The sequence below is a fragment of the Hungatella sp. SB206 genome (assembly GCF_051132295.1).
Lineage (GTDB): Bacteria > Bacillota > Clostridia > Lachnospirales > Lachnospiraceae > Hungatella > Hungatella effluvii.
The window spans coordinates 1,811,885-1,869,555 of the sequence record NZ_CP096603.1 but is presented as its reverse complement, the minus strand read 5'-3'; the positions used below and the strand labels follow the sequence as shown (position 1 = coordinate 1,869,555).

General features: G+C 46.5%; 45 protein-coding genes and 1 pseudogene (2 of these 46 running past the window's edge). 3 read left to right on the top strand and 43 right to left on the bottom strand.

Annotated elements, in window-relative coordinates:
- Positions 1 to 390: the 3' portion of a M18 family aminopeptidase gene (locus M1L66_RS08120; RefSeq protein ID WP_187022889.1), read on the top strand. 897 nt of this gene lie to the left of the window's left edge; the window shows 390 of its 1,287 coding nt (coding positions 898–1,287); the start codon falls outside the window, past its left edge; the stop codon is at positions 388 to 390.
- Positions 391 to 564: 174 nt separating this feature from the next.
- On the opposite strand, the gene M1L66_RS08115 is transcribed toward M1L66_RS08120, so the two are convergent.
- The 20 genes from M1L66_RS08115 to M1L66_RS08020 all read right to left on the bottom strand — a co-directional run bounded on the left by M1L66_RS08115 (position 565) and on the right by M1L66_RS08020 (position 18,626).
- Complete coding sequence (locus M1L66_RS08115) at positions 565 to 795, bottom strand: hypothetical protein (protein WP_434692108.1); 231 nt, start codon at positions 793 to 795, stop codon at positions 565 to 567.
- A gap of 27 nt (positions 796 to 822) precedes the next feature.
- Complete coding sequence (locus tag M1L66_RS08110; RefSeq protein ID WP_187022891.1) at positions 823 to 1,797, bottom strand: peptidylprolyl isomerase; 975 nt, start codon at positions 1,795 to 1,797, stop codon at positions 823 to 825.
- 162 nt (positions 1,798 to 1,959) lie between these two features.
- Complete coding sequence (locus tag M1L66_RS08105; protein WP_434692105.1) at positions 1,960 to 4,233, bottom strand: AAA family ATPase; 2,274 nt, start codon at positions 4,231 to 4,233, stop codon at positions 1,960 to 1,962.
- On the bottom strand, positions 4,230 to 5,384 hold the full coding sequence (locus M1L66_RS08100) for an exonuclease SbcCD subunit D (protein ID WP_187022893.1): 1,155 nt from the start codon (positions 5,382 to 5,384) through the stop codon (positions 4,230 to 4,232). Before M1L66_RS08100 ends, M1L66_RS08105 begins: the two co-directional genes overlap by 4 nt.
- Positions 5,385 to 5,439: 55 nt before the next feature.
- On the bottom strand, positions 5,440 to 6,225 hold the full coding sequence (locus M1L66_RS08095) for an HAD family hydrolase (protein WP_002600985.1): 786 nt from the start codon (positions 6,223 to 6,225) through the stop codon (positions 5,440 to 5,442).
- Entirely contained in the window at positions 6,222 to 6,842 is a 621-nt protein-coding gene (locus M1L66_RS08090) for a Maf family protein (RefSeq protein WP_187022894.1), read from the bottom strand. Before M1L66_RS08090 ends, M1L66_RS08095 begins: the two co-directional genes overlap by 4 nt.
- Positions 6,843 to 6,924: 82 nt before the next feature.
- Entirely contained in the window at positions 6,925 to 7,488 is a 564-nt protein-coding gene (locus M1L66_RS08085; RefSeq protein ID WP_156834946.1) for a putative ABC transporter permease, read from the bottom strand.
- Positions 7,489 to 7,644: 156 nt separating this feature from the next.
- Positions 7,645 to 8,103, bottom strand: a complete 459-nt coding sequence (locus M1L66_RS08080; protein WP_187022895.1) for a divergent PAP2 family protein — start codon at positions 8,101 to 8,103, stop codon at positions 7,645 to 7,647.
- A 43-nt stretch (positions 8,104 to 8,146) separates the two neighbouring features.
- Positions 8,147 to 8,716: an HD domain-containing protein gene (locus M1L66_RS08075; RefSeq protein WP_117620966.1), complete on the bottom strand. Its 570-nt coding sequence runs from the start codon at positions 8,714 to 8,716 to the stop codon at positions 8,147 to 8,149.
- Between the two features lie 29 nt (positions 8,717 to 8,745).
- Entirely contained in the window at positions 8,746 to 10,191 is a 1,446-nt protein-coding gene (gene glgA / locus M1L66_RS08070) for a glycogen synthase GlgA (RefSeq protein WP_187022896.1), read from the bottom strand.
- 103 nt (positions 10,192 to 10,294) lie between these two features.
- Entirely contained in the window at positions 10,295 to 11,098 is an 804-nt protein-coding gene (spo0A, locus tag M1L66_RS08065; RefSeq protein ID WP_002600991.1) for a sporulation transcription factor Spo0A, read from the bottom strand.
- Between the two features lie 438 nt (positions 11,099 to 11,536).
- Positions 11,537 to 12,364 carry a PTS system mannose/fructose/sorbose family transporter subunit IID gene (locus M1L66_RS08060; protein WP_187022897.1) on the bottom strand — a complete coding sequence of 276 codons (828 nt, stop codon included), beginning with the start codon at positions 12,362 to 12,364 and terminating at the stop codon, positions 11,537 to 11,539.
- Positions 12,361 to 13,155 (bottom strand): PTS mannose/fructose/sorbose/N-acetylgalactosamine transporter subunit IIC, encoded by a 795-nt coding sequence (locus tag M1L66_RS08055; protein ID WP_187022898.1) that lies wholly within the window; start codon positions 13,153 to 13,155, stop codon positions 12,361 to 12,363. Before M1L66_RS08055 ends, M1L66_RS08060 begins: the two co-directional genes overlap by 4 nt.
- Before the next feature lie 21 nt (positions 13,156 to 13,176).
- The gene (locus M1L66_RS08050; protein WP_187022899.1) at positions 13,177 to 13,674 is read right to left on the bottom strand and encodes a PTS system mannose/fructose/N-acetylgalactosamine-transporter subunit IIB; all 498 of its coding nucleotides are present in this window, start codon (positions 13,672 to 13,674) and stop codon (positions 13,177 to 13,179) included.
- Positions 13,675 to 13,688: 14 nt separating this feature from the next.
- Positions 13,689 to 14,120, bottom strand: coding sequence for a PTS sugar transporter subunit IIA (locus M1L66_RS08045; protein WP_187022900.1), 432 nt, complete (start codon positions 14,118 to 14,120; stop codon positions 13,689 to 13,691).
- 27 nt (positions 14,121 to 14,147) lie between these two features.
- Positions 14,148 to 14,780, bottom strand: a complete 633-nt coding sequence (locus M1L66_RS08040) for an RpiB/LacA/LacB family sugar-phosphate isomerase (protein ID WP_434692096.1) — start codon at positions 14,778 to 14,780, stop codon at positions 14,148 to 14,150.
- A gap of 18 nt (positions 14,781 to 14,798) precedes the next feature.
- The gene (locus tag M1L66_RS08035; protein WP_055656441.1) at positions 14,799 to 15,683 is read right to left on the bottom strand and encodes a class II fructose-bisphosphate aldolase; all 885 of its coding nucleotides are present in this window, start codon (positions 15,681 to 15,683) and stop codon (positions 14,799 to 14,801) included.
- A gap of 1 nt (position 15,684) precedes the next feature.
- Entirely contained in the window at positions 15,685 to 16,650 is a 966-nt protein-coding gene (locus M1L66_RS08030) for a transketolase family protein (protein ID WP_434692094.1), read from the bottom strand.
- Complete coding sequence (locus M1L66_RS08025; RefSeq protein WP_434692091.1) at positions 16,647 to 17,483, bottom strand: transketolase; 837 nt, start codon at positions 17,481 to 17,483, stop codon at positions 16,647 to 16,649. Before M1L66_RS08025 ends, M1L66_RS08030 begins: the two co-directional genes overlap by 4 nt.
- A gap of 15 nt (positions 17,484 to 17,498) precedes the next feature.
- The gene (locus M1L66_RS08020; RefSeq protein ID WP_434692088.1) at positions 17,499 to 18,626 is read right to left on the bottom strand and encodes an iron-containing alcohol dehydrogenase family protein; all 1,128 of its coding nucleotides are present in this window, start codon (positions 18,624 to 18,626) and stop codon (positions 17,499 to 17,501) included.
- A gap of 510 nt (positions 18,627 to 19,136) precedes the next feature.
- Here M1L66_RS08020 and M1L66_RS08015 point away from each other — a divergent pair.
- Positions 19,137 to 19,961: a DeoR/GlpR family DNA-binding transcription regulator gene (locus tag M1L66_RS08015; RefSeq protein ID WP_434692086.1), complete on the top strand. Its 825-nt coding sequence runs from the start codon at positions 19,137 to 19,139 to the stop codon at positions 19,959 to 19,961.
- Between the two features lie 79 nt (positions 19,962 to 20,040).
- Here the strand turns inward: M1L66_RS08015 and M1L66_RS08010 are convergent.
- From M1L66_RS08010 to dcuC, 14 genes and pseudogenes are all read right to left on the bottom strand, one after another.
- Positions 20,041 to 20,163: pseudogene (locus M1L66_RS08010) on the bottom strand (SpoIVB peptidase S55 domain-containing protein); the annotation flags it as partial.
- A 281-nt stretch (positions 20,164 to 20,444) separates the two neighbouring features.
- Positions 20,445 to 20,642, bottom strand: coding sequence for a MarR family transcriptional regulator (locus M1L66_RS08005; protein ID WP_434692084.1), 198 nt, complete (start codon positions 20,640 to 20,642; stop codon positions 20,445 to 20,447).
- A gap of 239 nt (positions 20,643 to 20,881) precedes the next feature.
- Complete coding sequence (locus M1L66_RS08000) at positions 20,882 to 21,805, bottom strand: AlbA family DNA-binding domain-containing protein (protein WP_434692081.1); 924 nt, start codon at positions 21,803 to 21,805, stop codon at positions 20,882 to 20,884.
- A 248-nt stretch (positions 21,806 to 22,053) separates the two neighbouring features.
- Positions 22,054 to 24,150 carry a UvrD-helicase domain-containing protein gene (locus tag M1L66_RS07995; protein ID WP_434692078.1) on the bottom strand — a complete coding sequence of 699 codons (2,097 nt, stop codon included), beginning with the start codon at positions 24,148 to 24,150 and terminating at the stop codon, positions 22,054 to 22,056.
- Complete coding sequence (locus tag M1L66_RS07990) at positions 24,147 to 30,518, bottom strand: DEAD/DEAH box helicase (RefSeq protein WP_434692075.1); 6,372 nt, start codon at positions 30,516 to 30,518, stop codon at positions 24,147 to 24,149. The genes M1L66_RS07995 and M1L66_RS07990 overlap by 4 nt, the downstream gene beginning before the upstream one ends.
- Before the next feature lie 29 nt (positions 30,519 to 30,547).
- On the bottom strand, positions 30,548 to 33,367 hold the full coding sequence (locus M1L66_RS07985) for a TrlF family AAA-like ATPase (protein WP_434692072.1): 2,820 nt from the start codon (positions 33,365 to 33,367) through the stop codon (positions 30,548 to 30,550).
- Positions 33,368 to 33,382: 15 nt separating this feature from the next.
- Positions 33,383 to 38,158, bottom strand: coding sequence for an Eco57I restriction-modification methylase domain-containing protein (locus M1L66_RS07980; RefSeq protein WP_434692070.1), 4,776 nt, complete (start codon positions 38,156 to 38,158; stop codon positions 33,383 to 33,385).
- Entirely contained in the window at positions 38,158 to 40,995 is a 2,838-nt protein-coding gene (locus M1L66_RS07975) for a DEAD/DEAH box helicase (protein ID WP_434692067.1), read from the bottom strand. The genes M1L66_RS07980 and M1L66_RS07975 overlap by 1 nt, the downstream gene beginning before the upstream one ends.
- Before the next feature lie 51 nt (positions 40,996 to 41,046).
- Positions 41,047 to 41,238: a DNA-binding protein gene (locus M1L66_RS07970; protein WP_434692065.1), complete on the bottom strand. Its 192-nt coding sequence runs from the start codon at positions 41,236 to 41,238 to the stop codon at positions 41,047 to 41,049.
- Positions 41,239 to 41,511: 273 nt separating this feature from the next.
- On the bottom strand, positions 41,512 to 42,786 hold the full coding sequence (gene spoIVB / locus M1L66_RS07965) for a SpoIVB peptidase (RefSeq protein WP_434692062.1): 1,275 nt from the start codon (positions 42,784 to 42,786) through the stop codon (positions 41,512 to 41,514).
- 128 nt (positions 42,787 to 42,914) lie between these two features.
- Positions 42,915 to 44,801: a TRAP transporter permease gene (locus M1L66_RS07960; RefSeq protein WP_434692059.1), complete on the bottom strand. Its 1,887-nt coding sequence runs from the start codon at positions 44,799 to 44,801 to the stop codon at positions 42,915 to 42,917.
- Positions 44,802 to 44,803: 2 nt separating this feature from the next.
- Complete coding sequence (locus M1L66_RS07955; RefSeq protein WP_434692056.1) at positions 44,804 to 45,811, bottom strand: TAXI family TRAP transporter solute-binding subunit; 1,008 nt, start codon at positions 45,809 to 45,811, stop codon at positions 44,804 to 44,806.
- Between the two features lie 66 nt (positions 45,812 to 45,877).
- Positions 45,878 to 47,053, bottom strand: a complete 1,176-nt coding sequence (locus tag M1L66_RS07950; protein ID WP_434692055.1) for a MalY/PatB family protein — start codon at positions 47,051 to 47,053, stop codon at positions 45,878 to 45,880.
- Between the two features lie 81 nt (positions 47,054 to 47,134).
- The gene (gene dcuC / locus M1L66_RS07945) at positions 47,135 to 48,514 is read right to left on the bottom strand and encodes a C4-dicarboxylate transporter DcuC (protein ID WP_434692053.1); all 1,380 of its coding nucleotides are present in this window, start codon (positions 48,512 to 48,514) and stop codon (positions 47,135 to 47,137) included.
- Between the two features lie 182 nt (positions 48,515 to 48,696).
- On the opposite strand from dcuC, the gene M1L66_RS07940 reads away from it, so the two are divergent.
- The gene (locus M1L66_RS07940) at positions 48,697 to 49,413 is read left to right on the top strand and encodes a FadR/GntR family transcriptional regulator (RefSeq protein WP_025530137.1); all 717 of its coding nucleotides are present in this window, start codon (positions 48,697 to 48,699) and stop codon (positions 49,411 to 49,413) included.
- Between the two features lie 112 nt (positions 49,414 to 49,525).
- On the opposite strand, the gene M1L66_RS07935 is transcribed toward M1L66_RS07940, so the two are convergent.
- The 9 genes in view from M1L66_RS07935 to xseA are tightly spaced (at most 55 nt apart) and all read right to left on the bottom strand, a layout consistent with a single transcriptional unit that may run on beyond the window.
- Positions 49,526 to 50,482, bottom strand: coding sequence for a 2-hydroxyacid dehydrogenase (locus M1L66_RS07935; protein WP_434692051.1), 957 nt, complete (start codon positions 50,480 to 50,482; stop codon positions 49,526 to 49,528).
- A gap of 55 nt (positions 50,483 to 50,537) precedes the next feature.
- Complete coding sequence (recN, locus tag M1L66_RS07930) at positions 50,538 to 52,196, bottom strand: DNA repair protein RecN (RefSeq protein WP_434692049.1); 1,659 nt, start codon at positions 52,194 to 52,196, stop codon at positions 50,538 to 50,540.
- 12 nt (positions 52,197 to 52,208) lie between these two features.
- Positions 52,209 to 52,658 carry an arginine repressor gene (gene argR / locus M1L66_RS07925; protein WP_055656502.1) on the bottom strand — a complete coding sequence of 150 codons (450 nt, stop codon included), beginning with the start codon at positions 52,656 to 52,658 and terminating at the stop codon, positions 52,209 to 52,211.
- 11 nt (positions 52,659 to 52,669) lie between these two features.
- Entirely contained in the window at positions 52,670 to 53,524 is an 855-nt protein-coding gene (locus M1L66_RS07920; protein ID WP_110321435.1) for an NAD(+)/NADH kinase, read from the bottom strand.
- A gap of 9 nt (positions 53,525 to 53,533) precedes the next feature.
- Positions 53,534 to 54,349, bottom strand: coding sequence for a TlyA family RNA methyltransferase (locus M1L66_RS07915; RefSeq protein ID WP_434692045.1), 816 nt, complete (start codon positions 54,347 to 54,349; stop codon positions 53,534 to 53,536).
- A complete protein-coding gene (dxs, locus tag M1L66_RS07910) occupies positions 54,346 to 56,262 on the bottom strand; it encodes a 1-deoxy-D-xylulose-5-phosphate synthase (protein ID WP_434692043.1) in 1,917 nt (638 codons plus the stop codon). The genes M1L66_RS07915 and dxs overlap by 4 nt, the downstream gene beginning before the upstream one ends.
- Before the next feature lie 17 nt (positions 56,263 to 56,279).
- Positions 56,280 to 57,167 (bottom strand): polyprenyl synthetase family protein, encoded by an 888-nt coding sequence (locus tag M1L66_RS07905; RefSeq protein WP_434692041.1) that lies wholly within the window; start codon positions 57,165 to 57,167, stop codon positions 56,280 to 56,282.
- Entirely contained in the window at positions 57,157 to 57,369 is a 213-nt protein-coding gene (xseB, locus tag M1L66_RS07900) for an exodeoxyribonuclease VII small subunit (RefSeq protein ID WP_002601005.1), read from the bottom strand. Before xseB ends, M1L66_RS07905 begins: the two co-directional genes overlap by 11 nt.
- Positions 57,370 to 57,403: 34 nt before the next feature.
- Positions 57,404 to 57,671 carry the 3' end of an exodeoxyribonuclease VII large subunit gene (gene xseA / locus M1L66_RS07895; protein ID WP_187022278.1) on the bottom strand. 1,013 nt of this gene lie beyond the right edge of the window, so only the last 268 of its 1,281 coding nucleotides appear in the window; the start codon falls outside the window, past its right edge — the gene reads right to left on this strand; its stop codon occupies positions 57,404 to 57,406.

Genomic DNA, 57,671 nt, shown 5'->3' with positions numbered 1-57,671 from the left:
GCCCTTTTTGACGGCTTCATGCTGTCCCTCGACGTCGCACACGCGATTCATCCCAACCACAGCGAAAAATGTGATATCAAGAACCAGATCCTCATGGGAGACGGAGTCGCCATCAAGCTGTCGGCCAGCCAGTCCTACGCGACCGACGCGACCAGTACGGGAATGATTGAAAATATCTGCAGAAATGCCAAAATTCCATACAGGAAATTCTCCAACCGTTCCGATATGAAGGGCGGATCGACTCTCGGAAGCATTTCCTCCAGCTATTTAACCATGCGCACCGTGGATGCGGGAATCCCGATGCTGGCCATGCACTCCGCCAGGGAGGTCATGGGGACTGCGGATCAGAAAGCACTTGTTGATCTGGTGACTGCTTATTTTAATGCGTAAACTGAAAACAGGGGGCGCCAGCTAATGGAGCCTCCTGTTTCCTTATCTCGTTCTTCTGGTTACAGTTCACTCCCCACCAGGGGCACCGCAGTCCGGTTCGGCCGGGCAGCGGTGCCCCTGGTGGGGAGTGAACTGTAACTTCTTCTGCTCTCCAGCCCAACCGCTATTCACAGGCTATTCAAAGTTCTTCATCGTCTCCGGCACAATCTCTCTGCCGGTTTCCAGCGGTGTGGTCGATGTACGGCTTCCTTCCCAATACCGGTATACATAGGTACTGGAAAATAAAAGTCCAGCCGCAATCAGAAGGACCAGAATAACCTTAAGCACCGCAGCAAAAACTGCCTTCCCCCTGGTACTTTTGCGCTTCCGGCTCCTGCCCCGGATGCTCCTTCCCCCTTCTGCCATGGAATGCCCCTCTGCTTTCCTTTCCCATTATGAATTGGGAAAATGTTTTCTGTACAAGTCAAAAAAATTCGTGGTAGTCGTCTTATCGTCAATGGAAAACTTAATTCCATCCCAGATATCGTTGCTGAATGTAACCGGATTCTCTGTCTTGAACTGATTGTAGATCTGTCCGAATGCGTCCTTTTTCCTCTGCTGGTACAGGTTATCCTTTCTCGCCTGTGTGGCATCCTCGTCGTAATCGCTCACACATTTGATGATGTAGAACATGCCGTTGTCCTCCACCACCGGGCTGATCTCGCCTGCCGTCAGGGAAAATGCCGCCTCCTCCAGCGCTTTCCTCGCTTCTCCGCGTCCCAGCTGTTTCTGAATCTCATTATCCTCTGAATACTCCCGTGCAATGGCTTCGAAGTCCGCCCCGTCTTCGTTCACCTGATTCAACACGTCCTGGGCCGTATTCCCGTCCGAGAGGACAATCTGGTCGATGGTTATGACCTTTGCCTCACTGTCGCTGATCTCCAGATTCATATCCTTTGTCAGTTCACTGACCACCTTGTTGGAAAGGAAGTATTCCTCATACATCGTCCGCACATCGTCCTCCTTCACCCCCATGTACGCGATGTCATCCTCGGTCAGAGACTCATAATACTCCTCCGACAGCTTCCGGATCTCCTCCTTCTCGGCGCTCGTGATGATAATCTCCTTATCCTTTGCCAGAAGATTCATCCATTTCATCTCCTGAAGAAATTCCTGGGCCTGCCCCAGCAGATACGTCTCAAATGTCTCCCCATCCGGCAGTTCCACGCTCCAGATCTGGCCGGTATATGCCTGCTGGTAACGGTTGCGCTCTGTCGCCACAATGATCATGGACTGCGGAAGTGTGTATGCCTTCGTTTCATTTACCTCTGAGACCATGGGAAGCCCCTTGGCGCAGCCGGTAAGAAGCATGGCGGCCAGAACAGCGGCCAGCGTTTGTTTCACTTTTTTTCTATATTTAAAATTCATGAACAACTCCTGTATGAATGAAAAACTCTCCTGTGTGTTATGCGAATCGTATTATATCATGTCCTTCGGCCATGATTCCCTCCGGGGATGCGCACGGTTCGGTCTGTGTTTTGCCATCCTCCGGACGGCACCGAACCGGCGACAGTATAATAGCTGTCGCCATTATACCATACTTTCTGTCACGATTCTACTTCCCTGATTCGTTTTTTCTACCAGAATATGGCTGCCGATCTGTTCTTTCAATTCTTCCACATGGGAAATGATTCCAACCATGCTGGAACCGCCGCTCAAAGAGGTCAGAATCGCCACCGCCTGTTCCAGGGATTCTGCGTCCAGAGAGCCAAATCCCTCGTCCACAAAGAGAGCTTCCACCTGGATGCCTCCCGCGTAGCTCTGTATCACATCGGAGGTCCCCAGCGCCAGTGCCAGCGCAGCGTTAAACGCCTCGCCCCCCGACAGACTCTTCACGGAACGGCGCTTGCCCGTATACTGGTCAAGCACCTCCATCTCCATGCTCTCCTTACTTCTCCTGTCTCTTGTTCTGTCCAGCCGGTGCAGTTCGTACCGCTCCCCGCTCATCTTGAGAAGGCGCCGGTTTGCCGCCCGGAGAATGTCTTCAAAATAGACGGATAAGACGTACTGCTCAAATACCAGATTCCGGCCATTATATCCCCCCGCCGCCCGTTCCAGTTCACGGACCACGCTGTACTCTGTTTCCAGCTTTTCCTTTTCCTCCAGATGGCCTTTCAGAGTAGCCAGTGACTGCCGGTTCAAAGCCAGAGCCGTTCCCGTCCGTTCCTTTTCCTTGGCCGTCTGCCTGCGGTCCCTCTCACATTCCGTAAGCGCCGCTTCAAATCCGGATAGCTCAACCAGCTCCGTCTGTTTTGGAACCCGGATGGCCGCCTTTAACTGGGAATAAGCCGCTTTCTGCTTTTCCAGCTTAACCGCGCAGTCCTGGTAGGCCTTTTCACACTCCCGGATCTCTTTTTCTTCCTGTTTTGTCTCTTCTTCCAGCAGGCGGAGCCTTTCCTCGATTTCGAGAAGAGCCCGCTCTCCGCCGTCCGATAAATCCATGGAGCCAAGGTTTTCTTCCATGTTTTTTATGGCGCCCACCAGCGCCGCCGCGTCGCTCGCAGCCGCCGATGCCTTTTCTAATGCCGCCTCATAGTCCGCCTTCAGCCGCCGGATCTGTTTCTCATCCGGCACCTCGCCCTCCATGGACGCAGGAACCGGATGGACAGTGGAACCGCAGACCGGACACGGAAATCCTTCCACCAGGTCCCTTGCAATAATTCCCGCAGCAGCTTTCTTAAAACAGTCATCCTGATATTCGTAGATCCGCTTCTTTTCCTTTGCTTCTCCATCGAGCTTTAGATACTTTTCCTGCCGTTCAGCCAACTGTCTGCGCGCGGCCTTCCATGCGGCAAGCCCCTTTTTCTGCTCCTCCAGCACGCGTAAATCCGACTTCTTCCCCTCCAGCTTTTCCCGGCGGGCGGGGAGGCGGCCGTATGCCCTTGCCAGCTCTTTTTTCTGTTCTTTTAAGCCGTCCCGCTCCTCTTCCAGCTTTGCCAGGGTCTTCCTGTCACTTTCATACTTTCGGACCGCCTGGTTGCCGCTTCGCAGCTCCTCGATCGCCCTCACCCGGTCCTTATAGGTCTGGTCCAGTTCTCCCAGGCGGGAGGCCAGTTCTCTCTCCCGGTTACCCAGCCGTTCATTTTCCTGTTCCACAAATCCCAGAAGCTTTCGGTAATTCCGGTTTTTCTTTGATTTCAGTTCCTCCCAGTCCCCATTCTCAATGCGGAACGTTCCCGTGATCTCGTCCGCCCGGTGCTTCACCTCATCGATCCGGCCGTTTAGGGCCTTTACTCTGGAGGACAGCAGCGCCGTCATCGTATCGTAGATCCGCGTCTGGAAAATATCCCGGAATATCTGGGTTCTCTCTTTGGAGCTGGACACAAGAAGCTGCTGAAATTCCCCCTGTGCGATCATGGATATCTGGCGGAACTGGCGGTAATCCAGTCCCAGCAGTTCCGTCACCCGCTCCGTTACCTGCGTGCTCCCCGAGGCCAGAAGCGCCTCTTCTTCGTAGAGCTCGCCGCCCTCCAGTTCCGTGGTCATTCCCTCGCCCTTAAGCTTCGGTCTGTCATACTTTGGATTTCGGGTAACCCGGTACTGCTTTCCTCTATGGGAAAAGGTGAGCGTCACATACGTGGGTGTGGAAGCGTCCGCAAAATCGCTCCGCAGGCTGTCCTTCTCCCGGATGCTTCCGCTGACCTCCCCGTAAAGGGCAAATGTAATTCCATCAAATATCGTGGTCTTTCCGGCACCGGTCGGTCCTGAGATCAGAAACAGCCCCCGCTGCATGGCCTCAAAATCTGCCCGTTCCACGCCTTTATAAGGCCCCCATCCGCTCAAAACAAGCGCTGTCGGCTTCATGAAACCTCCTCCTCTGCCTGTTCGGCCGTCTCCCTCATCACGGCTTCCTGCTCTTCTGACATGGTCTTTCCAGTAACAAGCTCGTAAAAATCCGTAAACAGTCCATACGGACCCTTTTCCTTCATAATATCATCATGGATCACGGTATCGTCCTGCTCCACCGCCCGTTTTTCCCATTTTAACTGCATGATATTGGGATAGACGCTTCGGAGTGTTCCGATCGGATCCAGCAGCTCCGTCTCATCCGTTAAAACCGCCAGGATATAGTCCTCCGGATCCGCCGCGCTCACAACCTCCGGGAGAATTAAATCTGCCAGACGGCCCCTGATCTTTCGCATATCGTGGACCGGCGTCAGCGGAAGGCGTTCCAGCGTGACCTTCCCGTTCTCTCCCACCTCACCGTACAGCACCGACTTCCGGTGACTGCACTCGGAAAAAGAGTATTTTACCGGCGAGCCGCTGTAGTATACCGGATTCTTCCCGATCTGCTGGCAGCCGTGGATATGCCCCAGAGCCGTATAGCAGAATGGCTGAAACAATGCCGCTTCCACCTGATCCGTTCCGCCCACTGACACCCGTGTCTCCGAATCGGAGAGCTCCGGCAGCAATCCCTGGTTCACCACAAACTGATGGGCCATCAGAATATCCCTTCCTCCGGGACTGTATGTCACATGGCGGAGAATTTCCTCGAAGCTCTCTTCAAACGTCTTCATGCTGCCCTCGCACCGGTAGAGGGACCTAACCTCCACAGGCTTTGCAAACGGAGCCAGATGAACACGCACAAAGCCCCACTGGTCGGGGATATCCACGAACCGTACCGGGGCTTCCAGCTTTCCCTCCAGATAGAGTCCCCTCTTTTCCAGAATCCGGTTGGCAAATCCGATCCGCTCTCCACAGTCGTGATTCCCGGCAATGGCCAGAATCGTCACTCCCATTTCGGACAGTCCGGTCAAAAACGCGTCAAACATGGTCACTGCGGCGGCAGGCGGCACGGAACGGTCATATAAGTCACCACTCAAAAGAACGGCATCTGCCTGCCGTTCTTTTACGTAATCCATGATCTGTTTCAGTGCCGCTTCCTGTTCCTCCAGCATGGAGAATCCACTGACGGTCTTGCCAATATGGAGGTCTGATGTATGAATAAATCGCATCCTCGTTCCCTTTCGTCCCTTACTTCCCTGCTGATTCTTACGTATCCAACGGGGCTTATACCAAAAGCTTCAGAATCTTTAACACGCCGTCGTTCACATTAGTATCCGTCTGAAACCTGGCTGTGGCTTTCACCTCCGGCCTGGCATTTCCTACGGCAAAGCTGTAGTACGCCTGTTCCAGCATCTCGATATCATTTAGCTGATCGCCGAAAGCCATCGTCTCCTCCGGTTTGATCTCCAGGCTGTCCTGTAAAAGCTTCACGGCCTGTCCCTTGTTGATTCCCGGCTTCATGCAGTCCATCCACATATCGCCTGCAATGGTAATCTTAAACCTGTCTTTGTATTTCTCTCTCAGCTCCCTGGTGTATTCCTCCACCTCGGTCTCGCGGTATATGGACACCTTGATGAACTGGGAGTCCACCTTCGTCAAATCCGGCACCTGTTTTACGCGGAACTGGTATCCCTCCACCAGCCAGTCGATAAAATCCTGCTTCTCCGTCTCCAGATAGACCACATCAGGGCCGCTGAGCATCACCTCAAGGCCCTCCATCCGGCGCACATCGCGCACCATATCCATCACCGTTTCCCGGTCGATGGGATTTAAAAATAAATTCCGGCCATGGCAGCCCACATAGGCTCCGTTGTCGGATAAGTAAAATACTTTTTCTTTGATTGGTCCGAATATCGACTCAATGCTGGCCCACTGACGGCCGCTGGCAGCCGCAAACTGTACCCCGTTCTCTCTAATTTTCATGATCACATCGAGAAGCTCAGGGTTCATCTCATGGCTTCCATCCGGCACCAGTGTGCCGTCGATATCGGATACGATCAGTTTAATCATACGTTATTCCTCCTTGCTGTGAGCGTCAAAAGACTCTTCATTTCCTGGTATACACGTCCTACAGGCAATCCTACTACATTATTGTAATCCCCGTCAATCCCTTTGATATAAGAAGCGAATTTTCCCTGAATTCCATAGGCCCCTGCCTTGTCCATGGGTTCCTCTGAAAAAGCGTATTCATGGATCTCCTCAGCCGTCATCGGATAGACATGCACATCCGTCTTCTCCGCAAATGTCTTGCTGGCCCTGCCTTCCTGGCCGCATACGATCATGGTCACTCCCGTGTACACCTGATGGGTCTTCCCAGCCAGAAGCGCGATCATGCGCTCCGCTTCCTCATGAGATTTGGGCTTTCCCAGAATCCGGCCTTCCGCGGCCACCACCGTGTCCGCACCGATCACAATCGTACCTTTCGCACAACGCTTCGCCACATCAGCGGCCTTTTGAAGCGACAGCTCCTTTACAACATCCTCCGGCCTGTCGGTCGTTATCTTCTCTTCCAGCGTGCTGGGAATAATCTCCGGCACGATTCCTATCTGTCCTAACAGTTCCCTGCGCCTCGGTGACGCGGATGCAAGAACGATCTCTCTGTCTTCAGTCAAACTATCTGCCTCCATTTCTATCTTAAGTCCGGCGTTTGGATTCTTGCATGCTCCCAGGAATGAAATAAGCGGGACCCTTTACGAATCCCGCCGACCATCAATATACTTTCAGACGCCCCACGACTGACACGCCTTCCTCTTCCTCCATCTCCGCGGCCTTAAGCTGATACCGCATGGTGTATGTAAAATCCGCTACGTAGAAGGATAAGAGTCCCAAGGCCACAAGGCGTTCCAGGCCGATCGGAACAACATCCACCAGCTGGCTTACAAACCCATTTAAAAACTTGAAGAAAAATAATCCTAAAAATCCCCAGGCAATACTGCTTTCCAGACAGATAATGCCCTTGTAATTGAATGGCTTCCGGCTGTAATCCCACCAGAATGCTCCGAACAGCTTAATCATAATGTGCGCCGTCACAAGTTCCATGGAAGTTGCCATCACCACGGAAGCGAAATACAGCTCCACAGGCTGTCCTGCCAACGGTTCCAGAATCAGGCAGGCCCCCAGCGCTCCAAAGCCATATATGACACAAAACGGGCCATGTCCAAAGCCACGGTTCAACACCGGTCTCCGGTTTTCATAGCTGAGCACGGTACATTCCAGAAGGTAACCGATGAAACTAAACGCGAAAAACCAGTTAATCGTATGGTAAATCGTCATATCCATTGTACCTCCAACTTTAACAGTTTTTTAACTTGTTAAAGTATAATATGGATATCTTAAGAAATCAAGAATTATTTTCTTACGATTCACGGAAATATTCCGACTTTTTTACAGATGTTCGCATGCCTGGTACAGCATACGAATCCACCTATCTTAATAATACTGCGCCATAAAAACGGCGAGGCCGATCCCAAGAATGGCACCTGCCGCCACCTGAAGCGGAGTATGTCCCACATATTCCTTTAACTTTTCCTGCAACACCTCTCCGCTTAACTTGAGCGGGTTCTCAAGCAGTATGCTGTTTAACAGCTTCGCCTGCTTTCCCGTCTCCCTGCGGACTCCCATGGCGTCATACATAACCACCATGGAAAGGATAAAACATACTGCAAACTCAAAAGAACCGACGCCGTAATGCAAGGCGGCGGCGGTCGTCATTCCACATACCGTTGCGGAGTGGGAGCTGGGCATACCGCCCGATCCCACCAGCCGCTCCGGATTAAAGCTTTTATTCAGGGCAAGGTCGATGATTGTCTTCAGTACCTGAGCTACCACCCAGCCGGTGACAGCGCTCATCAGAACCTGATTTGCCAGTAATTCGTCCCAAAATGTCATGGTTTTCTCCTGCTTTTTGTATCAGAGGATCCTTCCAGCCGGTTTAAGCGGTTCTTCCCGCTCTCAGGCTGTATAAAACCCACCTTTTTACTCTGGCGGCCGTCTCTGCCAGGCCGCAGAACTTATCCGCGTAAATGATGGCCATCCCTTCCCTGCTCTTTGGCGGAACCGGGGTAAGCGGCCACATATGGCGCAGAATCATGTCCTTTTCCTTATCCGTTAAGTCAAAGTACTTTTCTGCGTTGGCTAACGCCCTGCGCGGATGGGTAAATCCGTGAAAGTGTTCTCCCGTCTCCTTCGCATGGGTATGCCAGTCATATAAGAATAAATCATGCAGAAGTCCCGCTCTGGCGGTCTGTACATAGTCCCAGCCAAAGCGGCGGCAGATCCGGTAACTTAAATAAGATACCTTAATGCAGTGCGCCTTACAGGTAGTATCCCCATGCTGCATAAAACGATCCATGGATTGAAACACAGGATTTTCCAGAATGTCCTCTACACACGCAAGATACGCATCATCATCTTCATACCGCTCCTGATTGATCCAGGAAGAGTCCTCCGCCCAGCGGAGCACCTCCTCCTTTTCTTCCCGGGTAAAACACTTGTTTTTCATGCTATGTCCGCTTCCTTCTTTATCTGAACTCAATAGCCAATCAGCCAGTCATACAGTTCCTGATACTTGACAGCCGAAGTATTCCACGAATAATCCATCGCCATCGCGCGGTCAATGATCTTATTCCACTCCCGCTTCTTATCATAGTATATGCGCTCTGCATAGCGAATAACCGCCAGCATCTCATGAGCGTTGTAATTCTGGAATGAGAATCCGGTTCCACGGCTCTCAAACTCGTTATACGGTTCCACTGTATCCTTCAGACCGCCTGTTTCGCGGACAATCGGAACGGTTCCGTAACGGAGCGACATCAGCTGGCTCAAACCGCACGGCTCAAATAAGGACGGCATCAGAAATGCGTCGCAGGCCGCATAAATCTTATGGGACATCGGCTCGGAATAGAAAATATTCGCGGATACCTTGTCATTATACTTCCAGTCGTAATGGCGGAACATATTCTCATACCGCTCTTCTCCAGTTCCCAGCACAACCAGCTGGATATCGTCCTGACACATCTCGTCCAGAACACACTGGATCAAATCGAGGCCCTTCTGGTCAGTCAGTCTGGACACGATACCGACCATAAACTTCCTGTCGTCCTGAGGCAGTCCCAGCTCTTCCTGCAGGGCCCGTTTGTTCTTTATCTTTTCCTTGCGGAAATTCTTTGCATTGTACTTCTGGACAATGTAAGGATCCGTCTCTGGATTGAAATCATCGTAATCAATGCCGTTTACAATACCACGCAGGCTGTTTGCACGCGCCCTCATCAGACCGTCCAGCCCTTCGCCATAGAATGGCATCTTGATTTCCTCGGCATACGTCTCGCTTACAGTGGTTATGGCGTCGGCGTAAACAATGCCGCCCTTTAACAGGTTGCCATCCTTGTATGCTTCAAGTTTATCTGGTGTAAAGTAGTAATCCGGGAGGCCTGTCAGCCTCTTGATCGTCATGACATCCCACACTCCCTGGAACTTTAAGTTGTGGATGGTGATAACCGACTTCATGCTGCGGAAGAACTCTCCGTCATGGAACCGGTCTTTTAACAGGACAGGTATAAGCGCCGTCTGCCAGTCATGGCAGTGTACCACATCCGGCTGAAATCCAATTACCGGAAGCGCCGACAAAGCCGCCCTTGAGAAAAAGCAGAATTTTTCCAAATCACAGTACCAGTCGCCGTATGGCTTTGGTCCGTTAAAATAGCCTTCATTATCAATAAAGTAAAAAGTAATTCCCTCGTATACGTATTGAAGAATTCCAACGTATCTGCTCTGTCCCATGTAGTCCATGTAAAAATGGTTTACATACTCCATGTCGTTTCTCCACGACTCCTTCATACACAGATACTTGGGAATCATAACCCTGACATCAAAATATTCCTTATCAAAACATTTGGGAAGGGAACCTACTACATCAGCAAGTCCACCGGTTTTAATAAAAGGTACTGCCTCCGATGCAACGAATAAAATCTTCTTCATCAAAAAACCTCCCTCATTTACAGTCACCCCTGAGGGCGCCACTCTTTGTCTTATAGTATACTGCATTTTGATTAAATAAGGAAGTATAATTGTGATAGATTTTCTAAAGTTTTTTGTAATCCAGTCTTATTTTATCCGCAATCAGGGCGATAAATTCAGAGTTTGTCGGCTTGCCCTTTCCGGTGCTGACGGTATATCCGAAGAGATCATTGATCGTATCCATCTTGCCCCGGCTCCACGCAACCTCGATGGCATGGCGGATCGCACGCTCCACACGGCTCGGTGTTGTCTGATGCTTCTTGGCTATGGATGGATAAAGGATTTTGGTAACACTGGTTAACATTTCCTGGTCCTGTACAGAGATAACAATGGCATCCCTTAAGTACTGATATCCTTTGATATGAGCCGGGATGCCGATTTCATGAAGCATTTGAGTCACGTCATTTTCCAGATTCTGTTCCATGTACTCATTCTTGTTCACATATGGCTTGACCTTCTTCATTCCTGAAAGTCCCGGTGTTTTCGCTTTCCTGTGTCCGACTCTTCTGACTTTATCGACAACAATATCTTTATTGAAAGGTTTCATGATGTAATAATTGGCGCCCATGCGGAACGCATCTTCGGTAATATTCTCACTTCCAGCCGCTGTTACCATAATAAACGACGGCATCTTAGTCAGTGCTGCATTGCCGCGCACGCGCTCCATCACCGTAATTCCGTCCATTCTCGGCATAATGACATCCAATAAGACAACATCAGGGCTCGTTTTTACAATCATGTTGTAAGCATCTTCTCCATTATCCGCCTTCCCGACGACATGGAAATCCTCCTCTCCCTCCAATATATCGTTTAGCAGACTGAGCGTCTGCAGGTTATCGTCCGCTATTGCAATACTGATTTCCGACATCTTCCTACTCTCCCTTTCTTGTTGATTGAATGATTAGTGTAAAGCCATTATAGACTTGCCCCCGAATTGCCGCAATGGAATTCTGTCGCATTTTTCGACAAAAGACGGGCGTTTTTCCCACATTTTCCTCCGATGGCCCCCGAAGTGAAATAATCACACTTCGATCCAAATCCAGGCCTGGTCACAAAATCCGACAGACTTCATTTTTATGTAAATGTTGAAATTTGTGGCTCGGTGTCGGGAAAAACCTTCTCGCGTGATTATCGGAATATTCTACCATATTATGGTGCTTTTTGAAAGGTATTAAGATTAATTTCTGACATTAAAACGGCAAAGGCCCAGTAAATCGGGAACCTTTGCCATTCTGTGTTAAATAATTGTTTATTTATGTTGAGAGAAGAGCCTGTCTGGCAGAGCCTCGGTCTGACAGGCAGGTCTTTAAACAACCCCCAACAAAGCCAGAAGCATAGCAAGTGCCAGAACCAGAAGCATGATGATATTAATATTGATTTTCTTCATCTGCGCATATAAGCAGCCCAGAGTCAGTGACAGCGGTACCAGCCCCTTGAAGATAGAATCCAGATACGTCTGAACCGTAATTGGATCGGCATTCTCTACGGGAATAGCAAGCGCACACTTAAAGGTAACTGTAGATGCCACCATCGCTCCGATCATAACAAGGCCCAAAATACTGGCGGCCTTTGTAAGGATCTGTATCGTTCCGCTCTTTTGCATATCCGATAAAAATGTTGTACCAAGGCTGAATCCCTTATAGGTTAAATAATACCGACAGATAAACGCGGGTACATTAAAGATCAGAAGGAAGGAAATCGGAGCCAGAATCGAACCACTGGCAGCAAACGTTATTGCAATACTCGCGGCCAGAAGCCGTAGGACTCCCCAGAAAATCGAATCGCCTATTCCCGACATTGGTCCCATCAGGGAAGTCTTTACCGCGGAAATGGAGCTGGTATCAAAGGTACTGTCCTCCGATGCTTTCTTCTCCATGGAGGCAACCAGCCCCATACAGAAGGTGGACACATGTTGTGTCATGTTAAAATATGTAGTGTGGCGCATCAGTGCCTGGCGGTAGCCCTCCTGATCATCCTTATAGTAGCGCCGAAGAGCCGGCAGAATGCTGTTAATAAATCCAACGGCATGCATCCTCACCTGTCCGCCGCAGCGGCCTGATGATAAGAACATGGATCTCCAGAAAATGGAGTTCAGCATCTTTCTGTCTTCTTTTGACATTGTATTCTGTTTCATGCGAAGAAATCCTCCTCTCTGTCAACTGGTGTTATGGCTGTTCTGGTCTCCTGAAGCTTATGAAGCTCCATATCCCGCAATGCAACCGAAATTACCAGAATAATTGCCAGTGCCGCAATGGCGACCTGCGGAAGTCCTAAATATACAACCATAATGAATCCCAGGAAGAAATAGATTGCCAGCTGTTTGTTCCAAAGCATTTTCATAAGGATTGAAAGCCCCACTGCCGGGAGGAATTTTCCGGCGGTATTAAGTCCTGTCAGAACCACCGCCGGAATACTGTTAATCGTGGCTTCGATGGCTGCGCCGCCTGCCAGCAGACCAGCGAACATGCATAGAGCCACGATAAAGAACCGGATAAACCACATGGTAAAGTTCATGGTAATAAGACCCTTATCGTTGCCTTTTTCAGCGAGGCGGTCGATAATGGGCGCCGTGAAGTTATATAAAACATTGTTAATAATCATGAAAAGGAAGGCTGAAAAAACGCCTACCGGAACGGATAAAGCCAGCGCCGCGTCCGCGCTGATATTTTCCATAGTTGCCATAACTACTGCAAAGGTTGCCGCAGCTGCGGGCTCTGCCGAAATATTCCCCCCAATATTCACAGACCCCATGAAGATCGCCTCGACCGCGGCTCCCACAATGATTCCTGTCTTAATATCCCCTAAAAATAAACCCGTGATAAATCCGACCACGATCGGCCGCTCCGTCATGGACTGTGCAAACAGCCAGTTACCTCCATAACAAATAAAATACGCTAATGCTGCTAAAAATGCACGTAAAACCATTTACTGTTTCCCCCTCTCTGATCAATGCCCCTTTAACAAGTCTTTTACCGGTTTTTTAGCATCACTTGGTATTACCTGCTGGTATGCAGGAATATCCATGGCAGCCAATTCTTTCAGCGCCTCCAGCTCTGCCTTATTCACAATAATTGTACTTGATAACACCAGTTTCTCCGATGACGGCGACGTATCAAACCTGCCGGCGTTTGCCACATTTACCGACTGTATCATGCCGGGACAGGCCTTTACGATTCTCACTGCATCAGCGATACAGTTTGTTAATACGAAAATACTGCTCTCCGCCGCTCTCGGATCATGGAACAGTTTAACCGCATCATCCACGGTCTTGATTAAAAGCTTTATTCCTGTCGGAACCGCCATCTGCAGCGACACGTTCGTCACTTCATCAGTCACCGCCTTGTCATTCGCCACCACAATTCGGTTGGTTCCGAAGGCTTTGCTCCAGACAAGCGCGATCTGACCGTGAATCAGACGGTCATCAATCCTTAACGATGGTATCATTGTCTTACCTCCTCCTAAAAAAAGTCATTTTCTGTTGTGAATATGTGATTTTTCTTCAGCGCTTCAAGCGATATAACCTCCGGCTGAGCCATCTCTATCATAGCCTTTATTTCTTCCGGTGTCTTCACATCGTCCTCCACCAGAAGGCCAACGAGAAGCGGCAGATTGACATTGGTAACCAGAACCGTCCGCTTATCGAAACCGTCTAAGACGGCCATCACCTTCTGATTTACGCTCCCGGCTTTGATATCTGTAAATATGTATGCCTCATCCCCCTCCTGCATCCCACCGAGAAATAACTCCAAATCACGCTCATAATTCTCATCTGCCTCCCCAACATATGCATCGATAACTGTAATATCATCCGCTTTATTCAGAAACAGTTTCAACGCCGATTTTAATCCACTGGCTATGTGGCCATGTGTTGCAATCAGTATATGTCTCACTCACACACCTCCTTTCTCCTCGTACGATTAAATCAAAGCGATGTAGCGCCGGATTTCCGAATCTGGTGTATGGACAAAATACTGACTTTTAAAATTTTTTCCGCTGACCGTATTTTCAAGGATATCTCTGTCCACCTCCTTTAAGACCGTCATCATGTCTTTTGACACCTGCTCCTTAACCATCTCGAAGCATTCACGGAACTGTCTCTGAACCACTCCCCGCTCAGGCGGATATCCGATTCCGTGGCGGCAGGAAAACAGTTCCCGGAACACGTATTTCAGATTCAGGTTCGCACACCAGCCAAAATCTTTAGCAAACGGCATGGAAATGGCATTTCCACTGTTAATCTGTGTAAACAGAAAAGCGTCGGCAGATTCCTTCACATAGCCACAGTACACATTCGGATAGATATTGGAGGCCAGACAGGCGCCCTCCCCCGTTCCGCACCCTGTGATGACAAAGTCTGCCGTTTGGCTGTTCAATAGAATCGCTGCCAATAATCCAGCTTCCACATAGCTGATCACATAGTCTGGATCCTCCTCGCTCATACCATAATTAAAAGCCTCGTGCCCAAGAGGTTCTACCGTTTCCTTCAGTGTCTCAAAGATCAGTCTGTTTTTCGATACCTGGCTGCTCTCATTAATTAAAGCAATTTTCATTTTGCCGTCTCCTTTCGGTCAGTCGAATTCCGCTCCCGCCGTGCTCCCAAAGGTATAACGCATGCTGGAGCCAATCATACGCATATAACTCTTAATAAAATCTTTCATAGCATCTTCACAGCGCATACACAGATCCATATAACCATATTCCGGATTCTCTTTCAGAGCCCGGCCTGTCTCTGCTACCGCATGAGCCATGACATCTGTATTTACATTGATCTTGTTAATTCCGCAGGCAACCGCTTTTCTGATATTCTCTTCCCCTGCTCCGCTGCCTCCGTGCAGCACCAGGGGTATGTCAAGCGTATTGGCAAGCAGAGTAAGACGCTCAAAATCCAGTTTTGGAATCATCCCCTTCGGATAACTTCCATGGGCCGTACCTATGGCGACCGCCAGACAGTCGCAATGGGTACGCTTCACAAATTCCCTGGCCTGTTCCGGATTTGTATAATAATCACTGTTGGAATCATCACCCGCGTCCGCATTGCCCACATGGCCAAGCTCCGCTTCACAGGATTTACCGCATCCGTGGGCCAGTGCTGCAATCATCTGTGTACGCCTGACATTCTCCTCAAAATCGCAGGATGAGGCATCAATCATGACACTGGAAAAACCAGACTGCAGGGCCGTCACAAAATCCTGATATGCGGCTCCATGATCCAGGTTAAAAGCCACCGGTACCGCCGCACGTTCCGCTATGGAACGCACCATGGGCGTGAGTACATAGCTGTGTCCGTGCTCTCTCATCTGTCTCGGAGAAATATTTAAGATAATCGGCGAACACTCCTCCTCAGCACTCTCCACACATGCCTTAACCTGCTCCATATTTACACAGTTTACCGCCATCACTGCATATTTATTTTCATGGGCATGGTTCAGCATTTCTTTCATTGAAACAAACATATTACAATCCTCCCTTTTCCTTGTTTCTTACCAGTTCGGCTGCGGCCGCGGCAATATCTTCGGCTACCATGTGAAATGCATTCAAAAGTTCCTCCACATGGCCAATCTGTCCGAAACAGTCCTGCACTCCGATCCGTTTCATCGGTCTTGGCAGGTGCTCCGCCAGGCATTCCGCTGCAGCGCTGCCAAGTCCATTGTAAATACTCCCATTTTCCGCAGTCACCACACAGCCGGTCTTTGCTGCGCTCGCTATAATAAGCCTGGTATCCAAAGGCTTTATTGTATGGATGTTGATTATCTCCGCCTGTATCTGCTGTTCTTCCAGAAGCTCCGCCGCCTTAAGCGCCTCCGCTACCATAATTCCGGACGACAGAATTGTAACATCTCTTCCTTCTCTTAGTACTATTCCTTTTCCAAGTGTGAAGTCAGTCTCTTCCCCGGTAAAAATTCTGGTGGCATTGGGGCGGAACAGCCGTATGTAAACAGGTGTTTCCAGATTAAGAATCTGCGGAAAAACAGCTCGCAGCTGCCGGCTGTCAACCGGTTCAAAGATTGTCATTTCCGGAATACTTCTCATGATTCCCACGTCGTCCATAGCCATATGGGTTCCGCCGTTTAACTCGGTGGTGATGCCCGGATCCGAGCCGCACATTTTTACATTGCAGCCTGCGTAGGCGACACTCTGGTTTATCTGATCACAGCAACGTCGGGAAGCAAATACTGCAAAGGTATGTGTAAACGGTATTTTCCCCATGAGTGACAGCCCTGCAGCTACGCAGATCATATTGGCCTCTGCGACTCCCACATCAAAGGTCCGGTCCGGGAATTCCTGCTGAAACTTGTCCGTAGAACCGCTTTTCATCAGATCTGCCTCCACGATTACGATGCGCGGATCTTTCCTGCCGTACTCCACAAGAAGGTCTGAGTAAACCTCCTTAAGCGGTCTTTCTTCTCTCTCATAGATCATAGGCACACCTCCCGGCCTTCTATTTCTGCCAGCGCTTTCACATACATTTCTTCCGTTATATTCATACTGTGGCTCTCCAGTTTATTTTCAGCAAAATATGCGCCCTTTCCCTTTGCTGTATTTAAGATAATCATGGACGGCTTCCCCATTGTTTTTCGGGCTGTCTCAATGGCGAAATCAATTGCTCCAATATCGTGACCATCAATACTCTGCACATGCCATCCGAATGACTCCCATTTTTTATCCAGAGGCTCCAAATCATTCACGTCCCCGATATATCCGTCAATCTGCATCTTATTATAGTCGGTAAATGCAATAAAATGATCCAGTCTTCTGCTTCCTGCAAGCATTGCCGTCTCCCAGATTAATCCTTCCTGGCTTTCCCCGTCGCCGATGATTGCATAGATAAAACAGTCCTTCTTATCCAGCTTCGCCCCCAGTGCCATCCCTGCTGCTGCCGCAAACCCTTGTCCCAGACTTCCCGTCGACATATCGATGCCTCTGGTCAGCTTCCTGTCACAGTGGCTTGGAAGCATGCTGCCGAAATGGTTCATGGTCTCAAGTTCGGAAGGATCAAGAAACCCCCGCAGTACCAGGGCCGCATAAACCACAGGTCCCGCATGGCCTTTGGAAAGCACGAACCGGTCCCGTTCGTCCCACAGCGGATCATCCGGCCGCACCTTCATATGTTTAAAATACAGGACACTCATCACCTCGCAGAGAGACAATGCGCCTCCAATATGGCCTTTTCCAACCTTTGCAATACTTGTAAGCGTCAGCTTACGAATCTCTTTAGCCTTTTGTGCCAGTTCTTTATTTTCTGCACAGTTCATAGAAACAACTCCTTTTCAGTAAATCGATTTCAGCAGGTCAAATACCGTCTCTTCTGTCATGAACGCAGGAGTCAGCGAAAGCTGTGGATAATAATTCATTGCATCTTTCGCGATGCCTGAAAGTTCCTCTGCCTTCGCCCCGATTTCCCTCAAAGCGACCGGCATCTCCAATGATCTCATAAGATCACATACACCATCTGCCAAAGCTTCCACATCGATATATCCCAATGCCTCCGCCAGCGTCTGCATCTTCTTTCCCGCCTTCTCAACGCTGATCCGTATAAAAGCCGGCAGAGTAATGGCACATCCGGTTCCATGAGGAACGTGGTATCTTGCTGTCAGCGGATAGCTCAGCACATGTGCACCCGTAGTCCGTGTCTGCCCGAATGCAAGTCCCGCCAGAAGGCTGGCAGTACATAAATTCTCCCGTGCAGCTCCATCTTCCGGCAAGCGGTACGCTGTAAGCAGATTATCGAGAATCAGCTTCATCGCCTGTACAGCAAAGGAGTCACTAATCGGCTGGCTGTTTAAATTCCAATAGGCTTCTATAGCATGGCAGAATGCATCCATGCCCGTATTCGCCGTCACGCTGCGTGGCATAGTATAAGTATATTTCGGATGAATTACGGCAAGATCGGCATAAAATTCCGGACAGACCACCGGTCTCTTTTCTCCCGTCTCCGAATCGGTATAGACCCCCACATTAGTGACCTCGCTGCCCGTTCCCGCTGTAGTAGGAATCAGAATCAGACGAACGGTTCGTTTTCCGAAGCTTTTCCCCTTTCCTGCATAGTCTCCGATCACACCGCCGGATGAAGCCAGACAGGCCGCCGCTTTGGCTGTATCCATACTGCTTCCGCCTCCGATTCCAATTACGGTTTTTGCTTCATGCTCCCGGATCATAGCCGCACATGCATTCACTGTATCTGTCGATGGATTCGGCTCAACCTTTGAAAAATAGGAAACGTCTGCATTTCCCAGTCTGTCTCCTGTACGCCTGACTACCCCCGATTCATAGAGAAATGGATCGGTCACTATGACTATGGATTCCCCTGCGATTTCTTCTCTGATATCCGGTTCCGCTTCTGTGAAAAGAATCCTGACGGGCATCCAGTATTGAAAACTTGAGTTCTGATTTTCCATTATTTTCCTTTCTTTCGTTTTTATTTCTTTTTTCTGTTTGTTAGTTTCTTTTCTTGACTTTATCTTAGCTGTTTTTTTACTTTTTGTCAATATTCATTCATTTTATCGCTATATTTTTAGTTATTTTTACACGTTTGTAAATTATTTATGTATTTTTATTTGCTTTTTGCATTTCGCTTTAATCGTTTTTTATTATTTTTCCTGCACTTTCTTTTCTTTTTCAATTGCACACCATCATTTTCACTAATATCTTTGGATATTAGTTTACAATCGAAACTTTTGTCTTACTTTTTTTTCGTTTTTTCTCTTGTATTTTTTACAAAAATCATGTATTCTAAAATTAAATAGAAGAAAAAATAATATTAGAAAGTATACTTATTTCATTTTTTGTGTTTATATATGGGATATGAAAAAAAGTGAATTAATAATTGAAAGATTGAATTGAAAATACAAGATAACTTTAGCTGTTAATCGAAAAAGATCAGAGTAAGAAAGGAAAATAAATAACTTATGAACAGCCGAGAAAAATATATTCTGCAGGCTCTGCAGCAAACCGGGTCCATATCCCTGTCTGAACTGTCCAGTACATTGGGTGTTTCGCTGGTAACGATAAGAAAAGACGTAGCAAATCTGGAGTCAAAGGAACTTGTCTCCAGGCAGCATGGCAGTGTTTCGCTACCCTATCAATATGAAAACAATCAAATCCCCTTCAGTCTTCGTGAAGCGTTTAATGAACAGGACAAAAAACTGATTGCCAAGGCAGCCGCCACGCTGATTCATCCAGATGATGCCATAGCTCTTGATTCCGGGACCACTACGTATATGATCGCCAACGAAATCAAATCCTTACCACCGGTCAATATCGTTACCAATTCTATCCGGGCCGCCATGGCACTGGAGCAAAGCCACCATACCATATTTCTCGCAGGAGGCCAGGTGCTCAGCCGCAGTATGTGTACCGTCGGCCCGGAGGCGGAAAAGATATTTTATCAGATCAGACCTGATAAGGTGTTCATCGGCACCACCGGTATTTCAAGTGATTTAAACCTGACTGCTTCCTTAAATATTGAAGTAGGTGTAAAGCAGGCTATGATTCAGGTCGCAAGGCAGGTGATTCTTGTCACTTCCAGTCAGAGTTTTCACAGAAACCGGATGTTTATCTTTGGGAGTGCCTCACAGATACACTGCATTATCACAACGCATCCCGAGCCGCCGGCGGAGATTCTGGAACAGATCACAGAGCATAATATTTACCTTGTCTACGCGGATGATCCCGAATCCGTGAAGAGTCTGGAGTACTGGGATAAGAATATGGGAAGGCGGAACGGCATATAAAACTTCTTAAATATACGCAAAGATCGAGGAAGCTCAGAGCGGCATCCTCGATTTTTGTGTATTACATATTTTGTTCCTATTACTGTGCCGCCTCCAGCATATTCTCAATAAAGATCCCATACCCTCTCGTACTATCCTGAATAAACACATGAGTCACCGCCCCAATCAGCTTTCCATCCTGGATAATCGGCGAGCCTGACACGATTGAGTCAATATGGGGACAACATTGATATCTTCAATTTTCAAACTGCCAAAAACCATTTCGGGAGAAGTTACTTCTACACGGTCATCATATACAGCCACCTGGATACTGGACGGGTGAAGATAGCTACGATGTTATGCAAAGTTAGTTCTGAATCCCCCAGAATAAAGGAATCCGGAACTTTTTACTTTTTTCGGTCTGACAGGCACTTTCTAAAATGGCACGGAAAGCACACCTGCACATTCTTCTCATGCTCGCGGTTGCCCTATCCCTTAACCAAATCATGGGGTTGAATGACCTTCCTTTTTTGTAATCTTCCAATATCCCTTTCGATTGGAACCTATTCTCTCAATCATACCATTATCCTGCAACGCTTTCATAAGACGCTTAACAGACATCAGAGATATTTGTAGTTTATCCTTCAATTCTGACTGCGTAATTGACGGTTCCTCTATGATAATCGCAAGAGTTTTCGCCATATTGACTTAAAGGAAATCCCTCCGATTGGTTTCTTGATTGGTTTCTTGATTGGTTTCTTGATTGGTTTCTTGATTGGTTTCTTGATTGGTTTCTTGATTGGTTTATGGGGCAATTCCCATATCAAACGAGTAATCATTATCCAACGGCACAACAATTCGAAACACATCACCGTCTTCAAACACAGGGTCTTTTCCAGAATAGAACTTTGTATATTTGAATAGCTTATGCACACCTAAGCCTAATCTGCTGCTCTGCCAATATTTCTGAAGAAAGAAGCAATCAATGGATTCTTTGGATTTGGCTCCAGATTTTCCGGTGTAATCAATCCATTGCCCGCAGCTCTGCTTGCATTTTCCGTATACATCTGGTCTTTCTTTATCACCAGCTTCGCCGCATAAGAACTCGTGTATTCGCGATGCATAAGCATATTGCTGACAATCTCTCTGGCAATGATATTCCTAAGACTGACTCTGTTTTCATCTTCCAGAAAGAACTTATCCGGTAAATGCTTTTTAATAAAATCCATAAGAAGGTCGAAGCTCTCGATTAGATTGGTTCGGACAATCTCACGGTCATCGTAGCGATCCACATTTACTTTTCTCACCAATGCATCTGTTTCATAAGCAGGGCAGACATTTTGAATCACTTCATCTTTTCCTAACAATAAAATCGCAGCCAGATTATAACTAGACTCTCCCGTTGCCACATCCCTTCCATACAGGCCAGCACTTCTCAGCAATTCTTCGTCCGTCATATTCTCCCACGGATGGCTGCCGCCAGCATGATTTACGGCCATCTGCCTGATTCGTGGAAGCAAGTCTGTTCCCAAATCATCAATCGCAGCATACGGATAAATCTTTCGTTCGGTAAAAATACTCTGTTTGCGAATATACATCTGTGCAAGCTGTGCCGTCGCTGTAACTTTTACATCTGCATCATTTACTCGGCCATAAATAACCTTCTTATAGCTGTGAACCTCTGCACTCGGCGGCACGTGGACATGAATAATCGTATGCCCTTCATATTCCAATATCACTGGAGACAGATAAACTGTTGGAGTAAACAGGGCCGGGTTACTAATAACGGTGATGAAATTCTTCACCATGTCGGGTGCCGCTTTCAGTGGAACGCCATTGACCGTTCCATTATTCAATACTCCCATAAATATATCTTCGCCAAAGCGATTCAAAAAGGTGAATCTCACGGAGCAGCATTGTCAACAAGGCTGCACAAAACTCATAGTCTGCTTCTGGAAGTCTTTTCAGCTCCTCATCGCAGTTAATCGGTTCGGTAATCATGTAATCATCGCAATTTGTTATCAAATCTCCCAGCTGTTCAAGGGCTTCATAGTACGCCGTTTCCCGAAAGTTACTGTTTGCATTGAGCTGTTGGAGAAGTAGTAATGTTTCCTTAACACAAAAATTCTGACTCTCTACCATAGCTTGTGATATATGCGCCTTTCTGTGCACGAGTAAGTGCCACATAAAGCAGACATTTCTCCGATGTAATAGATTCCGCTTCAGAAACGGCATCCGTTTTGTTAATAGCAGATGCCAATGGAACAATGCGGCTGTTTACGGCTGTAACAAATACATATTTGAACTCCAGGCCCTTTACACGGTGCATCGTGGCAATACGCAGACCATCGAAGCTACGGTCGTCACTTTTGTTTCGTTTGATTGCATAAGAACGAATGCCAGCTTTGGTAAACTGAGCGATATAATCATCCACCAGCTTTTTCGTTCTGGCAACAATACAAATATCTTTAAGTGCAACGCCATTGCTCCTAAGTCGAGTTACCTCGCCCAGCAGATATTCAAACTCTGCACTGGCATCCTTAAATTTTTCCACTACTGGCTTTTCACCGTGGGTCAATGATTGACACCTATCACCCAAATCTGTATCTTCATCAAGATCATCAAACGCTATACCATTCAAAAGTGCAAACGCATATTGGCGGGTTTCTTCTGTGGTACGGTAATTAATTTTCAAAATGCTGCTGCGCCCCCGAACATTGATACCACACTTAGATAATGTTGGGTGGTTTCGATATATTCTTTGGTGCGAATCACCAACAATGAAAATATCATTGGAATGTTCTTCACCAGCTAACGCACGCAAAAGCCGGTAGGCATTATCACTGAAGTCCTGGCCTTCATCAACAATAATATTCGTATATCTGGGGCTGCTCCCTGCGGCAGCAAGAAGTTTGGAGCATTCGTACATAGCGGTGTTAATATCTCGTATCTGATTTTCTTTCATCAGGTTCTGATAAATTTCAAATACTTTCCAGACCATCATGCGCTTTTTACGGTCAAGACGGGTTCCACGGCCATTGCGAGTTGCCTTTACATATTTTTCGAGAGTAAGGGCTTCCTGTGCAATTACAATACGATTCCATTCTTCTTCGTAAAACGCCTTATCAAAAGGTAAATTAACATTAGCAAGCAAGACAGCTTTTTCCCACAGAGGTCCAATTTCCTCATCATATCCGATCTGGGCAGTAAATCCAGACACTTTTAGAAACTGATTGACCCAGGCATCAAGATGAATCACTTCAATTTTTCTAAGTTCTTCCATTGAACAAATTTTACGGAGATTCTCTCGAATATCTGCCGCCAAATTTGCCGTATATGTTGTAAACAGAATCCGTTGTTGTCCTGTTAATGTAGAAGCCAAATGCTTTGCCCTGTGCATGGCAACAACTGTTTTCCCTGTACCAGCACCACCAAGTATACGGACTGCTCCGGAATAGTTCTTACATACGATTTTGCGCTGTGTAGGGTGGAGAAATACACGCCATTTTTCAAGCGGTTCTGCCATAATTCTACGAAGTTCATCTTCACCATCAATAACGACAAAAGATTTTAATGTTGATGGCGTATCTAATGCTGCCGCCAAATCTTCATTGGTTTCAGCTGTTGACTGTTCTTCCTCCGCCAATTCCAACACTTCAGCGATATCGAAGCCTTCTACAATCCAGGAAAGATATTCATAGGCATCATGTGGAATAGACGGTTCTGCTTTGTAGAACTTATCTTTGTCCGAAAAAGCTCGTACATACTTAAGCTGTGCTTCTGGCACTCCAAGTTTCAGCAAGTCCTGATCCGTGGCTTTTACAAACAGTGAGGGTTTCGCAGGCGTTCTTATCTCCTCGGTAACACTCTTTACGTCAAACACTTGGATTGCACCGGTTTTATGGTTCACTTCACACCGCTTATTTGCAGCCCATTGATATGCTTCATCGTGGTGGTCCACCCACAAAAGCAGATAAACACCTGTTTCCGGTTGACGAACCACAATACCACGGTAGGTATCATCAATGCGTACAGAATAAATCTTCTTATCCAGCCCGGAAGAAATCTTTTCGTAGTTGATGCCCGGAGAGGTTGGGTCATTGCGGAATTTATTGACAAACTCCGTCACCTTACCTTGTATCTGTCTTGGCAGCTTTGCAAAAGCAGTCAAAAAGTCAGAAGAAATTGCAACTTTTAATTGTTCTGTCATTCGTTATCACCTCCTATGATAGAGTCTGCCACCGGCAGACTCTCCTGCACGCTTTGGCGAAACAGGTTGGCTACATCATCAACATCATGCAAGCCAATTATTTTCCAACCCATTGTTTCTAATTTTTCTTTATCGCCGATTTGTTCTTCGGTTATGAATCCAATCTTTTTGTCAGGCCATGCAATCTCAACTGTTGCAACAACCTCTCCATCATCGCCTTCTACTTCATAACCAATATCATCTTCATTCGGCACAGGAATAGCAAGTCTCTTAACTGCATCCACAAAAGCTTTCGATTCATCATCAAAAAGCAATTCTCTGATTGCATCCCATGCTCCGTTACCAACTGTATCAGCACTTGTTACAGCATCGGTATCAGAATGGAATGTCACCGGAAGTGCAAGATAATCCATTTGTGTCATGCCCGTAGAGGAAACAGCAATGAATTCCCTGGCAAACTGCATGACATTGTAAAATTGCCAAAGCCCATTCCACTCGGCTTCATATTTATCGGTGCGCTTATCCTTTTCATCACTCAGAACCGCACAAACAGAGACCACACCATCTTTCTTTAATTCCATTGCAATAATACCGGCATGGAACGCCAAATGAGCATTAGAATTTCTTGGAATCCAGCTTCCATAAGCTGTTCCTGGAAACACAAAGTCTATGCTTGTAAAGTGTGTTTGCTCATTTACTGCGTCCATAATCGTTTTCCAGTTGTTGAACGCCAAGCTATTGCCTATTAGTTTTGGCTCAAGTAGTGAAAGAGAATACGCATAAGCCTGTCCCTCAAAAACTTTTTCTGCATCTGGCAGTTTCAAATATGCAATCAGTAAATCAAAAGCTGATAGTTTTGCTGGTTCGATTACATCCACACCAGCTTTTTTGACAATGTTCTGGTACATGACTTTCCCATAAGGCATTTTCCCTGATTCTAATGTTGACGTAGCATAATCGCCTTGGGGAACGAACACATTCTGGACATCTCTGAAGCTCAAAGACCAAACTCGATAGTTTCCGCTTCTGCGGATCGCTTCACGCTTAACCGTATCATCAGCTACTATATCTTTGTGATACAAGAATCCATCCGTAAAAACTGCCACCGGTTTGTGATTCGGTGCTGACACAGGCCAGAACATGAAATCCGGTTTACAGGCAACCTTTACACCGTCTGCGGCATCCAACAGCACCTGAGGTTCAATTTCCCAAGCCACATCGTCCATTTTGATATAATAGCTGTGCTTGCCATTTCGAATGGTATCGCTGACATTAGCAGCTCCCACCCTGGTACGCACTGCTTCCATGAAACGCTGTTCGAGCTCGCTGTCAAACAGCGGGTTTACAGGGATGTCGTTAATCTTATTTATCTTCTGTACATTATCTTTGCCAGACAGTATCGACTTCAAAATGCGAATTGCTGTACTTCTTGATATGTTGCCGATTTTCTGGCTCTGTCGGTAAGCAAACAGGCAGTGATAGCAGCCATCCTTTTGCGGATCGTCTTTGCAAGAACAGTTTTCCATCACATGAAGTGCCTTTTCAAAGATTTCGATTAAGGCATTCTTTTCGTGCATCAACTGTTTCAAATAACCGGTGCCGCCCGGAACGGAATCATAGACAACCAAATACTGCTTACGATAATCGGCATCCGCTACCGAAACCTCACTTACTGTTGCCCGCAGATGGTCAACATTTCCAAAGTATTCTTTCATACCCAGCATAAACGCCGCCACGAAAGACTCCATCTTTACCGTAGAGGAATCCATCGTCGTTGCCGGAACCAGCAGACGAAGAATTTCCGTGTTAAACTCACGATATAGGAACAGACATTCCTCATAGGCATCCGCCTGCATAATGGATGTCATTTTTCTTGTCTTACAGGCAAAGCTATGGTTTGGTTTCCCGTGTTCCGGTTGGATTTTTCCACAATACTGGCAGATTCGGAAACCTTTACGCACATCCTCCACGCCGGAAACCGTTAGTTTTTCGCCGGTCATATCGCTTTCACCAAAGTTTATTTCACGCAGCGTTGCCTTACGGACAAACTCATAACCAAATGGAAATTCCTCGTTATCCATTCGATAGGCACTGGAAATATCGTGGTCTTCATCCACGTCGACTAACAGCTGTTTACAGTAAAAGACATTGGAGCGTTCTTCCGTCTCATCGTTAATCAAGCTCTTGGTATAATCCATGTTAGAGTACACCATCTGAACTTTCAGCATCGTGCGAACCTGACCGGCATCTGCCCAAGCAGGGTTGCCACACCGAGGGCAGGCAGAAGTGTTCTTGCTTGTTTCTTCAATCCGTGCATGGGAGCAATTCGGGCATAGACGCCACCTTGCTGTCTTCATCGTAGTCACGTCAACCTGATCAATCGTCAGCTTGCGGCCATCCGCATAAAAACTGTTGTTTGGTGCGAACTCACTGATAGCCGATGAAGCAGACCGGCTATATTCATACACCATCTTCTCATACTTTTTCTTGCCGGCAGTCTTTGTTGCCTGGTCATTCTCTTTGCGATACAGGATGGCACGGAGAACAATGCCTGCTTCCGGGAACGCATAGTTCGGCAGCAATCCTTCATCGGACAGGAAGTTGAAGATGTTCTTTTTACCAAGCTCCTGCAGCACACCAAGCAGAGCTGCTTCTTCACTTTTCAGGTCTTTGATTTCTTCATCATAAGAGCTGTCTTTTGGCTTTGCCTCCAGCTCCTTAATCATGCCCTTCAATGCTTCCACACTGGTACGCAGTGCATCCTGCTGCTTTTTCAAATCTTCAAAAGCATCCAGAATCTTCACATACATAGGACTATCGTCAGAACCATTCCCACGCACAAAGTCCTGCAGTTCATCTCTGGAACTCTGGTCAAGGTATGCGGCAAACATCTGCATGAAAGAGTTCAGCTGTCTTGCCTGTGTACTCTGCACATAATCAAGGAAATTGAACGGAAACATATCCGCCGGGCGCTTGTCCAGTTTGTTCAAGATCACGCCGACTTTATCCGGGATTGCACCATCAGGAATCCCTTTTTTTACCCAAGAATCAAGGCAGAAGGCGACAAACTGCCTTTCCAACACAGCGGAGGCACGAAGGAAGATTTTTGGCGGTGTTACATTACCGGCAATCATATCCAGCGGGTCAGCATAGAAATAGAGGTCATGTGGTCTTGCGTTTGCCACCGCCAATGTCAGGGCATTGCCATCCTTACGGCCGGCACGACCGGTTCTCTGCAAGAACTGGCTCTGTGCAGGCGGCATGCTGCAAAGGATAACCGTCGAAAGATCGCCAATATCAATACCCATTTCAAGCGTCGGGGTACAGGAAAGTACATTCGGGTCCCAAATCTCCTGGGTATCTTTCTCACGCTTAAAGTCGATTTCAAGCTGTTCACGGTCAGGACGCTCCAACAAACCGGTGTGTTCTCTTGCATTGATACGAGCAAGGTTACCGGCACTGTATAACCGACCATAATAGTTAATCTCAGAAGATCGATATTCCTCCAGGAAGCCACCGCAGTTGGCTCTTTGACAAGGCGCACCTTCCCAAAGCTCCGCATTATTGGCAGCAACGGCATAAAGGGAGCCGCAGCTTTCACAACGCATCTGAACCACATTATCGGTAATGAACACACGCTCTTTGTTCAAACCATATACTTTATAATCCGCTGAAGAAGGCAAGGCAGCTACCACCTGCTGTTTTGTTGCTTCTTCCAAAATAAACTTGTTGATTGCACGGAAATTGCTTTCTTCAACCATTACCTCTGTGCAACAAGATACAATCCAGTCCACATACTTGTTAGCAGATGGCGCATCAAATTCAAGCGACTTTCTGCCACCGCCAATATGCTCGGCAATGAAACGAGGTGTATTACGACCGGACTGGCGGCCAGGCAGCCAGCGGTTTCTATCATTTGACAGCATATAGCCATTGCCGTTGCCAATCGTATATTCATCAAAAACGTGATCCTCAAACGCACCATTGGTACGCATCAGGTTCAGATAGCCAAGCACCATGCGCTGGAAAGACTTGATGTTTTCCGTAGTCAATGCACCAAGCTCATTGACAGTTCTTTCCTGCACGGCTTCAGCAATCGCCACAACATCCTCCTCAGCAAATGAGAGAACAGAACAGCTGGACTTTTCAAGGGTTCGTCCAATCTTACCGGCAAGTCCATACTCCAGCATGATTTCGTATTTGATACGCTGTTCCACTTCATAAACCAGAATCTGGGCTTGCCTGTCTGTACCAAGCTTACGGTTCTTTACCATATCTTCATACGCATTTTTCCAGGTCATATTCGGTGCGATAAAGAAGCTGACAAACTGCTCCAGTGTCATGTGTTCATGCCAATACTTAATAAAATCGTTTTGGAAATCTGCCAGCGACAGTCCCGCGCCAACTTCATTGCAATACTTCTGAATAGCGGTACGCAAACCAAAACGCCAGGTGCGGGAATTAAAGAAGCCTGCACGATGGGCAGCATCCTGCACATTATCCGAGAATGCCAGCGTTTTCTTATCATCATTAAACCGAGAAGCAAACATCTGAGATAGGCTTGCGCTGATTTCTGTTGCGCTTCGTAAACCCATCAGGGAAAGACCTCGGCGGCTGCCACAACAAGGGCAGACATACTGCTTATGATCTTTGGAACCGGATGTTTTAATCGGATTCGGAATTAACACATCCACCATTTTAGCACCGCAACTTGGGCAATCGCTGGCGCCGTCTTCCCCCAACTTCACTTGCAGGCAATCAGGACAAATTCTGCCCGGAATCATGCCGGCAATATGTCCCCTATGAGAATGAGGGAACAACATTACAATCTTATCGTCCGCACGGAAATAAAGGTTGTAGAACGCATCCAGATTAACCATCGTGGCATTGCTACGCTCGTTGAGGATAGATACCCAGCCGGTAATACCGCAATCACGGCAATTTACAACCGGCAGATATTGTTTTGCCTGCTGCTTATTCAAATCATTTGCAATCCCATAATTGATTTCATCCGGGTCAACTTTGGCAACCAAACGACGCAATTCTCGCATCCATAACTGCACCTGAACGTTGAGAAATGGACGCAGCTTGCCCACCTTTCCGGTACGAGCATGAGAGATTAACGCAAACAATGAGTTGATAAGAACAGTCGGGTCTTGCAGAGCTTTCATTTCCGGGTAATGGGCAGACAATTCTTCTGCTATTTTAGAAACCTGATAATAGGTACCACCCGTCAGGTTAAGCACAGCCTGCATAAAGCTGTGATGCACCAGTTCCTCGCTAAGTTTAATTCTACCTTCATCGCTCAGCGCATCAAGCGTAAAGTTTGGGAACCAATCTTGTACTGCGTGGTTCAGATAGGAAGACAGTTCCGCCTCTGCTGCCAGCAAATCAAGTTCCGCCACCTGGCCGGCAGACGGCAAGGTGAACTCTGTAATCTCTTTGTTCTCAAAAAATTCCTGTGAACTCAAACGGTCTTCGGTAATCACCGCGTCTTTATCAAAGGGTTCGCCAAAGATTTCTGCAGCATACTCCAGTATATCGCCGTTATTGTCTTCAGAACCCATTGTTGCCGAAGTACCAATGCAGCACAAATATCCGTCATAGATTCCAAGACGGCGTTTCAAACGTCGAAGCAGACAAGCCAGATCTGTCCCCTGCGCACCGTCAAAAGTATGCAATTCATCGACCGCAATATATTTCAGCGTTTCCGGGTCATTGTCCCGCCACAAAAGAGCATCTTTCGGGCGAATAAGCAGATAGTCGAGCATCTTATAGTTGGTCAGCAAAATATCCGGTGCGCTGTTCAGCATGGTTTCGTGGTCCGTAATAACACCATGTTCACTCATCATACGGGCAGGGGTATGCTCCTGTCCACCGACATACATACCAACAGTCACATTGCCACGCAGCTCATCGCTGCCATAGATGAGCTCGGCAATACGCTTTGCCTGGTCGGAGGCAAGGGCGTTCATCGGGTAAATAATCAACGCTTTGATACCACGCTCACCACGATGCTGATAGCAGTATTCCAGAATCGGATAGAGAAAACATTCCGTTTTACCGGAGCCGGTACCCGTTGCGACCAACGTAGATCTACCATCATCTCCGGTCAGGCGCTCAAAGGCTTTCTGCTGATGAACATAAGGGAGGTAAGCAGGGTGGATTGCTTCAAAGCAAGTCGGCATCTCATCTGCCACACGAAACGGCAGGCGCACAGCAACATAAGGCTCATGATAAACTGAGCCTTTCGTCGCAAGCATATCCTGAACCGAACCTTTAAATGGTTCGTTGGTCATTGGGAATGTGGTTTCTATGTAATCCCCGATGCCTTTCTCTAGTTGTTTTGCAAGTATGGATGGTAGCATACTGTTTCCTCCCTCTGTGACACAATAACTTATGATGATCTATATTTGTTCCTTCTAAGTTCAAAAGCAATACGACCGCCTTCAAGGATATCGCAAATCTGAGTTTGAATACCCTTTTTGTACAAGATACCCTTTTTGGGTGTTCCATCGGATTCCATAATCGTCTCGTTGTTTTCGATTGATCCGCTACGATATTCAAAGCGCTTAGCCGCATTTTCGGTGTTTTTTCCATCTTGGTTCGCAATAATTACCTCTTCAGCATCTGCCCCAAGAACAACATTTGCATTATGTGTAACGATAATTATCTGGCGTTCTTTCTTTTTCCGCTTAATAAATTGAACTAAATCGTCGTAAATTGAGCGGTTGTCTAAATCATCCTCTGGTTGATCAATTAGAATAGGACATTTGCTGTCCTCCAGATTGATTAGTAGTTCCAACAACACAAGTGCCTTTTTACCCGGTGACATTTCCTCAATCGTATCGTTACCACTCTTTACAACATAATGTATGTTGTACCAATCCTTGAAAAGGAACGATAGTGCTGACTCCATTGTGTTTGTTGACTTTAATGTCAAAGTCCCTTGCACTTGTGTTTCAGACATTGCTGTCCATATTGCTTCCAGCAGTTTATCAGAATAATCTGATTGATTAAGTGCAGCCAAATCATAGGAATGAATCGTCCGAAAAGCAGAATACTTTCTGTTATCGAATACATTACTCAGTCCACCTTGAAAATCTTTTTGTTTCCACACAGCAGTCGCTTCAAATACAAGTTCCGTATCATCCCTGGTTCCTATACTTTTTACTGCTCCACAATATGTTGAATAAGCTTCATAATACCGACTTTGTGATTCAATGATTTTATGATGAAGTTCCTCTCTGTGTTCTAATAACTTTTTATGTTCTTTACTCCGAGTATCAGCGATTTGCCATTTCTCTCTTTCTTGGGTTATACGCCCAGAAAGTTTCTGTAATTGAGTGCTTTGGTCAACCTTTACCTTAAGTGCTGCATACTCCGAAGTTGCTATAGTAAGTTGATCGCTTGTTTCATCCTTCTTTTTTTGAATTATTTGAACGAGAATATTTTTCTTATCAATCCATTCAGATTGAACGCCTTCCTCTAATTCTTTTATGCTCTCTGTAAGTTCAGAACAAACTGTATGAAAGCTACCACTAAAATCATGGGAAATCGACCGTCCATCTTCACTTGAAAACCATCCCGGAATCACAATTTTAGGAGATTGCATCTCTTTCATTTGTTCAAACTCATCAGCCGCCTGCTGTTTGATTGATGTAAGGCTTGCAATTGTTGATTCCAGCACACCATATCTGTCGATTTCATTTTGTGTAATATCAATCTTCTCAGCTAATACTTTGCGTTCTCCCTCTAACTCCTTAATGGTTTGTAAGAACATCTCTGGAGAACCAAACTCTTTTATTTGTTCTTCAATATCATTGATTTTATTCAAGACAGCAACATACTCTACTATATCGGAATTAACCTGCTTTTTGATTGCAGCTACCGCCAGTTCAAGCCTTTCATGGGCACCTAATAACGCGTTGTCTTGCAACAGAACATCCTCAACAATTTTGTCAATTGCTGTTGACTCCTCCGGGTTATCGATTGTTTGGTTCAGGTATGTTTGCGGAATATATACAATCTTTCGCCTATCGGAAGTCCCATCTTTCCATGTAACAGTCGCTTTCTTTATTGGGAATGGTTTCCGCTTAAAAGCACGACTTTTAACTTGTTGTTCAGCATAGGAAGAGTCAATAGAATATCCTAATTGCTCCAATAACAGTGATTTTCCTGTGGATTTTCCTCCAATAATGCAATTCAGTGCCTCGTTGAAAATGATGGGAGTTTCTTGGAAGTTATCATCTTCAAATTTGATTGCATGAATAATCTGATGTTCATCTTTTTCAAAAGGAACATCTTCTTGAATAGCAACTCGTTCTTCGGGTTCATATAGAATTTGAAGCAGCCCTTCAAAAGTCAGATCAGCCTTTATCCAACAGTATCTCTTTGAATCTGGTTCAAACAACTTATCACACGAATGAGCATCGCTTCCGTGAATACATGGCATTAAGGAGCCATAGTATTCAGCCACCGTTTCAGGACTGTCAGCTTTTTTTCCAAGAAAATAGTCTCGGTCATTTTGATTTGACGAAAAAATCGCATCCACAAAATGATACAAACTTTTACGAAGCGCAGAAGTTTGGCTTCCACCACCTCGTTTCCCAATTCCAGATGCGCCATCTGTACTACTGTTTGCGACTGCAATAATTGTATGTTTTCGCAAGTCTTTATCATTTTCAAACAAGCCTTGTAATGCGTGAAAATCAACAAGGAACTGTTCCGCACCTATCTTTTCCGCCTGCTCATTAGTTGAAGAATTATCCATTAGCTTTCCAAATCTAATAAGTTCGCTTTTTGTAGCAGAAAACGTTGTATCTCCATATTTAAAACTCAACTTGCCAAAGAAACGAGCTTCCAACGCATCTACAATACATGGATCAAAAATCATGTGAATATTCACTGGCGATTCTTGGGCTGTTAAGGTAAGCCGCATTTCCACATTTGGCAAAATTAGTTTTATTGTATCGGGCAACCGATGGTCTGCACACACCTTCAAATAATTATCTATAGAAAGGTAATCTGTTATTCCTACAGCGGCTATTGCACGGTTACGATCAGAACCATCACCTACATAATTTGAAACTGCCGTGTAAAACGCATCCCATTTTTCATCGGATGTACTACCAACATAGTTATCATTTTTTAGTGTTTGTGGTGTATGTATATGTAAATCCCACCTACGCCATTCTGAGCCACCAACATACTCCATTCTTTGTCTCCCCAATCATTTTGTATTTCCATATTTTTTTTCAAAAAACTTCCATGCGGTTTCGTAGTCCTGCTCACGGTCGCAGCGGTCAAATGGTGCGACATATTCAATAGTGCGCTCTACTGGACCACCGGGCATGGTGTCATCGGTGATAGTGCGGTAGAACTTTTTGCCCGCCGGGGCATCCTTGACTTCGTTTTCCCATGTTGTTCGATCGAACCCAATGCCTACCAAACTTCGATTATTGGTAAATACAATTCGTCCATTTGCATCATACCAGGTATCAGCTTCATAGCTTTGCAATACTGGAAATTGAATACGATATATAGTTTTCAGCTGTTCCAGAGTTATGCCCAAAGCCCTTGCCGACAAAACATCAATTTCAATAAGTGCTTGGCGACGCTCATAATCAGTACGCAACGGTGTATCCCAAGTCCATTTCAAAGATAATGCTGTAAATTTATCTGAACGCAAGCGTAAATCGTTCTTTGACCAAGAATCATGTTGAAATTCATCTTTCCATATAGATTTCCACAATTCTGAATAATTTGCAGTCAAGCAATTTAGCATCGCAGTTCTCACTATTATGGGCCTATTCTTTTTAGGCTCAATATAAGGGAATCCACTAATAACACCTATACCACCTGACCCTTTACCCGTTGCTTTGATATAAAAATCCAACGGTATAGATGCCATAAGTCCTTGCTCGGAAACCACCACTTCGTTATCAGAAAATCCAATTTCAAAGACAGCATGTACATGCCCCGTCATGCATGGAGCAATCGCAGATATAAGTGTTCGTTCTCCGCTTTGATTAAACATATTTCGCATAATGATGCGATATCCCTCATAGTTCTTTGTCCTCCAAGGGGTTTCTGGTGCGCGTTTAGAGTATTCACCCATATCACAAGCAGGACGATAATTACAACGCTGCAAATAATTATCCGAAATCATTGTCAAGTCAATGACTTCATAATCACTATTTTGCACACAAATTGCCCTTGAAGTTTTTGACAACGGATTTGAAATGCCAATATGCGGACCAGAATATATCAAATCAATAGTTGTTTCTGGAAAGTGAACATCTCGACTAATGGTTCCATCTTTTTGCCTATTTGTTTCATGCCACATTTCTGTTGTGCATATTTCGCTTTTTATATCACCAAGTGTTTTTTCTTGAACAGCGAAGCATTCAAGTACATCCACCAAGGCTTGTGCATGAAGAACTGGTAAACGTGCTTGCTTCCATTCCTCACTGCCGTCAAATAGTTTTGCAAACAACTGCAATTCCTTTTTTTCTACATAAACAATTCTGCTCGGATGTCCATGAATATTCCAGTTATTGTTCTCGTCTTTTATGCCTGGAATTGCACCTTTAATAGCTCGGTCATAGCATTCTTCAATAGTAGAAACTGAAAACAAGTTTCCGATTGAGTCAAACGAAGAATTCCCCTTATTACAATAAACATTCAAGCTAAAAACTGTATGGTGATCTACTTCCGAAAACAGTTTTAGTTCATTAGTAAACTGAAAATGTTTTCTTAATCTTGGATATAGCTTTTCTCTCAGCAATCCGCCTTTAGGATCATCATACACACCATCAGGATGAACAAATGCACTTACCCCAGAAGTGCTAGTAAACTGCCATGCTTGCGGTAGAAAGCACTTGAACAAATTTGTTTGTTGACCCTTCAAGTCCGCATAATTCTCTATTGCGTTTAAGAAACTCTGTGTGCCAGACAGAGACTCATATTCCATAAAATACAACGCTCGTGTTGTAAGACTTCCTAATGCTTCCTCTCGGTGACTTATCGTCTGAGTCGCTGTTAGCTTTTTAACTGCAAACATCGGATGAGTGTCAGACAATACAGCCTGCTCATTCCACTCCATTTTAATCCACGGCGGATTCCCTATAACCAAGTCAAACCCACCACGTTCTGCAAATAGTTTTGCAAATTCCAGTTCCCAATGCATAAACTTATTCTGCTCAGCAATTTCATAGGCAAGGTTCAACCGTGGGTTCTCTCTGCCTAGCGCAGGAATATCAACTTCACCTATTCCGTCATACAGGGCAAGAATATTCATTTCAAGCTGCTGCATTTCTGTCGGGAACAACGTCAGCTGTCCTCTGGTTTGCTTTTTATCCGTAGAAGCGTCTGTGACAAGGACAGACCGCGTAGTTCCCTCAAGAATCAAAGACATATCAAACAAGAACTCGCTTCGAGAAGGAAGCAAGTCCGCTTGTTCAATCGGCCAAAACCACAAAGCGCACCAGTAATCCATTGCGAATTTCAAGCGGGCATAAGGGCCTGCATTTTTCATGTGTTCACTCTTATAAAGTTCACTGAAAATCTTGTCTTTCTCGCGTATTGTTGCATGAGAATCCACAGAGGTATCCTCATGTCCATAAATCGAAAGATTATCCTGTGTTTTGGCTTCAATCTCTCTTTGAAGTTCAATTTGCTTGCTCCACAATTCATCAATCACATCAGAAAGGCGACGCAAAGTGACCAAATCATCATCTGATAATGGTTCGGTGAACTTTTTACTCCACTTTCCCATCTTTTTGATATTGTCCAGTTCCAGTGATTTGATAACCTTATCGCTATAACTGCACATTCCCGGATCGCCGAGCAGAAAATGATAGATTTGTGCATATCCTTTTTTCTTCTTACGCTCCGTGCCTAGCAATACCCGCTCCGGCTCATTTTCATACCAGCGCATCCCCTTACTGGTTGCCTGAAGGAATGCTTCTGAATATACTTGCCGCCTTGCGCCAATCAGAGAGTTACCATTAACCAGCTGTGTGCCAAACCAAGGCACAAAACCACCCTCATAAATGGTATTCAGCCACAGGGATACCTCTGCAAGCTCTACGGCAACAGGATTCAAGTCTATACCGTACACATTACGGTCGGCAATATACATCTTGACCTTTTGCAGCTCATTGAAGCGTTTTTCATAGCTGATGATATCGCCGTTTTCTTTTTCCTTGCGGGAAATGTACGCTTCGGCAAGCTGGTTGATTGCTTCGTTCAAGAAGGCCGCACTACCCATAGCAGGCTCGCAGATAGTCAAGTTCAGAATTTCATCGGCTGTTTTGCCCTCCAGCAATTCTTTCAGGGCATACTTGACCAGGCACTTTGTCAGAACCTCCGGTGTGTAATAAGAAGCGGACTTCTCACGCTCACGACCTGCAAGGCGGTAGATAAAAGTGCCTTTTTCATACATACGCAGCTTGCCTTTTTTCTCACCGGTTTCATAGCGCACACGCTCGTCCTCGGTGTACTGGTCAAGCTCGGCTTCCGAAACAAAGTAGCCCACATCCAGCTCATTGAAGCTGTCGCCTGCACGCTTTACTTCATATAAGTCGTGCTCGGCAATAAATCCTCGGTACGAAAGCAGGGCTTCATATACTGCGCCCATCTGGTTGATGCCCAAATTGGCATAGGAAATACGCCCACGGCGGTCATTCTTTTTGCCGGTGGACTTTGTTAAGCTCATCAAATCAATGATTCGCAGCATGCAATAATTACGCAGCCTTGCCGCAGTAATCATCTTGGTATATCCGGGGTCAAAGATATGCGCCTTCAGCGGTGCAATCAGGAACATATCATGCAGGCTGTCGGAATCGGCAGCCCGCCGTAGTTCTTCCTCGGTTTTCGGGTAGCCGTCATAAATCAGCTCATAGAGCTTTGCCAGTGTATCGTGCAGATAGTAACCGTTTCCTACCTCTGCAACATCATCCCGGATATTGTCTGCAATGTCACGCAGGCTTTCCAGGGAGTAGCCGGAATAATAGGTCTGCGCTTTGATCGGTGCATATCCAAGTTCAGGGCGGGATTCAATAAACAGCACAAACAGCATACGGTACATATACCGCAGGCATTCCAAGGTCAGCTTGCCGGCATCCACCGGGTCAGCTTCCAGGTCACGTCCAAGGCGGTGTGCCATATCGTAAAGCACTTCATTGCCAAGCAGCTCAATGCTCTCACGCAGCGCATATTTTAAATTTTGAGAAACACCGAAGGCATTCTTCTGGCTTTGCTCGTCCAGCTCGTCCAATAAGATTTTGCCCTCCCTCGGGCAAAGAGAATCTTTGTGAAGCAGAACTGCCATTGCCTGCAAGGTGGTGTTCTCCAAGCGGGAGAAGATTTCTTCCAGTTCAAATTGCAAATAACGCTTTTCGTTCCACTTGTTACGGTCAATCAGTGCAATCTGGTTCATGCTGATGAACACCAAAAAGCGCGGAGGTTCTGCAGAGCCAAACAGAATTTTCGTTGCCAAGTCCTCGTTAGGTATTTCATTCAAAATACCTTTATACAGTGTGCCGTTGGCATCTTCCTCAACATCAGCCGAATTAAAAGCATAGCTTTCCATAATGCCGGTATCGGTTTCTTTTGAAGCTGACAGAATGACCCAAAGTAACGGTGCGCCGTTGCTCTTGGTCATTTCCAGATAGATCGGCACCGTAAGGGTATCGTTCACCGTAATTACTTCCGGTTTTGCTTCAGGGTAACCCAATGAAGCCAGGTAGCTGTCCGCCAAGGTGCGGATACTGCTTAATGTGTGCAAGTTCATAGAAGAACGAACAAAACGATCATGTGCAGCATAATACTGTCTGGCGTTTTGCCGTAGCAACGACCAAGGAGTGCGGAATTCTTCCGCCTCTTTGGATGCAGCATTCCAACCGCTGATGGTGGAGCTTGCGTTTTCTTCAAACACCGTTGCAAAATAATGGTTGGTGTAGTATTCGTTCTTATTGGTGATACCTGTTAAATCTATACTCATTATGATACCCCCATCAGAACAGACACGATCCGAATGTAGGGATTGTTCTGTATTGTCAAAGTCTCTTTTACCCAATTCATAAACTGGTCAAACAGTTCATCCACACGGCGCTCCTGCTCTTGCAGTTTGCGCTCCTGTTCAAACAGTGTCAGCTGATAATACTCATGATGCTTCTCTTGCAGGGAAATCAGCTTATCTACTTCTTCATCTAACATAGGGGCCATCTCAACCTGATATTTTTCATAATGCTCGTCCAAGTGCTGCCTGGCATGGGCAACCACATCCGCCAGAAGGCCACTTGCATTCGCAATTTCTGCTTCACCGATGCAGTTGGTGTTCGGAATCTTCTGGTTACCAAGTCCAGCTTTTTGAACGACCTCGTTCATTGTCAGCACTTTTACAAATTTGCCATTCTGGTAAAACAAACCAAACCATTCATCAACCAGAGGGGTCGATTTCAGATTCGGCATACTGCCGGAGACGATATAAATGCTTTCGCCTGCAGCAAGTTTATCGGGTAATCCAATCACAGGTGCTTCACCACGACCAAACAGCAAACCGGCTTTGTCGTTTACCCAGGAAAGAATCGGGTGTAGCTTCCAGAGGTATTGCGTGGAAGGCCATGCAGATTCATCCATGTTCTTTTGCATACTGTTACGCATCTGTTCCATGCAGAAAGTTTTATCATTGGCTACACGAAGCGTATCCCCCTGCGGCAATGCTTCTTCCGGGACAAGAGCTTTCAGACGGCGAAGCATATCTGGTGTCAGTTTAATATCCAAACCGGAAACAGTCTGGAGCTTTTCAACCGGATGGCTCTCAGTCTGGTTCAAAAAGACAAGCGCCTGGTAGAGATAATCCACATCGGAGAACAGAGTGTCATCTTCCACAATGGTGGATTCTTTTGTTTCGGCATTTTCTGCTTCACTTACCGCAGACATCAATGCTTCAAACGGATCAAAGTCAGCTTCGCTGGCATTCAAAGTCTTTTCAAATGCAGCTTCGTCAGAACCGCCCTCGATAGCATCGGAAACAACAAGTTCTTCGTCCTCTACTGTGAATTTGCCAAGGAGCAAAGATGGGTCGCCAATGTTTTTGAGTGCCCGTTCCTCTTTGGTAATCAATATTTCGATGATACGCATATCACCCTTGATTTTCTTGTTGTCGCTCTCAATCAGCATATAGCGGATATCAGGACGCTTCTGCTGACCGTAACGGTCGATACGACCGTTTCTCTGCTGAAATACCATCAGGGACCAGGGAATATCAAAGTGAATCAGTCGATGGCTGAGGTAATGAAGGTTCAAGCCTTCGGATGCAACATCAGAAGCCACCAACACACGAACCGGTGACTCGGTACGACCAAAATCTTCGACAATCTTCTGCTGTTCGGCATCACTCATGCTGCCGGAAATTTCCTGAATAGCATTTGCTTTCACACCAAGATCCGCACGAAGTCTTTCAGCCAGATACTTCATGGTTTCAATACGCTCTGTGAAAATGACAACACGATCTCCGGTGTCATTTGGGTTCCAGGCGTAATCTTTGCTGCGGAAAAGTGTCAGCAATTTCTGATAACGTGTAAAGCTCTCCGGTGTGATTTTTTCAAGTGCAACTTTCAGTTCTTCCAACAGATGAATGTCTTTGATGTCGTCTGCATTATATTTTTTATAGAGTTTTTTCAATCTGGCATCAATGCTCTTGATGCAGGCAGCTGGGCTGGAAAACAGAGATTTCTCCAAACTGGTCTTGAACAACTGACCGGTTCCCCTGGTCTTACCTAAATCCATTTCAAGCTGCATTTCCGCAAATATATCAAACACATATTCTTCTTGTGCCGAAGCGTTGCAGCGCTCCAGGGTAATCTTTCTTTCCAAGAACGAACCGCTTACCTGGTCTTTTACATCTTTCTTGAAACGACGGATACAAAGTCCCTTAATATCTTCCGGTGTGTAATTTTCCGGATCAGCAATCGCAGTTGGGTCAAGCATATTCATCAAAGAAGCGAAGCTCTTAGCCCGTCCATCGTGCGGTGTAGCCGAAAGCATAATCATCGTGTCGCTTCGGTCAGCTAACAGCTTTGCCAAACGGGAACGCTGCGCCTGACGGTCGCCACGCTCGGCAACATTCTGCGCTTCATCAATGACGATAATATCCCAATAGGCATTTTCCAGGTGGGTGCGATATTCAACATCTCGCTTCAATGTATCAATCGAAACGATGGTTTTATCATAATAAAAAAACGGATTGTAATTGGTCGGCAGACTGGCACGAATCTTTTGGATTCTGTTTGAATCAAGACGTACCAAAGGAATGGTGAAACGGTTCCACATTTCTTTTTGGAACTGCGTCATCATACTTTTTACGGTAACAACAAGAATTCGTTTTCCTTTTCCACGGGCAATCAGCTCGGACATCAAAATACCCGCTTCCAAAGTTTTACCAAGGCCAACGGTATCGGCAATCAAGATGCGCTGGCGGGGACGCTGCAAAGAAAGTTTTGTCGGATCAAGCTGGTAAGGCATCAAGTCCATTGCGGCCTGATGACCGATATGTAAATTAGCATCTGTCGGTATCTTCTGACGCCATTGGCTCTCCAAATACAGCAGAGTTCTTGTATAAAACGGCGAACTGTCCGGAATTAGCTTAACTTCGGCAGGATTCACGATTTGAATTTGCTCCAAGTCTGTCAGAAAGATTGCTTCTTTATCTTTCACAAGTGGAGAAATACCAATGCAGTATAAAGCCTTGTTGCCAAGACTGTTTGTTTCAATTTTTTTGACCATCCATTCTTCGTCACGAATGATGGTTCTCATTCCGGGAGCAAAATCAACCATAACGCCGTCTCCTTGTCTTTTGTTCTCTCAGCAAACACGAATCAAATACAATCAGACATCTGCTTTACGATATTTGCCACTTTTTACTCTTGCGTCAGCTGGTTTTTCTGCATCAGCTGGAATAATCCAGGAATAGCCTATCTTCTGTGCGCCAGGGATTCTGCCCGTCGTACACAAGGTTTGAATTCTCCGCACAGAGATTTCCCATTTTTCAGATGTTTGCTTGATAGATAAGTATTCCATAATCCACCCCGTTGCGGCTTTTTCACCGTTCTTCGTGCACAATATGTCAAGGGTATTATACTCCAAACTACGAACAAAATCAACCAACGATATTGGTTCTTTTCAAGATTGCGAATTTCCTTGTCGCATCCCGCTAGTCCGTCCGGGTGGCAACCGCTGGCACCCTGCGGGCACCATCGGTTGCGCGGCTTTCGCCGCATAGGCCACTCACAAAAAGGAGGTTCATGCAAGCATGCTTGCATCACCTCCTTTTCACTCCTGTCCTGCCCGGACTCAATGCTCCAGCATATTCTCCACAAATATCCCATACCCTCTCGTACTATCCTGTATAAACACATGCGTCACCGCCCCAATCAGCTTCCCATCCTGAATTATTGGAGATCCGCTCATTCCCTGCACAATTCCCCCGGTAATTGCCAGCAGCTCCGGATCAGTCACCTTGATAACCATTCCCTTGTTCTTATGGGCTGTCGTATAATCCACCTTCTGAATCTCGATCTCATAGTCTTTTACAACTCCTGAAACATCGCTTCGGATATACGCGATTCCCTTTTTGACGTCCTGGCGGTATCCGATTGGTATCGCGTCTGCTTTTGCGGTCTGCTTAAACCGTTCATTGACCGTACCAAATATTCCCTCTTCCGTATTGGAATGAATCGTTCCCAACACCGATCCCGGACCGTAGTAGATCACTCCGCTCATGACTCCCGGCTTTCCGAAAGTTCCCTTTTCGATTCCTAAAATGGAAGTTTCATATAGTGCGCCGTCCTCAATCTGGACGACTCCGCCTGTGTCACTGTCGCTGATCCCATGTCCCAGCGCCCCAAAATTACCATTCATGTCAATATAAGTCATGGTTCCAATTCCCTGAGTATCGTCACGGACCCAGACGCCCAGCTTTGGATTTCCATCCTCTCCCTCCACCGGAGTCATCTTCACCTCGATCTCCTGATCTCCGCGTCGGACTGCTAATACCGCCTCACTGGTACCATTTTTGTTTAATTCTGTAACCAGCGCTTCCTTATCCTTTAAAGGTGTTCCATTAAATGCCTCAATATAGTCCCCCGACTGAAGCACTCCAAAGGCCGGCTCTACAATCATACCGTCTTTCTTCGTGATATCCCCCGTTCCAATTACCATAATCCCATCAGATTTTAAGTAAATTCCCACTGGAGTTCCGCATGGAATGGCGTATTTCGTATCCACCACATCCACCTGGATATCCTTTAGCTGGAGCCAGCCAAACAGTTTTAAGCCAATCTTGTAGCTTCCCTGATTTTCTGAATATACAGAAAACGGCTGGTTCACGGAAAGGTTAATCTGATCCGTCGGAATATTGGAACCATTACTTAAAACCACTTCCTCACTGTCTGAAGACAGCGTCACTCCAAAAGGCATGGAGAAATGAAACTGTTCTTCTTCTTCGGCTACGACATTCAGCTTGTCCGGTATCACCCACTTCATATAGAAATAAGAGAAGCCGATGCAAAACACCAGGCTCACCCAAAACGCAGCCACCACGTATCTGTGGAATTTTTTTCCCGTCATCTCACATACCTCCTTATAAAAAATGAAAGGAGACAATTTTTTGCTCCTTTCATAGTATGTGAGAAATCGGTGAAAACACTCTGTCATATTTTAGTTGTAACTAATTTCTTTTAAAACCAGAATTGATTTTACGTAAAATCGTTCTTGTCAGAATTTGCATACATGATTTCTTTCTTTAGATAATTCTTTAATAATATTGCCAAAATCACTCCATTTGAAACAATTTTTATTATAATAGAAGAATGCAATTCACAGATGGCAGCTACAAACAACAGTACTCGTTCCATCTTGGTAAACTTATTTTGTCCAACTCCTTCAATACTGCCGCACAACGCTATAATCGTTAAAACGGACATACAGAACTCAAACAGGATATTTCCTATATTGCCTCCAAGCATCAACAATTCCGGGTTTAAAACAAATAAAAACGGTATAATGTAAATGGGGATTGCCTTTTTAGCTGTGTAAAAGCCCAGTTTAATCGGGCTTTCTCCCACCAATCCCGCCGATGCAAAAACGGCGGTTGCTACGGGGGGCGTTATGCAGGAAAGAATTCCAAAATAAAAAACAAACAGATGGGCAGCGATGGGATAAACACCAAATTCCACCAACGCCGGTGCTACCAGCACACTAAGTACAATATAAACAGATGTGGTGGTCATACCCATTCCCAATATGAGTCCGGCAATCATGGTAAATATCATCAACACAAGCTTATAACCACCGGAAAGAGCCAACAGCACAGTAGAAAACTTCAGCCCAAGCCCTGTAAGAGACAGAATTCCCACAATAATTCCTGCCACAGTACAGGCAACACTCACTGTCAATGCTCCTTTTGCCGACTGCACCATTGCCTGCCAGATATCCGGCAGTCTCATCCGTTTTTCCCTATTAAACTGGGATACAATAATCACAAGTAAGGTAGACCACATACCTGATTTTACCGGTGACCACTTCCAAACGGAAATTGTCAGGATCAAAAATATAATAGGAATCAGATAGTAAAACCCATTTTTTAAAATTGGACGGCAGTCTATCTTTTCTTTATTCTTTTTTAGTCCCAGCCTGTTAGAGTGAAAATTAATGGAGATCCATATTGTCAGGTAAAAAAGGATCCCTGGTATAAGGGCTGATTTTGTCACATCTCCATATGACATAGACAGGGTCTCTGCAATAATAAACGCCGCAGTCCCCATAACCGGTGGCATAAGCTGTCCGCCAGTCCCCGAAATGGCAGAAATTGCACCGCAGAACTCATTGGAAAACCCGTCTTTTTTCATGATCGGAACCGTCATGGGACCTACAGCCATAACATTGGCTACTGCGCTTCCTGAGACCATTCCAAGAAGGCCGCTGGCCATAGTATTCACTTTCGCACCACTTCCCTTTAATGAACCTAACAGCGCTCCGGCCAGTTCCAGAAAGAATTTACTGGCTCCGCTAATTTCCAGAAAGCTTCCGAAAATGATGAAGATAAATATATGCCTGGCTGCTGTCCCCAGAATCGTTCCGTAGATCCCAGAAGTCTCCATTGTAAGAAAGCTGATAACTCTCTGTATGGTAAAACCGCCGGTTCCCATGCTTCCACCGATCCGATGCCCCAGCAAAGCGTAAAAAATAAAAAGAAGAGCAATCAGAGGAAGCGGCCTTCCCAGCCTTACATTTGCACAGTTTAATACAGCTGTGATTAGCACAAGGCCCACTATTAAATCCAGCTTATTCGGTCGAATTACCCGAAACGACATTCCATACCAGTTTGCAAAGACATAGACTGAGGCAAAGACAGTAACTGCCAAAACAAATATGCTCCACAAATCGATTATATTCATGCTCAACTTATTTCTGATATGGATCAATAACGTTATTGATAAGATAAAGCCCAAAAATAAGCTTCTCTGCTGCATTGCCGGGAAGATTCCTGTCACATATCCAAACAGCTGAATTCCTGTTAAAGCAGCACAGAGCAGAGAAATCAGTTTATCCAATCGTTTTGTTACGTCTTCAGCTTTTTTCACTTTTATCTTCCCCTGTCCTCTAAAACTTCCATGTAGTATTTAAGAGCGCCATCATGAAATGTCAGCAAGCTGCTGTTTAAATATGCTTCCGTTGTTTCCCTGTTCCATTCCATACCACTTGAATGAATCGCAGCAAGCTCGTTCACATTTTCATTCAGTATTTTTGTAATCTGATATACAATTTCTTCGTCTAAATCGACATTACATGCAAGAAGCGTGTCAACCGTAAGGCAGTTCATATCCTCCGTCTGTTTTGAATAAGTATCCTTTTCGATTGTTACCGGAGTCCAGAAAGGATATTCTTTATCCAGTGTTTCAATAACTGCATCATCAATCGATAAATACACGACATCATTGGAATAATCCAGGTCAGTGACCGTAGCCTGCGGTATACCTCCCGCCATAAAAGCCACGTCAATCGTTCCATCCTTTAACGCCTCCGCCTGTTCACTCGATGTCATCGGTATCATATTGGTATTATCGCTATTACAACCGTAGGCCTCCGCTACTGCCAGCGCCATATAATACGTGGTACTGCCGATCGGCGGAACTGATACGGTCTTGCCAGCCATATCCTCGTACCTCTCTACCCCGGTTCCGCTGACTGTCAAACCGTACAAATAAGCTTTATGTCCAACTTGAATGGCTCTTAAATTCTTTAGTGGTTCCTCAAAACCTCTTTCTGCATCCCCCAGTCCAGCATAATAGATTCCATCAATTGTAACGATTCCCAGATTTGCGGGGTCCTGTTCTACAAGAGTCATATTTTCAACCGGCGAACCACTGGTCGACTGTGTAACAACATTTATATCTTCCAGATATTCTGTTAAAATTTTCGCCTGGCCAGCGGCTATGTAGTAATATGTTCCACCACTGTTCCCCGACATGATGGAAAGATGATTCGACTTCCCCTGTTTGACCGCCCCCATCTGACTATCTGATACAGAAATGCCTATTAATGCTAAAATCAATACTATGAAGATCCAGTTGCTGTCTATTTTGACTTTCATAAATAAGCTCTCTTTCTTAAAAACAGGGCATGGGGAATCATGTACCTTTCCTCATGCCCTAATTGATCAGCATTTGTTTAATTCATTCACGGCCTTTTCAAGTCTATTAAGAGCTTCTACAAGCGTGGCCCTCGGACATGCAATATTCATTCTCATAAATCCGGTACCTTCTATACCAAAAGTTGCCCCGTCATTCAGCCCTAATTTTGCTTTTTCAAAGAAAAATGTCTTCAGCTCCGGCTGTGTCATCTGTAAATCACGACAATCCAGCCATAAGAGATAAGTCGCTTCCGGCTCTGCCAGCTTAATCTTTGGTATTCTGTTTCGGATAAAATCAACAATATAATTTTTGTTTTCTTCCAGATAATCCATCATCTCGTCTGCATAGTAATCGCACTCCGTGTATGCAGTAATAAATGACAGCATTCCAAAAATAGTTCTTCCATAGTTCTTATTATCCTCTATGATAATCTGGATATTATCTCTCATTTTCTTATTCGGAATAATAGCCGCGCCCGTGCGGAAACCTGCGATATTAAAGGTCTTGCTTGGATTAATGAGAACCATGCTGTTCTGTGCAAATTCCTCCGATATCGATGCAAACGGAATGTGATGATATCCCTTGTATGTAAGATCACAGTGTATTTCATCAGCGATTACAATTACATGATACTTTAAGCATAATTCACCGATTCTCGTCAATTCTTCCAGTGTAAATGCTCTCATGACCGGATTATGAGGGTTGCTCATAAAAAACAGCTTTGTCCTCGGATCCTTTAATTTTTCCTCCAGATCTTCAAAATCGATCTGATATTTTCCATTGTCATCCTGAATCAGTGGATTAGTCAGCAGCTGACAGCCGTTATTTTTTGTAATTGCCTGAAATGGCGGGTATACTGGCGGCTGAATTACGACTTTATCACCGGGATACGCAAATGCTCTGATTGCATACATCAAAAATGGAAGTACACCGTTAGAATACTTTACCCACTCTGGATCTATCTCCCATCCAAACCGTACTTTTTCCCATCTGGCAGCCGCTCTCTCGAATTCAAAGCTTTCTACCGGGTAACCAAAGCATGGATGTTCCGCCCTCTTTTGAATTGCCTCTGCAATTTCTTCCGGTACTGCAAAATCGGTATCGGCAATCCACATGGGAATGACATCCTTCGGATAGGAAGGCTCATATTTTTTACACTCCGACACTCTTCGGTCAATCAATTCATCAAAATTATGTTTCATAGTTTTCTCCTTTTCATTCGAACACTTCCCGTTTTATCTCGCGAAGATCACCTCACATATCGGCAAGGGTTCCATTTATCATTAAAGAATTACAAATATAATATATGATGCCGCTACATTGAGCGCATAAGCAACAATCATCGGTACCATATTTCGTTTAATCACATCTGTTATCTCTACCTCAGCTACACCACTGATCGCTATTACGCCTCCACAGAACGGGGAAATACATCTTCCGATACCTCCCGCTAAATGCATAGGAACTGCAAATGCAGCAGTCTGCGTACCAAGTGCTTCTCCGATCCCCGGTGTGAGAGGGCCGAATGCAAACCATGGAGCGTTTCCGCTTCCGGTTAAAAGTGCTGTACCAAAAACAATTAAACTGAGCATCACTACTGCAATAAGTGCTGCACCTGTAAGGTTTGAGATCCAGCCTGTGAGAATTGTAATGCCTTTTAACTGTGTAATCGCTTCTGCAAAAACACCTGCTGCAACAATGATGATTACAATATTCGTAAAATACTGCCCCATCCATTCAAACACTTTTTTTAAATTTTCTCCAATATGAGCCACACTCTTCGTTACAATCAAATCACAGATGAATACAAAGAAGAACCCGATCAGATTCGCTGTAATGATATCCATATTAATGGTATCAACAAAGCTGAAAATTACGACGAGTGCCAGCGGTATCAGGGGAAATACGCCGTAGAATACAGGTATACCGAAGTCCTTAGGAGAGAATTCTACGATTCCACCGCTGCCAGTCTTCGTCTCACCGTACTCTTTTTTATCCATATATTTAAAATATACGGCATAGAAGACTGCCATAATCAGGATTACCGCGCCTCCTACAAGAATCTCATAATTCATGAAATAATCCATCGGAGTAATTCCCATAACCTCTGTTGCACCGAAGATGGCCGAGCTGTCATTTGGTCCCATATCCAGCATTCCTATGGTTATCAGTACCGCTGCAGCACTAACCTTACTGACACCGAGAGAGATCAGGATCGGAAATATCGTAGCCATAAACAGAAGTCCCAGGGAAATCTGACTTGTAATAAATACCTTTAAAATAGAACCTACGATAAAGACTCCTGCCAAAATCAGGTAAGGATTCTTAAGCTTTATCAGAACTTTCCCCGCTGCCGCTGCCAGAACATTAGAAGCCTTCATATGATTCATCAGCATGACATATCCGGCCACCACCATCAGCCTGATACCTGTTCCCTGAACCGTACTGATAAATTTTGTACGAATCACATCTACTACATCCAAAAAGATATTTCCCGTTGTCTTTTCCCCCAAGACAGATGCACCAGTAATCGCCGTAACGACCAGTAAAGCCAGTGTTCCGACAAAAAAGAACACTAATTTGGAATCCATCTTCTTCAAAATCATGACCGCCGCTATGACTATAAACAGCACGGTCAGTGCTACAAACATAAAATCACTCATTTGTACCCTCCTCTTTTTGTTTTAATAATTAGACTGACGTCAGACGTCTGATTACATGGTTAGTATAATCCATATAGTATAATTTGTCAATAAATTTTATTTTTCTTCTTATTTTTTAGGAAATATGCAGTAGCATTTGACATTTTTCGTAACTTCCCCTATACTTACAGTAGTTCAAATGAATGAAATATAAACTTGAGGTTACTATGTCAAATTTAAAAACTTTATCCGTTTCAGTTGCATCAGCTATAGAAAATCAGATTATTGAAGGGGTTTTAAAACCAGGAGACCAGGTTCCCAGTGAACAGGAACTGATAGAAACATACAATGTAAGCCGTTCCACACTCAGGGAAGCGATCAAATCACTTGTCTCAAAGGGAACGTTGGAGATTCGCCGGGGAAAGGGAACTTTTGTGTGCCAGCTTCCTGGAATGACAGAGGATCCTTTGGGACTAAACTTTATGGGAATTGACAATTTAGATCCCTACCTGTATGAAGCCAGAATTATTTTTGAACCGGAAATCTGCAGCCTCTCTGCCCAACGTGCTACAGACGCAGAGATCAAAATACTCCAAAAGCTTTCCGATAGTATCGATGAACTTGATAAGCAGCTTCAGGGAGAGGAAACTGATGAGACTATTATCAAAAAGCTGTATGAAAAGGACAAGGCGTTCCATATCATGATCTGCCGTACATGTCAGAATCCTGTTTTGGAACGCCTGATGCCAATTATCATACAATCTATATCTTTAAGCTATAACCCTTCTACTTTTAAAAACCGGCTTACAAAAAAACCACGTCAGTCCACTCATAACAAAATATGTAAAGCGATCGCCTCCCATGATAAGGATCAGGCACGCGCACTCATGTATCAGCATCTTTATAATTCTATCAATTAAAAGCAGTCTTGCTTGACGCCCTATAACAAAACAAAAATACCGGTTGTGAAGTCAACCGGTATTTTCTTAATTTCGTCTTAATTTTGATGTGATTCCTTTCCAAACGGCCGGATTATAATCTGCATACATTCTCCGGTTTTCCCTGTAAATACGCATAGACATTATCAAACTCGATTTTAGCTCTGCGTACCATCGCTTCTTTTGTAGCAAAGGCAACATGGGGTGTAAGAAGGATATTCTTTGCACTGCACAGTGGATAATCCGCAGGTATCGGCGGCTCCATATCAAATACATCGATAGCGGCACCGGCAATTTTCCCCTCGTTCAGTGCCTTTGCCAGCGCAGCATTGTCCACGATCGGGCCTCTCGCACAATTAATGAGAATTGCGTCTTCCTTCATTTTATTAATTTTATCCCCGTCAAAAAATCCCTTTGTCGTTTCATTTAGAGGAAGGTGAAGTGATACAATATCACTTTCCCTTAAAAGTGTATCCATATCTGCAAAGCGAATTCCAGCTTCCTTCCATTCTTCCCTTTCGTGACGTGAGTAGGCAAGAACATCAGCACCAAATGCCTTAAACAGCTTGGCTGTCTTAAAACCGATCTGGCCGCATCCAATGATACCAACGGTTCTGCCGCATATTTCCGTTCCAACCAGACCGACAGAATTCCTGCCGTTTCTCACTGCGAAATCTCCCTCCAGAATCTTACGCATCACAGATATCGCCATGCCAATCGATAACTCAGCTACTGACTGATTGGAATATCCTGCGCAGTTGAGTACATCGATATTCTTTTCCCTGCAGGCTTCAAGACCTACGTGATCAATCCCTGTAAATGCTACAGCAATGGCCTTTAAACTGTCACACGCCCGTACCACCTCATTCGGATAGGGATTATTCGCTATCATAACAATCTCCTGGCCGGCGGAACGTCTCTTCAGTTCTTGCACATCCGTTGTTTTTGTATCATAGTATGTGAAGATATGACCTTCCTTTCTCAGCCCCTCTGCAAGATTGTTAATCATCTCTTCCGGCACGCCGATTGGCTCCAATAAACTGATATTCATTCGTTCTTCCTCCAACTTTTATTTATTCATGTACTGTACCGCTTATAATTCTTCTCTACTTCCTCTCCCCCGCCAGCCTCTTCATCTCCCTGGCGTTCTCTCTCACTGCTTCGGTAATCTTCGCACCTCCCAGCAGCCTTGCCAGTTCTTCCACCATCTCCTCCTCCGCCAGCGGCCGGATCGTGGTGGTGGTCCGCCCATCCGAGGCTGTCTTCGCGATCTCGTAATGCGCATCGGCCATGGCCGCGATCTGCGGTAAGTGGGTGATGCAGATAACCTGATGGTTCTTTGCGATATAGGAGAGCTTCTCCGACACCATCTGCGCCGTTCTGCCGCTGATTCCCGTGTCAATCTCATCGAAGATCAGAGTGGGAATATCGTCTGTGTCCGCAAGCACGGTCTTGATAGCCAGCATGATTCTCGACAGCTCGCCGCCGGAGGCCACCATGCCCAGAGGCTTTACACACTCTCCCGGGTTCGTGGAGATCATGAACTCCGCTTCGTCAAATCCGCCGGCGGTGAAGTGGCTTAAACGGGTGAATTCCATGGAAAACTCCACATCGATGAAATTCAAGTCCGCGAGCCCGGCTTTGATCTTCGCCGTCAGTTCCTTCGCCGCAGCCTTTCTCATCTCGGACAGCTGCCCGCAGAGCATCTCCAGCCTGCTCTCCGTCTCTTCCAGCTCCTGCTCCGTCCTCTGCTTTAAGGCATCGTAATCCTCCAGTTCTTCCAGACGCTTCCTCTTATTCTCTAAATTCTCCTGAATCTGCTCCGCCGTCTTCCCGTACTTGGCCTCCAGATTGTGGATCACATCCAGCCGCTCCTCCAGCTCCCGGTACTCCTCCTCATCGAAGGACATGTCCTCCATATACGATGAAATCTCGTGGCTGATATCGCTTAAAATCGCGTCGGCGTCAAACAGCTGATCCCGGATCGCCCCCAACTTCTCATCGAAGGAGGCCACATGCTCCACCTCTTTTAAGGCGTAATCCAGCGTATCGGTGTTCACTGCCTCATAGGCGGCCGACAGACTCTCTGCAATCCTTCTGGCGTTGGTAAACAGGCGGTAGCGGGCTGTCAGCTCCTCTTCCTCCCCGTCTTTTACGTTCGCCCCCTCGATCTCATCAATCTCGAACCGAAGAAAATCCATCTCCCGCAGGCGGGATTCCTCATCCATGTGAAACGAAGCCACCCGATCCTTAAGCCCGGTATAGGACCGGTACAGGCCGGCAATATTCTGTTTTAGTTCATGTGATTTTCGCTCGTGGTATTTATCCAGAATTTCCAGATGCTTGTGCTTGTACAGCAGAGACTGATGTTCATGCTGACCATGAATATCGATTAGAAGACCGGTAATCGTCTTAAGCTTTCCGACAGTCACCGTTTCATCGTTGATCTTGCAGAGGCTGCACGCGGGCATGATTTTCCGGGAAATGATCACAGTTCCGCCCTCATCCGGGCAGACGTCCATCTCCTTCAACACGCGCACTTTGTCCGGCTCCGTTACGGTAAATAAGAGTTCCACATAGGCGTACTCCGTACCCCTGCGGATAATGTCCTTCGGCACCTTACCGCCCAGCGCCATGGTGACCGAGCCGATGATAATCGACTTTCCAGCCCCCGTCTCACCCGTTAAAATGTTAAGCCCCTCCCCGAATTCGATATCCGCCTTTTCGATCAGGGCCAGGTTCTTCACATGTAATTCTGAAAGCATGGCACGCCTCCTTTATCCTGCGATGAGTTTTTTCAGTTTGTCCATCACCAGAATGGTATCGTCCGCGCTGCGCACTGCGCACATGATCGTATCATCCCCGGCAATACAGCCTACAATTTCACTAAAATGAAGAGCGTCCAGGGCAGCCGCCACGGCCATGGCCATGCCCGAAACAGTCTTGATGACGAGAATGTTCTGCGCCATGTCCATGGACATGTACCCGTCACGCAGAATTCTGATGTACTTGTCAGAAAAGGAGGTCTGGTTCTGAAGCACCACGTACCGCTGCTTTCCGGACTCCGACTGAACCTTTGTCAGCTTCAGCTCCCTGATATCTCTCGATACCGTCGCCTGAGTCACGGCAAATCCGGCCTGGTTTAAGTATTCCGCCAGTTCCTCCTGGGTCTCAATCTCATATTTCCCGATGAGTTCCACAATTTTGCTGTGTCTTTCCAGTTTCATAATGTGCCCTCCTATATGCCAGCCATTTTATTGCGCAGGTTGTCAAGAAATGATACATCCTTTAATTTTATAAGAACGGTCTTCGTCTCCGACCGGTGTATCTCGATGTAATCCCCGGAATGCAGCTCCGCGGCCGTGTCCCCGTCGTAGACGGCAGCCTGGCTCGTTCCCGGGTCGCCAAGTATTTCAATCCGTATCCGCGCGTCAGCGGACATGACGATGCTCCTGGCATTTAATGCGTGGGAACAGATGGGCGTTAAGACCATCAGCGTGGAATCCGGAACTATGATCGGTCCCCCGGCAGACAGATTGTACGCGGTAGATCCCGTGGGGGTGGCTGCGATCAGCCCATCCGCCCGGTACTCATTTAAGAATTCATGGTTGACATAAACCCGAAAATGAAGCATCTTCAACCGTTCGTTTCTCGTGATAACGATCTCGTTCAGCGCGATATCCTCATACAGACGGCCTGTACTGCTGTAGGCCCGCCCGTTTAGCATCATTCGTTCTTCCAGATGATACTCGTCTGCCAGAAGGGCATCCAGAGCCGTATCGATCTCCTCAGTCCTGGAAATCTGCGTTAAGTAACCCAGGGTGCCGCGGTTGATTCCCAGCATGGGAATATTTCTGCCCGCTAAGTCCCTGGCCGCCTGAATCAGGGTTCCGTCCCCGCCGAGCGTGATGATGCATTCCGTCTCCGGCGGCACCATGGAAGCGTCCGTATAATGGTAATCCCCGCCCCGTCTGCCGTCCCCCTTCCCGATCAGACAGGAAGCGCCATGACTGGTCAGATAATCGCGGATCACCTGCGCCGTCTCCTTCGCTCCCTGTTTCTCGGGATTCATGATGATAAAGAACTCTTTCATAACCTCTCCTTATTTTCCCTCGCTCAGTTCCTGATGCGCGGCTTCCACAATTTCCTTCGGTGCCACCGGCACGTCGGGAAAATGCTCTCCTTCCGGATGGTTCTTCAAATAAAGGAGATATTCAATATTGCCCTCCGGCCCCTTGATCGGAGAGTATTCTAAATGAAGCACCTCAAAGCCAATGGAAACCGCATAGGCGATCACCATCTCAATCACTTCCAGATGTACGCTCTTCTCACGTACCACCCCTTTTTTCCCAACCTTCTCACGGCCTGCCTCAAACTGCGGCTTAATGAGGCAGACGATCTCGCCGTCTTCCTTCAAAAGCTTCTTCACAGGCTCCAGCACCTTCGTCAGGGAGATAAAGGACACGTCGATGGATGAGAAATCGATCTTTTCCGGGATCTCGTCCGGCGTCACGTAGCGGATATTCGTCTTTTCCATGCAGACTACCCGCTCGTCGTTCCGAAGCTTCCAGGCCAGCTGGCCGTGTCCGACATCCACGGCATAGACCCTTACAGCCCCGTTCTGAAGCATGCAGTCGGTAAATCCACCGGTGGAAGAGCCTACGTCCATACAGGTCTTTCCCTCCAGCATGACGCCGAAATGGCTCATGGCCTTCTCCAGCTTCAGGCCTCCGCGGCTCACATATTTTAAAGTATGGCCCCGCACTTCAATATTCGCGGACTCATCGAAGGTGGTTCCGGCCTTATCTTCCTTCTGGCCTTCCACATAGACGATGCCGGACATGATCACAGCCTTCGCCTTCTCCCTGGATTCCGCTAAATTCCGTTTCACTAAAAGCACATCTAATCGTTCTTTCATGCCTTCTTTTCCTCTGTATTGATAGTCTTCCATTCCATATTCTGACGCTCGGTATCGAGATATTCCTTCTTCATCCTCCAGATCACGGAGTCACTGTCGATGCCCAGACCTTTTCTCAGAAGCGAAACATTGCCGTGCTCCACATAGCCGTCAGGAATGGCGATATTCATCACCTTCACGTGCGGATAGTGCTCGTGGATATACCGGGTGACCATGAGGCCGTAGCCGCCCTGAAGGACATTCTCCTCCATGGTGACGATCAGCCAGTGGTTTTTCGCAAGGCGGTCCACCAGCTCCTCGTCAAACGGCTTGACAAACCGGCCGTTGGCCAGCGTACAGCTCCAGCCCTCTGACTTTAGCTTCTCCCGGACATGCTCTCCCGTACTCACCATGCTGCCCACGGCCAGAAGAGCAATGTCCTTTTCCTCGTACAGCATCTCGCCCCTGCCGTATTCGACAGGCGTGTTAAATTCCTTCAAGCCTCTGTAGGCCTCTCCCCTCGGATAGCGAATGGCAAACGGCCCACCGAAGGACACGGCAAATTCCAGTCCCGCCTTCAGCTCCCATAAATTCTTTGGGGCGAAGATGCTCATGTTCGGGATTGCCGATAAGAAGGATAAATCAAAGATTCCCTGATGGGTCTCGCCGTCGCTGCCGACCAGTCCGGCGCGGTCCACGGCAAATACCACCGGCAGATTCTGGATACAGACATCATGCAGAATCTGATCGAAGCCTCTCTGTAAAAAGGATGAGTAGACCGCCACCACCGGCTTCAAACCGCCGGCGGCCATCCCAGCCGCGGAAGTCACCGCGTGCTCCTCCGCGATTCCTACATCGAAGAACCTGTCCGGATAAAGACGGCTGAAGCGCTTGAGTCCGGTTCCGTCCGGCATCGCTGCCGTCACCGCTGTGATCTTTGGATCCTTTTCCGCCAGATGACAAATCGTCTTGGAAAATACATCCGTATAGCTGGGATTCTTTTTCTCTTTTTTTGATTCCCCTGTGAGCACGTCAAATGGTTCCACACCATGGAATCTGGACGGATTCTTTTCCGCAGGCTCATAGCCTTTTCCCTTTTTCGTGATAACATGGACGAGAACCGCGTGGTCCAGCTTCTTCGCCTCTTTGAGCGCTCTGGCCAGGGCCTTGACATCATGGCCGTCCACCGGTCCCAGATACGTGATTCCCATGTTTTCAAACAGCATTCCCGGAATCAGGAGCTGCTTGATGCCGTTTTTCGTACGGCTGATCTTGTCAATCAGTTCATCTCCGATTACCGGGATTCTGGAAAGGACATTTGTCACATATTTCTTCAGATCCAGGTATCCGTCGCCAGTCCGGATTCCGTTTAAATACCGGGACATTCCCCCGACATTCTCGGAAATGGACATGTTGTTGTCATTTAATATAATGATGAAATTCTTCTTCATGCGGGCAGCGTTATTCAGCGCCTCGTAGGCCATACCGCCGGTTAATGCACCGTCGCCGATCACAGACACGACGAAATGGTCCTGTCCGGAAACATCCCTGGCCTGTGCAAGACCGAGTCCTGCCGAAATAGAAGTAGAACTGTGACCTGTATCAAAGGCGTCGCAGGGGCTCTCCTTCCGTTTCGGGAAGCCGCTCATCCCGCCGTACTGCCGCAAATCGTCAAATTCACCCTTTCTGCCGCTTAATATCTTATGGGTATACGACTGGTGTCCCACATCCCAGATGATCTTATCCTTCGGCAGATCAAACACGAGATAAATAGCCATGGTCAGCTCCACAACTCCCAGATTGGAAGCTAAGTGCCCTCCGGTCCTGCTGATCTTACCGATCAGAAAGTCCCGTATCTCCTGTCTCAGTATATCCAGTTCTTTCCCCGTCAGTTTCTTGATATCCTCCGGGCCATTGATTAATTCCAGTATCATAATTTAACCAGATCCTTTTACTTTTCCCGGCTCACCAGCATGTGGATCAATGCCTCCAGGAATTCGTTTTCCCCTGGCAGTTCATGAAGGATTCGGACAGCGTCGTCGGAAATCCGGGCCACGTCCTGTTTTGCCTTCTCGAGCCCCTCCAGGGTCACATAAGTGGTTTTATTGTTCTTTTCATCGCTGAGTACCGGCTTTCCCAGCACTTCCATACTGCTGGTCACATCCAGGATATCATCCTGAATCTGAAATGCAACGCCGATGGCCGCGGCCATCTGTTCCACCAGCCGGGTCTCCTCCTCGTCAGCGCCGCCAAGCAGCGCGCCGATCATCATGGAGGCCTCTAAGAGAGCCCCTGTCTTCAAATGGTAGATGAAGTCCAGCTTTTCATGGGGAATGGGTTTATTGGTCAGCTCCACATCCACAGTCTGCCCACCTATCATGCCATAGATTCCTGTTTTCTGCGCCAAAATTCCGATGCAGCGGCCCACGACCGCCGGATCCTGCGTCATGGCAAATGCCTTTGCCGCAGTCTCCACCGCGTAAATGAGCAGGCTGTCGCCAGCAAGAACCGCCATGTCGTATCCGTACTTCACCCATGTGGTCGGAAGTCCTCTCCGGAGTTCGTCGTTATCCATGCAGGGAAGATCGTCGTGAATCAGGGATGAGGTATGGATCATCTCGATGGCCGCCATAAACGGTTCGACCACCTCCTGGCTGCCGCCAAACAACCGGTATGTCTCCTCCATCAGCATGGGGCGCAGCCTCTTGCCGCCGGCGCGCACGCTGTAATTCATGGCATCGAGAACGGTCTTCTGGTATCCGTCCGCGGCCGGCAGATAACGCTCCACCACCGCTTCCACTTCCCTCGTTCTGGTCTCCAGCATCTCATTAAAGTTCATGACTTTCACCATCTTCCTCCAGGACAATAATCTGTTTCTCTACTTTGTCTATCTTTTCATTGCAGGATTTCACAAGCTTCATTCCTGCCTCATAATATTTAAAAGATTCCTCCAGAGAGCTTTCGCCGCTTTCCAGCTTACGAATAATCTCCTCCAGCTCCTGAAAGGTCTCCTCAACACTTTTCTCTTTCTTTGCAGCCATTCGCATCTGCCTCCTTACTGTCCGCTGTCTTCTGTCATCTGGTCCCAAGCTCCGCAGCCGCAGTGCCGGAAACCACAGCATCGATCCGTCCATCGCGGATTCTCATCTGAATAAGATCTCCTTTTTTCACCTGTTCCACCGACTCAATCCGTCGGTTCTTATCATTGGTCAAAAAACCGTAGCCGCCGCCGATCTTCTTGAGAGGAGACAGTCCATCCAGCCTGCTGCTCATAAGCTCCAGGCGATGCCTGTCCCTAACCGCCTGCTTTTCGATGAGCTGCCTTAAGCGGCTTTCCGCCTCC

Excerpts from the sequence above, each read along its gene's own strand:
- M1L66_RS08115 (WP_434692108.1), bottom strand. The coding sequence starts at position 795 with ATGGCAGAAGGGGGAAGGAGCATCCGGGGCAGGAGCCGGAAGCGCAAA.
- M1L66_RS08110 (WP_187022891.1), bottom strand. The coding sequence starts at position 1,797 with ATGAATTTTAAATATAGAAAAAAAGTGAAACAAACGCTGGCCGCTGTT.
- M1L66_RS08105 (WP_434692105.1), bottom strand. The coding sequence starts at position 4,233 with ATGAAGCCGACAGCGCTTGTTTTGAGCGGATGGGGGCCTTATAAAGGC.
- M1L66_RS08100 (WP_187022893.1), bottom strand. The coding sequence starts at position 5,384 with ATGCGATTTATTCATACATCAGACCTCCATATTGGCAAGACCGTCAGT.
- M1L66_RS08095 (WP_002600985.1), bottom strand. The coding sequence starts at position 6,225 with ATGATTAAACTGATCGTATCCGATATCGACGGCACACTGGTGCCGGAT.
- M1L66_RS08090 (WP_187022894.1), bottom strand. The coding sequence starts at position 6,842 with ATGGAGGCAGATAGTTTGACTGAAGACAGAGAGATCGTTCTTGCATCC.
- M1L66_RS08085 (WP_156834946.1), bottom strand. The coding sequence starts at position 7,488 with ATGACGATTTACCATACGATTAACTGGTTTTTCGCGTTTAGTTTCATC.
- M1L66_RS08080 (WP_187022895.1), bottom strand. The coding sequence starts at position 8,103 with ATGACATTTTGGGACGAATTACTGGCAAATCAGGTTCTGATGAGCGCT.
- M1L66_RS08075 (WP_117620966.1), bottom strand. The coding sequence starts at position 8,716 with ATGAAAAACAAGTGTTTTACCCGGGAAGAAAAGGAGGAGGTGCTCCGC.
- glgA (WP_187022896.1), bottom strand. The coding sequence starts at position 10,191 with ATGAAGAAGATTTTATTCGTTGCATCGGAGGCAGTACCTTTTATTAAA.
- spo0A (WP_002600991.1), bottom strand. The coding sequence starts at position 11,098 with ATGTCGGAAATCAGTATTGCAATAGCGGACGATAACCTGCAGACGCTC.
- M1L66_RS08060 (WP_187022897.1), bottom strand. The coding sequence starts at position 12,364 with ATGAAACAGAATACAATGTCAAAAGAAGACAGAAAGATGCTGAACTCC.
- M1L66_RS08055 (WP_187022898.1), bottom strand. The coding sequence starts at position 13,155 with ATGGTTTTACGTGCATTTTTAGCAGCATTAGCGTATTTTATTTGTTAT.
- M1L66_RS08050 (WP_187022899.1), bottom strand. The coding sequence starts at position 13,674 with ATGATACCATCGTTAAGGATTGATGACCGTCTGATTCACGGTCAGATC.
- M1L66_RS08040 (WP_434692096.1), bottom strand. The coding sequence starts at position 14,780 with ATGAAAATTGCTTTAATTAATGAGAGCAGCCAGGTATCGAAAAACAGA.
- M1L66_RS08035 (WP_055656441.1), bottom strand. The coding sequence starts at position 15,683 with ATGTTTGTTTCAATGAAAGAAATGCTGAACCATGCCCATGAAAATAAA.
- M1L66_RS08030 (WP_434692094.1), bottom strand. The coding sequence starts at position 16,650 with ATGATCTATGAGAGAGAAGAAAGACCGCTTAAGGAGGTTTACTCAGAC.
- M1L66_RS08025 (WP_434692091.1), bottom strand. The coding sequence starts at position 17,483 with ATGAACTGTGCAGAAAATAAAGAACTGGCACAAAAGGCTAAAGAGATT.
- M1L66_RS08020 (WP_434692088.1), bottom strand. The coding sequence starts at position 18,626 with ATGGAAAATCAGAACTCAAGTTTTCAATACTGGATGCCCGTCAGGATT.
- M1L66_RS08015 (WP_434692086.1), top strand. The coding sequence starts at position 19,137 with ATGAACAGCCGAGAAAAATATATTCTGCAGGCTCTGCAGCAAACCGGG.
- M1L66_RS08005 (WP_434692084.1), bottom strand. The coding sequence starts at position 20,642 with ATGGCGAAAACTCTTGCGATTATCATAGAGGAACCGTCAATTACGCAG.
- M1L66_RS08000 (WP_434692081.1), bottom strand. The coding sequence starts at position 21,805 with ATGGGAGTATTGAATAATGGAACGGTCAATGGCGTTCCACTGAAAGCG.
- M1L66_RS07995 (WP_434692078.1), bottom strand. The coding sequence starts at position 24,150 with ATGACAGAACAATTAAAAGTTGCAATTTCTTCTGACTTTTTGACTGCT.
- M1L66_RS07990 (WP_434692075.1), bottom strand. The coding sequence starts at position 30,518 with ATGCTACCATCCATACTTGCAAAACAACTAGAGAAAGGCATCGGGGAT.
- M1L66_RS07985 (WP_434692072.1), bottom strand. The coding sequence starts at position 33,367 with ATGGAGTATGTTGGTGGCTCAGAATGGCGTAGGTGGGATTTACATATA.
- M1L66_RS07980 (WP_434692070.1), bottom strand. The coding sequence starts at position 38,158 with ATGAGTATAGATTTAACAGGTATCACCAATAAGAACGAATACTACACC.
- M1L66_RS07975 (WP_434692067.1), bottom strand. The coding sequence starts at position 40,995 with ATGGTTGATTTTGCTCCCGGAATGAGAACCATCATTCGTGACGAAGAA.
- M1L66_RS07970 (WP_434692065.1), bottom strand. The coding sequence starts at position 41,238 with ATGGAATACTTATCTATCAAGCAAACATCTGAAAAATGGGAAATCTCT.
- spoIVB (WP_434692062.1), bottom strand. The coding sequence starts at position 42,786 with ATGACGGGAAAAAAATTCCACAGATACGTGGTGGCTGCGTTTTGGGTG.
- M1L66_RS07955 (WP_434692056.1), bottom strand. The coding sequence starts at position 45,811 with ATGAAAGTCAAAATAGACAGCAACTGGATCTTCATAGTATTGATTTTA.
- M1L66_RS07950 (WP_434692055.1), bottom strand. The coding sequence starts at position 47,053 with ATGAAACATAATTTTGATGAATTGATTGACCGAAGAGTGTCGGAGTGT.
- dcuC (WP_434692053.1), bottom strand. The coding sequence starts at position 48,514 with ATGAGTGATTTTATGTTTGTAGCACTGACCGTGCTGTTTATAGTCATA.
- M1L66_RS07940 (WP_025530137.1), top strand. The coding sequence starts at position 48,697 with ATGAAATATAAACTTGAGGTTACTATGTCAAATTTAAAAACTTTATCC.
- M1L66_RS07935 (WP_434692051.1), bottom strand. The coding sequence starts at position 50,482 with ATGAATATCAGTTTATTGGAGCCAATCGGCGTGCCGGAAGAGATGATT.
- recN (WP_434692049.1), bottom strand. The coding sequence starts at position 52,196 with ATGCTTTCAGAATTACATGTGAAGAACCTGGCCCTGATCGAAAAGGCG.
- argR (WP_055656502.1), bottom strand. The coding sequence starts at position 52,658 with ATGAAACTGGAAAGACACAGCAAAATTGTGGAACTCATCGGGAAATAT.
- M1L66_RS07920 (WP_110321435.1), bottom strand. The coding sequence starts at position 53,524 with ATGAAAGAGTTCTTTATCATCATGAATCCCGAGAAACAGGGAGCGAAG.
- M1L66_RS07915 (WP_434692045.1), bottom strand. The coding sequence starts at position 54,349 with ATGAAAGAACGATTAGATGTGCTTTTAGTGAAACGGAATTTAGCGGAA.
- dxs (WP_434692043.1), bottom strand. The coding sequence starts at position 56,262 with ATGATACTGGAATTAATCAATGGCCCGGAGGATATCAAGAAACTGACG.
- M1L66_RS07905 (WP_434692041.1), bottom strand. The coding sequence starts at position 57,167 with ATGAACTTTAATGAGATGCTGGAGACCAGAACGAGGGAAGTGGAAGCG.
- xseB (WP_002601005.1), bottom strand. The coding sequence starts at position 57,369 with ATGGCTGCAAAGAAAGAGAAAAGTGTTGAGGAGACCTTTCAGGAGCTG.